Raw genomic sequence first — 55709 nt, 5'->3', positions numbered from 1 at the left:
ACCAGGCGCCGCGCAGCGCATAGCGTCCGGTGTTGCGGCAGCGCAGCGGATCCTCGCCCGCCCCCAGCGCGGCGAGGTGGCGGCGGATCGGCCCGTCGATGGCCTGGAAGAACGCACGGACCGCCGCATCCTCGCTCAGCAGCAGGTTCTGCGTGGTCTGCGTGCCGTGCCGCAGCGACTGCCCCACCGGATGGGTGTGCAACCCGTGCAGGCGGTGCAGGCCGGCGGCCAGGTCGGCGAGATAGCGCGGCAGGTCCGGCCAGCCGGGCGGCGTGTCCAGCGTCCAGCTGCGCACCATCCGCGCATAGTCGCAGCGTTCGCGGTAGCGGGGATCGCCGAGCAGGCGCCAGGCGGTGGCCTGCACCGCGAGCAGGTGCTGCTCGAAAGGCGAGCGCGTCAGCGCCGTCGCCGCCACCCTTTCCGCGTCGGCGGCGCGGCCTGCGGCGAGCAGCGCGTCGCCCAGCATGGCCGCGACCTCGGCCTCGTCGGGTGCGAGCGCGAGCGCGCGCTCGGCGTGGCGCACGGCGCGTTCCGGATCGAGGCTCAGGGCGGCCGCGCAGGCGGCGGAGTGCAATTCGAGCCCCGCGTCGGCACGTGCGGCGGCATCGGCGAGCGTGGCGTAGGCGGCGGCGTGGTCGCCGGCGGCGGTCAGCAGCGCGGACTTCAGCGCCAGCAGCGGCTGCGCGTCCGGCTGCCGGCGCAGCGCGGCGTCGAGTTCGGCGCAGGCGGCCGTGGCGTCGCCGCTGCGCATCCACAGCAGTTGCGCCAGCTCGCGCTGGGCGTCGACGTAGGCGGGTGCGCGGCGGACCGCCTCGCGCAGCGCGGCCTCCGCTTCGTCGTAACGGCCTGTGCCCAGTTCCGCGCAGCCGAGGACGAACCAGGCCTGCGGCGCGTCGACGCCCTTGGCGCGCGCGCGTCGCTCCGCCGCGGCGGCTTCGGCATGGCGACCGGCCGCTTCCAGTGCCGCCGCCAGATTGTGTTCCAGCACGCCGTTGGCCGGTTCGAGTTCGGTCGCGCGGCGGAACGCCGCCAACGCCTCGTCCATGCGCTGCAGGGCCTGCAGCGCGCGGCCGTATTCGTTCAGCAGTTCGGCGCTCGGACGCGCGTCGACATGCGCCGCGCACAATGCCAGCGCCTCGTCCGCGCGGTTGCGCGCCAGCAGCAGGCGCGCCAGCGCGACCACGGCGCGCGGATGGCGGCCGCTGGCGGCGAGGGCCTCGCGCAGCAGCGCTTCGGCTTCGGCGTGCCGCCCCGTTTCCGTCAGCAGCTCGCCTAGCGCCAGGCGCGGCGGAATGCGCTGCGGCTCCATCGTCACGGCACGGCGCAGCGCGCGTTCGACGCCCGCGATGTCGCCCAGCGCGCGCAGCGCGGCGGCGAGCAGGGCGTAACCCTCCGCCAGGCGCGGCTCGATCCGCAGGGTCTGCTCGAGCAGATCGCGCGCCTGCTCGAAACGCCCGTGCCGCAGCAGCAGGGCGGCAGCCTGCAGATGTTGCAGCGGCAGCGGCGCGCGCGCGTTCATCGGCGCGTCCGCCGGGCGTGGACGATGGCCCGGTGCGCGGCCCCCGCCGCCGACCGGACTGCGATCAGGCACATGGCCGCCTCCCCCGAGGCGCACGAACCTCGGCCGAGTGTGGTCGGTGCGGGCGGCGATGGCAAGACGGGTCGCGACGGCCGGCGCGATCGGTTAAAAGAGGGGCGATTCGGCCGCAGGATCCCCCATGAGCCTCACCCTGCTGATCATCGCCGCGACCTGCGCGGTCTCGTTCCTCGCGTTCCGCAACGACGCACTGCTGCAGCGCCTGATCCTGTGGCCGCCGGCGATCGCGCGGCAGCGCCAGTACTACCGTCTGCTCAGCTACGGGCTGGTGCACGCCGACGGCCAGCACCTGCTGTTCAACATGATCACGCTGTACTTCTTCGGGCGCGCGATGGAGGGGCTGTACATGCGCTACCTGGGCGGCCCCGGCTACCTGCTGTTCTACGCCGGCGCGCTGGTGGCGTCGATCCTGCCGACCTACGCGCAGAACCGCGAAAACTCCGGCTACCGCAGCCTCGGCGCGTCGGGCGCGGTGTCGGCGGTGCTGTTCGCCTTCATCCTGGTGCAGCCGTGGGCGACGATCTTCGTGTTCTTCTTTCCGTTGCCGGCGATCCTCTATGCCGTGCTGTACGTCGGCTATTCGATCTACATGGACCGACGCGGCACCGACAGCATCAACCACAGCGCGCACCTGTGGGGCGCGGCCTACGGCGTCGCCTTCACGTTGGCGATGGAGCCGCGCCTGCTGGCGCGTTTCCTCGACCAGCTGGCGCGGCCGCCGTTCTGACGCCGCCTCGGGTCCGCGCGCGCAGCCAGGCGACGGCGCCGTTGCCGGCGATGCGTCCGCCGGCGAAGCAGGCGGTCAGCAGGTAGCCGCCGGTCGGCGCTTCCCAGTCGAGCATCTCGCCGGCGCAGAAGGTGCCGGGACGCGCGCGCAGCATCAGGTGTTCGTCCAGCGCCTCGAGGCGCACGCCGCCGGCCGTGCTGATCGCCTCGGCGATCGGGCGCGTGCGCTGCAGGGTCAGCGGCAGCGCCTTGATCGCGGCGGCCAGCGTCGCGGGATCGGCCAGCGTCTCGCGCGGCAGGCGCTCGTAGAGCAGGGCGGCGCGCACGCCGGCGAAGCCGATCGTGCGGCGCAGATGTTCGCTCAGCGAGCGGCCGCGGCGCGGACGCGCCAGCGCGTCCGCCAGCCACGCGGCCTCGCGGTCGGGGGCGAGGTCGAGCCGGATCTCCGCCTGCCCATGCTTCGCGATGGCGTCGCGCAGCGGCGCCGACAGCGCGTAGATCAGGCTGCCCTCGACGCCCGCGGCGGTGACGACGAACTCGCCCTGGCGGCGCAGCACCTGGCCCTCGCCGTCGCGCCACGCGATCGCCACCGGCTTGACCGGCGCGCCGGCGTGACGTTCGGCGAAGTGCGCGCTCCAGCCGACCTCGAAGCCGCAGTTCGACGGCCGCAGCGGCGCCACCGGCACCTCCGCGGCTTCGAGGATCGCCGTCCACGCGCCGTCGGCGCCCAGCTCCGGCCAGCTCGCGCCACCCAGCGCCAGCACGGTCGCGTGGGTTTGCACGCGGCGCTCGCCGGCGGGCGTGGCGAAGCGCAGCGCGCCGTCCGCATCCCAGCCCAGCCAGCGGTGGTGCACGTGGAAGCGCACGCCCCGTTCGCGCAGGCGGCGCACCCAGCCGCGCAGCAAGGGCGCGGCCTTGAGGTCGGCAGGGAACACGCGCCCCGAGCTGCCGACGAAGGTTTCCACGCCGAGGCCGCGCGCCCAGGCGCGCAGCGCGTCGGCATCGAAAGCCTCCAGCCAGCGCCGTACCGCGGCGCTGCGCTCGCCGTAGCGCGCGACGAAGGCATCGAACGGTTCGCCGTGCGTCAGGTTCAGCCCGCCCTTGCCGGCCAGCAGGAACTTGCGGCCGACCGAGCCCATGCCTTCGTAGAGGTCGACTTCGACGCCGGCCGCGCGCGCCGTCTCCGCGGCCATCAGCCCGGCCGGGCCGCCGCCGACGACGGCGAGTGCGACGCGATCGCGGACGGCGTCGACGCTCACGCGCGCACCAGCAGCGTGACCGCCTCGTAGTGGGCGGTGTGCGGGAACATGTCCAGCACGCGGGCGCGCGCGAGGCGCAGCCGCGGCATGCGCGCGAGGTCGCGCGCCAGCGTCTCGGCGTTGCAGCTCGAATAGATCACCGCGCGCACCGGACTCGCGTCCAGCCAGGCGCACAGCGCGGAGTCGAGGCCGCGCCGCGGCGGATTGACGACGGCCAGATCCGGGGCCCGAGCGGCGCCCAGCGCGAACGCGGTGGCGTCGGCGGCGACGAAGCGCACGTGGGCGAGGCCGAGCTCGTCGCGGCTGCGCTCGGCGCTGGCGACGGCCTCGGCGCTGGTCTCGACGCCGACCACCGCGCGCGCGCCGTCGGCGCAGCGCAGGGCGAAGCCGCCGACGCCGCAATACAGATCCCAGACTTCGGCGGGCGCCAGTTCGCGCGCCCATTCGTGTGCCTGTCGATACAGCGCGGCGGCGACCGCGTCGTTGGTCTGGAAGAAGCTGCGCGGGCGCAAGTGCAGCGGCAGGCCGTCGACGCGCATGGTCAGGTGCTGCTGCGCGGTCAGCGCGATCTCCTCGTCGCCTTCCAGCACCGCCTGGTGCACCGGTTGCAGGTTGGCGGAGACGGCGCGCAGCGCCGGCAGCGCGGCCAGCAGTCCGGGCAGGTGCCGGCGCATGCGCGCCAGCGGCTCGCGCGAACGCAGCACGAAGCGCAGCATCAGCGCGCCGCTGTCGCGGGCGAGCGTCGCCAGCACGTGCTTCAGTTCGCCGCGGCGCTGCGCGACGTCGTAGGGCGCGATGCGGGCGGCGCCGATGAAGGCCTTGACCGGCGCGAAGGCGGCCTGCAGCGCGGCGGGGTAGAGCGGGCAGGCGGAGAGATCGACGGCGCCGCCGGCCGCGTCGAGGATGCCCAGCCGCGGCGCGTCGACGCTGCCGCCGACGACCATCTTGGCCTTGTTGCGGAAACCCGCTTCCGGGCTGGCGACCGGCGGCAGCCAGACGACGTCCGCGTGCGCGGCCGGCAGGCTGCGGCAGTGCCGGTCCTTGGCCGCGAGCTGGTCGGCGTAGGGCATGTCGAGGCGCGTACAGGAACGACAGCGGCCCGCGGCGTGGTAGGCGCAGTGCATGGGGGTGCGGCTGGAACGAACCGCGCCATGCTAGCAGGTGCGCGCGCCGGTCATGGCGCCGGTCTTGCCGGCATGCGGCCGGTTTTGCTATCCAGCGCGGCACGTTTCCCTGTACGGAAGACCGCCATGATCTACCAAGGCAGTTGTCACTGCGGACGCATCGCTTTCGAGGTCGAAGGCGAGATCGGCAAGGTGATGGATTGCAACTGCTCGCACTGCAGCCGCAAGGGTTACCTGCTGTGGTTCGTCGGGCGCGAGCAGTTGCGGCTGAAGACGCCGGCCGAGGCGATGGCCACCTACACCTTCAACAAGCACGTCATCCAGCACCACTTCTGCCCGAACTGCGGCTGCGCGCCGTTCGGCGAGGCCACCGACAAGACCGGCGCGGCGCGGGCGGCGGTCAACGTGCGTTGCCTCGAAGGCGTCGATCCGGGCGCCTTGCAGGTCGTGCACGTCGACGGACGCAGCCTCTGACGCGCAGGCGCGCGCCGCGCAAGCTGAACCGCAGCCGCGCGGCGCGTTCGCTTTTCGCCGCGAAACCGTGTAAGGTGTCGCCCGCTGTGATTGCTAGGGTCACGGTGCATTGTGACCCGATGCGGTTGATCCCTCCGATCGCTTCATCGATTCGCCTCGCTCACTCCCTGCAACCCCAGTACCGGCCCGGACGTCCCGCGGCTGCGTTTCTTCGTTCATTCATCGTTTGTGTTTCAAGGAGTTAGTCATGTCGGATCGTAAGATCGGTACCGTCAAGTGGTTCAACGACGCCAAGGGTTTCGGCTTCATCACCCCGGAGAGCGGCGAGGACCTGTTCGTGCACTTCCGCGCCATCCAGGGCAACGGCTTCAAGTCGCTGCAGGAAGGCCAGAAGGTGAGCTTCGTGGTGGTCAAGGGCCCGAAGGGCCTGCAGGCCGACCAGGTCCAGGTGGCCTGAGCCCCTGGGGTTGTCCAGGACGCCGGGCGGACTCGTCCGCCCGGCGTCTTTTTTTCCGGAGGTGCAACATGCTGACCCTGAGCGTGCGCGGCCTGCCGCGCGAGATGACCGAGCAGGCGCTCGCCGCGATGTTCGCCGCGCACGGCCGCGTGCACGGCCTGCGCCTGGCGCGCGACCTGTTCTCCGGCGAGTGCCGCGGCTTCGCCGAAGTGCAGATGGAAGGCCACGAGGCGCGCGCCGCGATCGCCGCGCTGGACGGCTCGTTCCACGGCAACGCCTCGATCCGCGTCGGCCTGAAGTCGGAACTGCGCGGCCGCCGCCGCTGATCGCGGCGTTCAGACCGGGCTCAGGCCGCATTCAAGCCGGCGGCCCCAACCTGCAGGCGTGACCTCCGCGGGAGGTGCGCCATGCGACGCACGTATTTTCCCCTCCTGCTCGCCGCTGCGCTCGCGCCGCTGGCGGGCTGCGTCTACGACCCCGGTTACGGCTACGTGCGCGGCGGCTACTACGGCGACGCCTACCATCGTCGCGGCGAAGTGATCTACGAGGACATCGGTCCCGCCTACTACTCCGCGCCGTACTCCGACCCGTGGTGCTGCTATTACGGGCCGTCCCTCGGCATCGGCCTCTACTACCGCGACTACGACGGCCGCCACCGCTGGCGCGGCGGTCACGACCGGCACCGCGACCGCGACGACGACCGCCGCCGGCACCGCTGAACCTCGGGTGCGGTGCGCGGCGGAGCGCCGCCTCAACCCGGGCCGGCGCCGGCGTCGAGCCAGGGCGCAAGCGCCGTGCGCAGCGGCGCGAGCGGCGTCTCGTAGCGACGCCATTGCCGCAGCGCATGCCGATGGATGGGCGCGCGCACTTGGGCGCCGCTGGGCGTGGCGGCGGCGGCGGGGTTGCGCTCGGGGGCGAGGCAGGCCGGTTCCAGCGCCAGGCCGCAATGCGCCAGCACCGCCGCGGCGGTGGCGGCGGGGTCCTCGACCAGCGCGCGGTAGGACACGTCCAGGATGCGCCCCGGCATGGCCGCGTGCCAGTGCGCCATCAGCCGCCGGTACTGCGCGTAGTGCGCGGCGATGTCTGCCGGCGCATAGCTGTACGGATACGCGTGCGGAAAGAACGTCTTCAGGATCGCGAAGCAGGCGTCCAGCGGTTCGCGCGCCAGGTGCACGATCGGCGCATGCGGCAGCGCGCGATGGATGAATCCCGCCAGCAGGAAGTTGGACGGCAGCTTGTCGACGTAGAAGGCCTTGCCGCCGGCGCGCCATTGCGTCCGGTCGAGATAGCGCCTACCGATCTCCGCGAACTCGGCGCCGTCGAGCTTCGCCAGCAGCGTGCCGTCCAGCACTTCGTGGGCGCGATGATCGGCGGCCCATTGCAACTGGCGCGGCCAATCGGGCAGCTCGCCGGCGGCGGCCACCTGCGAATGGCCGGCGAGGACGCGTTCCAGCAGGGTGGTGCCGCTGCGCGGCAGGCCGACGATGAAAATCGGCGTCGGACCGTCGTGCCGCGGCGCGTCCGCGGCGGCGAGGAAGCGCGCGTCGCAGCGGGCGACGAGGGCGTCGAACAGCGCGCGTTCGCGCGCGGCGTCGTAGTCGACGCGCGCGCGCTTCAGCGCGCAGCCGCGCATCAGCGCCGTCCATGCGTCCTCGCGCTGGTCCAGATCGTCGTGCGCCTTGAACAGCGCGAACTCCAGCGCGGCGTGGTCATCGCTTCCCGGCGGCACCGCGGCCGCGTTGGCGCGGATCCGCGCCGGCAGGTCGTCGTCGGCGGCGTGGCGGCGCAGGCGCGCCAGGTCGTACCAAGCGCGACCGAGGGCCGGCGCGCGGGCCAGGCATGTCCGCAGTTCGGCTTCGGCCTCGTCGAGGCGGCCGCAGAAGGTGAGCTGCAGACTGCGGGCGTAGCGCAACTCGGCGGAGTCGGCCCCGGCGTCGCGCGCGCGGTCGAGCAGGCTCAGCGCGCCTTGCTGGTCGCCGAGCATCTGCAGCAGGCCGGCCAGGCGTTGCAGCGTCGGGGCGTCGCGGGCGGCCGCGATGGCGGGATGCTGCAGGCAGGCCATCGCCGCGCGGCTTTCGCCGCAGTGGTAGAGGAGCTGCGCGATGGCGCCGATCACGTCGGCATCGGCCGGCAGATGCGCGCTCGCGGTCAGCGCATGCGCCGCGGCGGCGCGCAGGCGGCCGCGCGCCAGCGCCATGCCGCCCAATTGCGCGTGCGCCGCCGCGTGTCCGGGTTCGCGCGCGACCAGCGCTTGCAGCCATCGGCGGGCGTCGTCGGTCCGGCGTTGCGCCAGCAGGCGCTGGGCGTGCGTCCAGAGATCGGCGGCGGAGGTGTCCATGCAGGCGGGGCGTTGCCTTGGTGCGGCGGATGCGGCGGTGCTTCAGGTTACCGCATCGAAGCGCGGCGGCCGCGTCCGGCGTTCGCCTGCCGCGGAATCCGCGCAGCGGGTGACTTCCGGCGCATGAGCGCGCCGGGGCGCATGGCTCATGCTGCGGAACTGTCGCGCGCAAGGGCAGTCCATGCGCGTCGGTTTCCACGCATGCCACCGAAGGAGTCTCCATGCGCAGGCTTCCGCTCTGCATCGCCATCGCCGCGCTTTGCGCCGCCGTCACCCCTGCTTTCGCCAAGGACAAGGCCGAGCCGGCCGCGGAAGCGGCCAAACCCGAGGCCGCGCTGACCCAGCCGCAGCAATCCGAGTCGGAGGGTTCGATCGTGGTGGAAGGGCGCCGCGTCGATTACAAGGCGGTGGCCGGCACGCTGGTGCTGCACGGCAAGGGCGACGAGGAGCACGAGCCCAAGGCGAGCCTTTTCTACGTCGCCTATTTCAAGAAGGGCGCGGACGCCGGCAAGCGTCCGATCACCTTCCTCTACAACGGCGGCCCCGGCTCGGCGACGGTGTGGCTGCACATGGGCGCGTTCGGACCGAAGCGCGTGGTCACCGCCGACGACACGCACACCGCGCCCGCGCCCTACAAGCTGGTCGACAACGCCTACAGCCTGCTGGACGCGAGCGACCTGGTGTTCATCGACGCGCCGGGCGCCGGCTTCAGCCGACTGGTCGCCGACGCCGGCGACAAGGACAAGCGCGACGCGCTGATGAAGGAGCGCAAGAAGGAGTTCTACAGCGTCGACGGCGACGTCCACGCGTTCGCCCAGTTCATCACCCAGTTCCTGTCCAAGTACGGCCGCTGGAATTCGCCGAAATACCTGTTCGGCGAGAGCTACGGCACCACGCGCTCGGCGGCGCTGGCGGCCGTGCTGCAAACCGAGGACAGCGTCGACCTGAACGGTGTGATCCTGCTCTCGCAGATCCTCAGCTTCGACACCAGCATCGACGGCCCGGAGAACAACCCGGGCGTGGATCTGCCCTACGTGCTCGGCCTGCCGACCTTCGCCGCGACCGCCTGGTATCACCACAAGCTGCCGCAGCAGCCGGCGCAGCTGGAGCCGTTCCTGAAGGAGGTCGAGCAGTTCGCGCTGGGTGACTACGCGCAGGCGCTGCTGGCCGGTTCCACGCTCGATGCCTCGCGCAGGCAGGCGGTGGCCGAGAGGCTGCACCGGTACACCGGCCTGCCGGTGGACTATCTGCTGAAGGCGGACCTGCGCGTCAGCGGCGGCATGTTCGAGCACGAACTGCAGATCGACGGCGACATCACCACCGGCCGCCTCGACACGCGCTTCTCCGGGCCGACGATGGACCCGCTGAGCAAGGAGGCCGAGTACGACCCGCAGTCGGCGGCGATCAGCTCCGCCTACGTTTCGGCGTTCAACGATTACGTGCGCAAGCAGCTCAAGTTCGGCCAGGGGCAGAGCTACCGGCTGTTCGCCGACATCGACCACTGGGACTTCTCGCACAAGGCGCCGGGCGCGCACGAGGCCTTGCAGCAGTCGACCAACGTGATCCCGGACCTGGCGGTGGCGATGAAGTACAACCCGGACCTCAAAGTGTTCATGAACGGCGGCTACTACGACCTGGCGACGCCGTTCTTCGCCGCCGAGTACGAGCTGAACCACCTGCCGATCCCGGACAGCCTGCGCAAGAACATCTCCATGGCGTACTACCCGTCGGGGCACATGGTGTACGCGCACGAGGCGTCGCTGAAGGAGCTGCACGACAACGTCGCGCGCTTCATCGAGGCTACCGACAACGTCGCCCGCTGAGCGGCGGCGGGCGCGGCCGGCGCGACGGCCGCGTCCGCTTCCCGCCGGCCCGGGCCGGGACCGGCGCCCGCATGCCGACGACGATGCGGTTGCGCGCGTCGATCGCGCCGATCGCCGCGGCCGGCCCGGCGATGCCGCGGCCGTCGACGCGCGGCCGCGGCGCCCCGGCACGCCGCCGCGGCCGCGTCCCTCAGGCGGCTTCCAGCGCCGCGGCGAGGCCGTCGGAACCGACTTCCAGCACGGCGGCCTGCAGGTTGAAGTAATTCTCCGCGGCGTTCAGCCAGACCAGTTCGACGATCTCGGTCTCGCTGAAGTGGGCGCGTACCGCTTGCCACGTGGCCGGCGAGATGCGCCGGCGCAGCGTCGCGTCCTCGACCAGCGCCAGCGCGGCGCGTTCGCGGGCGCTGAACGGCGCCGCGTCGCCGCTGCCATCCAGGGCGAGGAAGCGCTGCATGCCGAGCTTGCGTTGCAGCGCCTGGGCCAGCGCAACGTCGTGGCAGAACGCACAGCCGTTCAGCTGCGAGGCGCGTGCCTGCACCAGCAGGCGCAGCTCGGGCTCCAGCGAGAGCCGCTCCTGCGTGCGCACGATGCGACCGGCCAGCGCGGCCAGCCGCGGCTTGCGCGCATAAATCACCTTCAGCGGCGCGAGCACCTTGCCGTAGCGGCGGCGCGACCAGGCGTAGAGGAGGCGCAGCAGCGGGTTGGTGGGGCGTTCGATGGGTGGCAGCAGGGGTGTCATGGTCGGTCGATCGTGGCGGCCGCGGCGGCCGCCTTCCCCCGCGTGGACGTCGCCGCAAGGCGCGATGTGACGCCTGGGATGCTCCGCTCCATGCGGCGTGGGCGTCACCGACGCGTCGAAGGGATGCGGGCCGACAGCGAGAGCAGCCCTAGCGCAGCGCCTGCAGCTTGTCCGGATTCATCACCTGCAGGATCTCGACGATGCGCTCGCCGTCGCAGACCACGCACAGCGCCGAATGCACCTGGCCGTCCAGCTCGCGCACGATGCCGGGCTCGCCGTTGATCTCGGCGATGCGCCAGGTCAAGCGCCCGCCGACCAGGCGGGCGACGCCGCGGAACAGGCGGGCGATGCGCTCGTTGCCGAACAGCACGCGCTTGACTGAGGGGACCTTGCCGCCGCTGTCGGCGGTGAAGCGCGCGTCGGCGGCCAGCAGCTCGACGATCGCGTCGTGGTCGCCGCGGCTGGCGGCGTCGAGGAAGCGTTCCAGCAGGTGGCGGTGGGTGGCGCGGTCGACCGCGCGGCGCGGCCGTTCGCCGCGCACGCGCTCGCGCGCGCGATGCACGATCTGCCGGCACGCCGCTTCGCTCTTGCCGAGCAGCTGGGCGATCGCGGCGTGGTCGTAGTCGAACACGTCCTTCAGCAGGAGCGCCGCGCGCTCCTCCGGCGCCAGCCGTTCCAGCGCCGCGAGGAACGCCAGCGAGACGTCGTTGGCCAGTTCGACCGCGTCCTGCGGCGACGCCACCGTGCCCGCCGCCAGCGGTTCCGGCAGCCAGGGACCGACATAGGCTTCGCGTTCGCGGCGCGCGCTGCGCAGGCGGTCGATGCACAGCCGCGTGGTGGTGGTGACCAGCCAGGCCTCGGGGTCCTGGATGGCGGCCTGGTCGGCCTGGCGCCAGCGCAGCCAGGCGTCCTGCACGGCATCCTCGGCGTCGGCGCGCGTGCCGAGCATGCGGTAGGCGAGGCCGAACAGGCGCTCGCGGTGGCGTTCGAACGGGGTGTCCATGGCCGGGCTTCCGGGAATTCCGCCGCCAGGACGCCGCGGCGGCGGCGGATGTGACAGCGTCGCGCGGCTCAGCGCGCGGCGGCGCTGCGGCCGGAGCTGCGCGGCCGCGCGGCGGCCGCCAGCGGACGGCCGTCGCAGCGCAGGTACGGCGAGGCGCGCAGCCAGCGCGTGTCGGGGTAGTAGGAGAACACCATCTGCCCGCCCTTCAGCGTGTCGATCAGTCGGCGCGCGACCGCCGGGCGCACCGCCGGGCAGCCCCAGCTCCGTCCCAGGCGGCCCTGACGCCGCGCCGTCTCCGCGCTGACGTAGGGCGCGCCGTGGATGACCAGCGCGCGCTCCAGCGCGTTGTCGTTGACGCCGGGCTCCAGCCCGTCCATGCGCAGGGAATAGCCGTTGCGGCCGCTGTAGGTGTCGAGCGTGCGGAACAGGCCCAGGCTGGATTCGAGGCTGCCCGGCGCGTTGGAAAAGCTGCGTGCGAGGTTGTCGCCGCTGTTGCGGCCGTGTGCCACCAGTTCCTCGAACAGCAGCTTCTGCCGGTTCAGGTCGAACACCCACAGCCGCGGCACGGTGGAAGGCCGCGAGTAGTCGATCACCGCGAGGCGCTGCGGCGCCGGCTCGCCCTCGCGCACGGCGCAGTCCTGCGCGCGCACGGCGAGGTCGATCACGGCGGGGTCGGCGTTCGGCGCGGCGGCGCTCAGCGCCTGCGCCAGCGTGTCGTCGGCGCAGGCGGGCGCGCAAAAACACGCCAGCAGCACGGGCGCCAGGCGGCGCCAGGGGAGCGAGGTCTTGGGCATCGGCGCGCTATGCTAGGGACGAGCCGCTCAAATTGCGTTAACGCGGTTCACATCGCGGCGCGGCGGCACGCAGGAGCGGCAGGTGCGCGGGATCGGAAGGCTGTTGCGGATGACCGGCGTCGTCGCGCTGCTGGGCGTTGCCGCGGGCGCCGTCGCGCAAGCGCCGGGCGGCGGGGTCGGCGAGCGCCTGCGCGAACGTCTCGAACAGGCGCAGGAGGTCGCCGCGGCCGCGCCGCCGGTGAACGGCGTGCGCCTGGCCGACGGGCTGATGGCGTTCTATCAGCGGCGCGCTTTCGCGCCGGCCTGGGAGGCGCCGGGGCGTCGCGACGCGCTGGTGGCCGCGCTGCGCCGGCTGGCCGGCGACGGCCTCGACCCGCGCGACTACGGCGTCGACGCGCTGGCCCGGGCGCCAGCGGCGGATGTGGCCGGTGCCGACGACGCGACCGCGCGCGCCGACGCCGACCTGCGCGCGACGCGCGCCTACCTCACCGCGCTGCTGCACCTCTACCGCGGCAAGGTCGATCCGCGCAGCCTCGACCCGCGCTGGAACGTCGAGCCGCGCGACCTCGACGGCGAGCAGGGCCTGCAGGCGGCGCTGGCGGCGGTGGACGGCGGCCGCATCGAGGACGCCTTCGCGCAGGCGCGTCCGCAGCATCCGCTGTACGGCTGGTTGCGCGAGGCGCTGCGCCGCCTGCGCGCGATCGCGGCGCAAGGCGGCTGGCCGGCCATTCCCGCGGGGCCGACGCTGCGCGAGGGCGTGCGCGACCCGCGCGTGGCGCTGCTGCGCCGGCGCCTCGCCGTCGATGCGGCGGCGGGCGATGCGGCGGCGCCGGCGCGGGGCGGGGCGGGCGAGGACTTCTTCGACGCGGCGCTGGCCGCCGAGGTGCGCCGCTTCCAGCGCGAGCAGTATCTGGACGCGGACGGCGCCGTCGGACCCGCCACGCGCGCGGCGCTGAACGTGCCGGTGCAGGCGCGCATCGCGCAGTTGCGCGTCAACCTGGAGCGCGCGCGCTGGCTGCTGCACCAGATCCGCGGCGATTTCGTGCTGGTGGACATCGCCGGTTACGGCATCACCTACTTCAAGGGCGCGCAGCCGGCATGGCGTTCGCGCGTGGTGGTCGGCCGCCCGTACCGGCGCACGCCGGAGTTCAAGTCGGAGATCACCTACGTCACTTTCAACCCGACCTGGACGGTGCCGCCGACGATCCTGCGCGAGGACATCCTGCCGAAGGTGCGGCGCAACCCGGGCTACCTCGCCGCCAACCGCTTCCGCGCGCTGGACGCCGGCGGCCGCGAGGTGCCGCCGGAACGGGTGAACTGGAAGAACCCGAAGGGCATCACGCTGCGCCAGGACGCCGGCCCATGGAACTCGCTGGGCCGCGTGGTGATCCGCTTTCCCAACCCGTATGCGGTGTACCTGCACGACACGCCGCACACGGAGCTGTTCGGCGCGGGGCAGCGCGCTTTCAGTTCCGGCTGCATCCGCGTCGAGCGCCCGCTGGAACTGGTGGAACGCCTGCTCGACGATCCGCAGCGGTGGAACCGCGCGGCGATCGATGCGGCGATCGCCACCGGCGAGACGCGCACCGTCCACCTGGCCAGGCCGGTGCCGCTGCTGCTGGCGTACTGGACCGTGCACGTGCTGCCGGACGGCCGCGTCGCCTACAAGCCCGACGTCTACGCGCGCGATGCGGAACTGCTGCACGCCCTCGACGCCCGGCCGGCGACTGCCATGGGGCCATGAGCATGGAATCCAACGACCCCGCGCCGCCGTTCCGGCTGGCGTTCGTGCAGCGGCGGGGCGTGCTGCGCGCCGAGGTCGCCGGCGTGAACGGCACCCTGGAGACCACGCTCGCCTACTGGCGGGCGATCGCCGCGGAAGTGCGCGCGCGCCGGCCGCGGCGGCTGCTGGTGGTGGACACGATGAGCGGCGAGCCGCCGCCGCCGGCGGAGCTGTTCCAGCTGGTGCAACTGCTGCGCGGCGAAGGTTTCGAGGGCGTGCGCGTGGCCTACGTCGAGGCCGATCTGGCGCACGTGCCGCAGGTGGAGCACGGCGAGATCTTCGCCCGCGAGGCCGGCTTCGACGTGCGCGTGTTCCACGACGAGCGCGCCGCCGAGCTGTGGCTGCGGGTCGGTCCGGAATGAATGCGCGCCTGTCCACGGTTGCGCGGCGCGGCGCCGTGGCCTAGCCTAGCCGTTCCTCCATCGCTTCCGCTTCCGCGCCGAGCGCGGCCCCCAGCCATTTCCCCGAGGTTTTCCATGCAGATCGCCGAGCGCTGCGTCGCTTCCTTCCATTACACGCTGACCAACGACGCCGGCGAGGTGCTGGACTCGTCCGCGGGCCGCGAACCGCTGGCCTATCTGCACGGCGCGGGCAACATCGTGCCGGGCCTGGAGAAGGCGCTGGCGGGGCGCCGCGCGGGCGACACCTTCGACGTCGAGGTCGCCCCGGAGGAAGGCTACGGCCCGCGCGTGGAGCAGCTGGTGCAGGTGGTGCCGCGCGCGGCGTTCCAGGGCGTGATGCAGCTCGAGCCCGGCATGCAGTTCAGCGCGCAGACCGAGCACGGCCCGCTGTCGGTGGTGGTCACCCGCATCGACGGCGACGACGTCACCGTCGACGGCAACCATCCGCTGGCCGGTGTGACGCTGCACTTCGCCATCGAGGTGACCGAGGTGCGCGAGGCGACCGTCGAGGAAGTGCTGCACGGCCACGTGCACGGCGCCGGCGGCCACCATCACTGAAGCGCGTCGCGGCGCGCGTCGCGCGCGCCGTCTTTCGCAGGCGCGAGCGGATCGCCGATCCGCCGCAGCAGGCGCCGCGTCAACGCCACCCATACGCTCCAGCGGTGCCCGCCGGGCTGCTCGATCACGTGGCCCGGGGGCAGCGCTGCGCGCAGCGCCGGCAGGTTGCGCGCGAACGCGTCGTCGCTGCCGCAGCCGACCCAGACGCGGGCGGCGAAGCCGGGCCGTGCGCGCCAGCCCTGCACGGTGCGCCACAGCTCGCGCTGGTAGTTGCGACCGTCGATGCCCGGCGGCGGCGGGCCGGGGTCCCACGCGGCGAGGCCGCCGGCGGCGCGGATCGCATCGGCCATGCGGGCCTCGCCGAGATAGGGCGCCAGCATGATCATGCCGTCGATCTCCGACGCATGATCGCGCGCATACAGCACCTCGCCCATGCCGCCGAGCGAGGCGCCGATCAGCCAGAGCGCGCGGTAGCCGCGCGCGTGCGCGGGCAGGATCACGTCCTCGCGCAGGACCTTCGGCATCTGCCCGGCGCGGTAATACGCCATGCCGGCGCCGGCGAGCACGACGTCGGCGTTCGGCCACGCTTCCTGGACCGCCGCGACGATGCCCGAGCGTTCGAGCGCGGCGAGGCTGTCGCCGCGTCCCGGCAGCACGACCACGAGCACGCGCGCATCGCCGGGCTGCGGCGCGGCGAACAGGCGCGTGGGCAGCGGCCGGCGCACGACGCCGTGGTACAGACAGCCGGCCAGCAGCAGTGCGGCGGACAGGGCCAGCGCCGGCCGGACTGCGCGGCGCATGGCGGCATGCACGGCCATGGATAGCCCTCCCTTGCGCGGACGCGGCGCGCGTGCCGCGCAAGGGTAGCGCGTGGCGGGTGACGACGATGCGCCGCGACGGCGTGCCGCGGCGCGCGTGCGGGGATCAGCGGCCGCCCAGCGCGGCGGTCGCCTCGTCGAGCCGGGCGCTGTAGCCGTCGAGGGCCTTGGCGATCACGGCGGCGTAGCGGTTGGCGTCGTCCCAGTGGCGTTCCTCGATCGCCTCGCGCACGCCCGGCATCGTCTTCACGCCGTAGCCGGTGTGCAGGCCGGGCGCGTAGATCATGTGCTTGTACCAGGGCCGGCCGGGCAGGCCCCGAGGATCGATCAGCGTCTGCTCGATGCCCTGCAGGAGGGCGTCGACGCGGCTGCGCTGCGCCTCGGCCAGTGCGAGGTCCTTCTGCGCCGCTGCGGCGTAGGCGGCGTCGAACGCCTTGGCGCTGGCGCGCAGGCGCACCATCGCGTTGTCCAGCGGCGCGAGGTCGAGGTAGGGCACGGCGTCCTCGCGCGGCGGCGGCGCGCTGGCATGTTTCGGGTCGGCGGCCAGCGTGAACGCGTGCGCATCGAGCAGGCGGTCCAGCGCGACGCTGCGCTCGCGCTCGTCGTCGGCCAGCTTGTGCAGCTCCTCGACGTAGCGGCCGTAGGTGTCGGCGACGTCGCCGAAGCGCAGCGGCAGCACGTCGGCGTCGGCCACGCGCAGCACCGCGCGGCCGGCGAGCTTGGCCAGCGCGACGCCGTAGGCGAAGTCGGGATCGCCGAAGCGCACGTAGTGCTCGAAGGTGTCGTACACCGAGTGGTACACGCCGGCCTGTTCGTCCTCGCCGTCGAAGCCGAGGTTCAGCGAGGCGATGCCGAGGTGCTGCAGGAACGGCGTGAAGTCGGAGCCGGAGCCGAGCGCCTGCAGCGGCAGTTCGCCGTCGGCCACGCGCTTGGCGAGCGCCTTCTGCTCGGCGCCGGCGTCCTTGGCGTAGCCGTCGACCTCGATCTTCGCACGCTTGCGCTCGAGCACGCTGACGCCGGTTTCCGGATCGCGCACGTCGGCGGCGACCTGGTTCATCAGGCCCTGCAGCGCATGGCTGCCGCCCATGTCGAGGAAGCCGCGCACGTTGGTGTCGGAGTTGACGTACAGCACGCCCTTGCGCTTGAGTTCGGCGGCGTGCGTCTCGGCCCATTCGGTGGAGCCGAGCAGGCCGGCCTCTTCGCCGTCCCAGCTGGCGTAGACCAGCGTGCGCTTCGGCTTCCAGCCGGACTTGACCAGCGCGCCTATCGCCTTCGCCTCGGCCATCATCGCCACGTGGCCGCTCAACGGATCCCAGGCGCCGAACACCCAGCCGTCGCGGTGGTTGCCGCGCATCACCCACTGGTCGGGATACTGCGAGCCCGGCAGGGTGGCGATCACGTCGTACAGCGTCTTGCGGCTCCAGTCGGACTGCACCGCGAGGTGCACCTTGGCCGGGCCGGGGCCGAAGTGGTAGGTGATCGGCAGCGCGCCGCGCCACTTCGCCGGCACGGTGTCGCCGCCGAGCGCGGCCAGCAGCGGCTGCGCGTCGGCGTAGGAGATCGGCAGGGTGGGGATCTTCAGGATCGTCTTGGCGTCCTTGATCGCCAGCCGTTTGGCGTTCTTGGTGGCGCCGACGTCGGGCGTCAGCGGATCGCCCGAGGCGATCGGCATGTCGGCCACCGAGCCGCGCTGCACGCCTTCCGGCGGGCGCCAGCCGCCCTTCGGATAGACGTCGCCGGGGCCGTAGCCGTCGTCGTGCGGATCGGAATAGATGATGCAGCCGATCGCGCCGTGTTCGTACGCCAGCTTCGGCTTCAGGCCGCGCCAGCCGGCGCCGTAGCGGGCGATGACGATCTTGCCCTTGACGTCGATGCCGTGGCGCGCCAGTTCCTCGTAGTCGTCCGGCATGCCGTAGTTGACGTAGACCAGCTCGGCGGTCACGTCGCCGTCGCCGCCGTAGATCAGGTAGGGCGGCAGCGCGCCGGCGGTGCGCGCCGAGGAGGCATCGCCTTCCACCGGCGGCTCCTTCAGGCCGGCGGTGTAGCGGGTCGGCGCGACCAGCTCCAGCGTCTCCGACCTCGGCGTCGGATACAGCACGTCGAAGGTCTCGATGCGCGCGTCCCAGCCCCAGTCGCGGAACTGCTGCAGCACGTATTCGGCGTTGGCCTTGTCGTGCGGCGAGCCGACCTGGTTCGGCTCGGCGGCCAGCGTCTGCATCCAGGCGCGCAGGTCGGCCGGATTCAACTGCGCGTCGAAGCGCGCTTCGAGGCTGCGCTGCGCCGCGGCGCCGGCGGCGCCGAATCCGTACAGCGGCGCATCGGCGTCCGCCGCGGCCGCCGCGCCGACCGCGGCGGCGAAAACGGCCGCCGCGAGCGCGCGGCCGGCGAAACGACTGAAGGCATGAGGCATCGGCATGGGTTCCGTGACGGGGGGCCGTTCAAGGCTAGCGCGGCGCCGCGCGGCCCGGCCCATGACGATAGTCACGCCGGAGGGGCGGCGGCACGAGGCTGCGCTACGATAGGCGGCGACGCGATCTCCGTCGAACGCGCACGGACGACGCGGGCGTGGGGAGACGGCCGGGGTGAAGTCGTGGCGATGACGTTGGCGGGACGCCGCGGATTCATGACCGTGCTGCTGCTGGCCGTCGCCCTGTTCGCGTGCCGCGGCCAGGCGGCCGAAGTCGTGCTGCAGGGCCGTTGGGCCGCCGCCGCCGTCCCCGCCGTCCCCGCCGTTTGGCACGATTTCGATCCGGCGCGTCTGCAGGCGTTTCCGCGCCATCCCGACGGCGCGCTGGTGGAATTGCTTCCCGCCGGCGGCCATTGGCCCGCGCCGCCGTGGGTGCTGGTGGTGCGGCACCCGCCGCTCGGCACGATCGCGCTGCTGGACGATGCGGAACCGCAGGCCGGCGCGCTGAACGACTCCGACGCCAGCGCGCTGCACGCGCACGGTCGCATCGCCTTCCGCATCGCGCATCCGCCCGCCGCCGGCCAGCCGCTGCGCCTGCGCATCGAACCGTATCCGACCATGTCGGGGCCGATGGCGTTCGCATTGACGAGCGAGCGCGCCTTCCAGCGCGAGGACACGCGCTGGCTGGCGTTCGTCAGCGCCTGTTTCGGCGTGATGCTGGCGATGGCGCTGATGGGCCTGGCGTTCGCCGCGATCCTGCGCGACGCCACCCTGGTGCTGTACGCCGGCTACATGCTCGGCTACCTGGTGGTGCAGGCGATCCAGTCGGGTTATGCGGTGCGCCCGCTCGGCATCGAGACGATCGCCGCCTCGCCGCTGCTGTGGGGACGGGTGGCGGTCGGCCTGGCGGTGGGCTGCGCCATGGCCTTCCTCGCGCGCTTCGCCGATTTGCGCCGCTACGCGCCGCGGCTGGGGCGGGCGCTGATGGCGTTCGGCGCCGCCGTCGCCGCGCTGTCGCTGCTGGCCCTGCTGCCGGCGGAGGCGCCGCGCGCCGCGGTGCGCGCGGCGATCAATCCGGCACTGATCGTCGGCACGCTGCTGACGCTGGCCGCCAGCCTCGTCGGCGCCTGGCGCGGCTCGCGCTACGCGCGGTTCTTCCTGGCCGGCTGGACGCCGTTGCTGGTGCTGACCGCGATCGACAGCGCGCAGACCTCCGGCGCGCTGCCGGACGTGCTGTGGATCAACGACGCCTGCATCGCCGCGGCGGCGTTCGAGGCGGCGGTGCTGTCGCTCGGCCTGGCGCACCGCGCGCTGGACCTGCGCCGCGATCTCGACCTGGCGCGCGCGCAGGCCGACGCCGACGCCTTCACCGGCGTGCTCAATCGCCGCGCCTGGACCGAGCGCCTGCGCCAGCGCGTGCGCGAGGCGGCGCGCGCCGAACAGCCGCTGTGCGTGCTGTTCCTCGACCTCGACCGCTTCAAGTCGCTGAACGACAACTTCGGCCACCGTGCCGGCGACGACGCGTTGCTGGCGTTCGTCGCCGTGCTGCGCGACCCGTCGCAGCCGCGGGCCGAGGTGGGCCGCTACGGCGGCGAGGAATTCACCGTGGCGCTGCCCGGCTGCGACCTGGAGCAGGCGCAGCGCTATGCCGGGCGCGCGCGCGGGCGGCTGCGCGGCCTCGGCATCGCCGTCGACGCCGGCGGGCGGCCGCTGACCGTCAGCATCGGCATCGCCGAACTGGCGCCGGGCGAGGACACGGCCTCGCTGATCGCGCGCGCGGACGCGGCGATGTACGCCGCGAAGAACGCCGGCCGCGACTGCGTGATGCTGGCCGCGGCGCCGCCGGAATCGGCCGCGGCCGCGACGCGGTAGAATCGCGCGTTTGCCGCGGCCGGGCCGCGGCGGTCCCGTTCCACCCACCGGCAACCCGCCATGACCGTCATCAAGCAGGACGACCTGATCCAGAGCGTCGCCGACGCGCTGCAGTACATCTCCTATTACCACCCGGTCGACTACATCAAGAGCCTCGCCGCCGCCTACGAGCGCGAACAGTCGCCGGCCGCGCGCGATGCCATCGCGCAGATCCTGATCAACTCGCGCATGTGTGCCGAGGGCCACCGGCCGATCTGCCAGGATACCGGGATCGTCACCGTGTTCCTGAAGATCGGCATGGACGTGCGCTGGGACGGCGCGACGATGAGCGTCGAGGACATGGTCAACGAAGGCGTGCGCCGCGCCTACCGCGACGCCGGCAACACGCTGCGCGCCTCGGTGCTGGCCGACCCGGCCGGCAAACGCGCCAACACCCGCGACAACACGCCGGCGGTGATCAACTTCAGCGTGGTGCCGGGCGACAAGCTCGACGTGACCGTGGCCGCCAAGGGCGGCGGCTCCGAGGCGAAGTCGAAGTTCGCGATGCTGAATCCGTCCGACTCGATCGTCGACTGGGTGCTGCAGACGGTGCCGGCGATGGGCGCCGGCTGGTGCCCGCCGGGCATGCTCGGCATCGGCATCGGCGGCACCGCCGAGAAGGCGATGCTGCTGGCCAAGGAAGCGCTGATGGAACCGATCGACATCCAGGCGCTGATCGCGCGCGGCCCGCGCAATCGCGCCGAGGAACTGCGCATCGAACTGTACGAGAAGGTCAACGCGCTCGGCATCGGCGCACAAGGCCTGGGCGGCCTGACCACGGTGCTCGACGTCAAGATCAAGGACTATCCGACGCACGCCGCCAACCTGCCGGTGGCGATGATCCCGAACTGCGCGGCGACGCGGCACGCGCACTTCGTGATGGACGGCTCGGGGCCGGTGGCGTTGGCGCCGCCGTCGCTGGAGGACTGGCCGAAGCTGACCTACGACACCGGCAAGGGCCGGCGCGTGAACCTCGACGCGGTGACGCGCGAGGAAGTGGCGAGCTGGAAGCCGGGCGAGGTGCTGCTGCTGAACGGCAGGCTGCTCACCGGCCGCGACGCCGCGCACAAGCGCATGGTCGACATGCTGGCGCGCGGCGAAAAGTTGCCGGTCGATTTCGACGGCCGCTTCATCTACTACGTCGGGCCGGTCGATCCGGTGCGCGACGAAGTGGTCGGCCCGGCCGGCCCGACCACGGCCACGCGCATGGACAAGTTCACCCGCACCATGCTGGAGAAGACCGGCCTGCTCGGCATGGTCGGCAAGGCCGAGCGCGGCCCGGCCGCGATCGAAGCGATCAGGGACCACAAGGCCGTCTACCTGATGGCGGTCGGCGGCGCGGCCTACCTCGTCTCGAAGGCGATCCGCGCGGCGCGCGTGGTCGCGTTCGAGGATCTCGGCATGGAGGCGATCTACGAATTCGAGGTGCGCGACATGCCGGTCACCGTCGCCGTCGACAGCGCAGGCACCTCGGTGCACCAGACCGGCCCGCGCGAGTGGCGGGCGAAGATCGGCAAGATTCCCGTCGTGATGGCGTGAACCGCGCCGGCGGGGCGAGGCGTCCCGTCCCGCCGGTGCGGAGCGGCGGACGCAGCGAGCCGCCGGACGATCCGCCATTCTGCGGAGACGGGATGCCGCGGCGAGCGCCGAAGGCGGCCGGAAGGGCACGCCGCTGCAGCGGCGTGCCAGCCATTTGCCGTGTTCCTTGGATGCCCGCTTTCGCGGGCATGACGTCGGCCGATTTGTTCAGACTGTGTTCGCGTCTGTATCGGCGGCGCCGTCGCGCAGGACGAGCCCGCCCTTCGGCGCCTACTCAGTGCCAGGCGTCGTACTCGGCCTTGGACACCTTGCCGTTGTGGTTGGCGTCGGCGAGCTCGAACTCGTTGGCCAGCGGCGGATAGGCCGAGGCTTCCTCGGGGCTGATCGAGCCGTCGTGGTTGGTGTCCAGCGCGGCGAAATCGGGCCGCGGCGGCGCGCTGCCCGCCGCCGGCATCACCGAGCGGATCGTCACCTCGCCCTGGGCGGTCTGCAGGGTAGTGGTCGACAGCGGCTGGGCGGCGGCGGATGGCGCCGCGGACACGCTGCCCGCCGGGGCCGGCAACGCAGCGCTCGCGGGAGCGGTCTGCGCGGCGGTCGCGGCGGGCGCCGGCATCGTGGCTTGTGCATGGGCGAACGGCGCGACCAGCGCCAGCGCGAGGGCGAACGGGCGGATCGACAGGTTCATGGTCTACCTCCGTGCGTATGAACGGTCATGGGAAAGGGAGGACGCGCCGTGCTTCCGTGCATGCGCCGAAGGCGGCGCGTCGCTCACGCCACACTGTAGGTCGCCAAACTTAATTGCGGCCGAACGCGTCGTGCCGCGGCGCGGAACTTCGCGCCGCGTTCAGTACCACTCCAGCATCGACACGCCCACGCCGACGTAGGTCGCCTGGTGGTTGTAGTCGATCAGGCTCTCGCCGTAGCCGCTGAAGATCTGCACGTGGCCGCGCAGCTCGTTCTTGATCGGGAAGGCCCAGTCGAGCTGCATGGCGCCGTGCGAGCGGTCGCCGCCGCGCAGCGAGTGGCGCAGCATCAGCGCCAGCTCGTGGCCGCTGCCCCAGTCGTGCACCAGCAGCAGATCGCCGCGGCCCATGTAGTCGCTGATGTCGGGGTTGTCGTCGTTCCTGCGGCTTTCCGGAACGCGGATCCACGGCCGCAGCATCAGCGTCCAGCCTTCGCGCTCGAGGCCGATGTCGAAGATCACGCGGTTCCAGCTGCGCGACAGCGGATCGGCGCGGCCGTTGGACTGGTGATCGACGCCGACGCCGAACAGGCGGCCCTTCCAGCCCAATGCGTCGTAGTTCGTGCGGAAGGCGAGGATGGCTTCCGGCTCGTAGTTGGTCTCGCGGAAGGGCCGCGAGATGTCGCTGTTGTAGACCTGCCAATGCGAGGTCTGCGTGTAGCCCATCCACAGGTCGCCGTTGTCGCCGAAGATGCCTTGCCAGATCTTGGTCTTCAGGCTCAGCTGGAACTTGGATTCGGTCTTGTCGAGACCTTCGGATCGGGTCACGGTGTGGCCCGGGGCCGGGCTCGACGGCGTCTGGTTGGTCTTGCTGGTGTAGAACGCGGGCAGCAGATAGACCGGCTTGTAGGCGCGCAGATGGAAATTGCCGAGCTTCGATTGCGGCGACAGCTCCCAGCGGCTGTCCAGCAGCGACAGCGGCGCGGACGCCTGCGGCAGCGGTTCGGTGCGCGCATAGCGCAGCGGGTCCTGCGGCGATTCGGGCGGCGGCGCCGTCCTCAGCGGCGAATGCGCGGTCGGCGCGAAGCGGCCCATCGCGCGGTCGTAGCAGGCCAGGCGCTCGGCGTCGGCGGTGATCGCCGTGCAGGCCTTCGGATCGGGCGGCGGCGTCTCGCCGGCGTGAGCAGGCGCGCCGGCCAGGGCGCAGGCGAGGCAACCGAGTGCGTACAGCGTCGCAGGGGTGCGCATCGGGGCGTTCCGTACGGGGTCGCGCGAAGCATACGGCAAGCGCGGATCGTCACGGTCACATCGCCCGCACGGTTTGCGATCATCGGGAAGCATCGACGGGAATCCCCATGGCCACGACCCTCACGCTCGGACTCGCGCAGGCGCGCCAGCTGCATCTCGCCGCGCAAGGCCTGTCGGCGCGCCTGCGCGCCCGCGCGACGCCGCAGACGCTGCTGCAGGCGATCGCGCGCATGCAGATCCTGCAGATCGACACCATCCACGTGGTCGCGCGCAGCCCCTATCTGGTGCTGTTCTCGCGCGTCGGCGCCTATCCGCTGGCATGGCTGGACGCGCTGCTGGCCGAGGGCAGGGTGTTCGAATGCTGGGCGCACGAGGCCTGCTTCGCGCCGATGGCCGACTGGCCGCTGCACTGCGCGCACCGCGAGTCGCGCGCGCAGCACTGGGCGTATCGCCACGCCCTGCGCATGCACGCCGAGCACCGCGAGAGCATGGAGCGTCTGCTGGCGCACGTGCGTGAACGCGGTCCGGTGCGCGCCGCCGACTTCGGGCGCAGCGACGGCAGCGCCGGCGGCTGGTGGGGCTGGAAGGCGGAGAAGCGCTGGCTGGAAGCGTGGTTCGCGCTGGGCGAGCTGATGGTCGCGCGCCGCGAGCGCTTCCAGCGCGTCTACGACGTGCGCGAGCGCGTGCTCGGGCGCCTCGATCCGGACCCGTCCACGCTGCCGGTGCCGAGCGCCGCGGAGGCGCGCCGCGCTTCGATCCTGCGCACGGTGCAGGCGCTCGGCATCGCGCAGGCGCGCTGGATCGCCGACTATTTCCGTCTCGGCCGCCGCATCACGGAGGCCGAGCTCGAGCCGCTGATCGCCGCGGGCGAGCTGCTGCCCGTCGCGGTGCGCGGCTGGGACGCGCCCGCTTACGTGCACGCCGCGCAGCGCGCGCTGGCCGAGCGCGCCGCCGCCGGCGCGCTGCGCGCCACGCGCACCACGCTGCTGTCGCCATTCGATCCGGTGGTGTGGGACCGCGAGCGCGCCCGCGGGCTGTTCGATTTCGACTACACGCTGGAGTGCTATGCGCCGGCGCCGAAGCGCCGCTACGGCTATTTCGTGCTGCCGATCCTGCACCGCGGCCGTCTGGTCGGCCGCCTCGACGCCAAGGCGCACCGCGCCGACGGCGTGTTCGAGGTGCATGCGCTGTATCTGGAGGAGGGCGTCGCGCCGGACGCGGCGCTGGCCGCCGCGCTGGCGCAGGCGTTGCGCGCATGCGCGGACTGGCACGGCACGCCGCGCGTCGCGCTGCACCGCTGCGAGCCGCGCGCCTTCGCCTCGACGCTGCGCGCGGCGCTGAAGGCGGTCGCCGCCGTGCGGCGCTGAGCGCAGCGGATTGCCTATCATGCGTGTCCACGGCCACCCCGGATGCAAGCCATGCAGCCCGAACACGGCATCATCGCGATCGACACCGGCTTCTGCCGGCCGCGCTTCGACGCCAGCCACCTGATCGTCGAGGACGGCCGCGCCGCCTTCGTCGACGTCGGCACCAACCATTCGGTGCCGCGCCTGCTGGCCGCGCTGTTCGCGCAAGGCCTGCCGGCGTCGGCGGTCGACTACGTGATCCTGACCCACGTGCACCTCGACCACGCCGGCGGCGCCGGCGCGCTGCTGCGCGAGTTGCCGAACGCGACGCTGATCGTGCATCCGCGCGGCGCGCGGCACATGATCGATCCCTCGGCGCTGGTGGCCGGCGCCTCCGCGGTGTACGGCGAGGAGGAAGTGCGGCGTTCCTACGGCGAACCGGTGCCGGTGCCGGCCGAGCGCGTCGTGCAGGCGGAGGACGGCCACGTCATCGATCTCGCCGGCCGCCCGCTGCTCTGCCTCGACACGCCCGGCCATGCGCGCCACCACATCTCGATCTGGGACGCGCGCAGCCGCGCGTTCTTTCCCGGCGACACCTTCGGCCTGTCCTACCGCGAGTTCGACACCGCGCGCGGCGCGTTCGTCCTGCCGACCACCTCGCCGGTGCAGTTCGAGCCGGACGCGCTGCGCGCCTCGATCGACCGCATGCTCGGTTACGCGCCGCAGGCGATGTACCTAACCCACTACAGTCGCGTCGGCGACGTGCCGCGGCTGGCGGAAGACCTGAAGGCGCAGATCGACACGATGGTGCGCCTCGCCCGCGAACATGCCGCGGCGCCCGATCGCCACGCGCGCCTCGTCGCCGCCCTGGCCGAGCTGTACCTCGATCGCGCGCGTGCGCATGGCTGCACGCTCGCCGATGCGACGATGCGCGAACTCCTCGATATCGACATCGAGCTGAACGCACAGGGGCTGGAAGTCTGGCTGCAGCGTGGCGCCCGGGGTTGAGGGGGCGCCGCATCGTCAACCGTTGCCGGCAAGGGGGCACCGATGTCCGTCACCATGAACCGTCGCCGTTTCCTGCAGATGGGCGCGCTGGCCGGGCGCCGAGATGCCGCGCCGGACCCGAACACGCCGTGGCGCTTCGAGACGCTGGCCGCGCTGCTGGCGAAGCGCGGCCACAGCGACGCGCGCATCGCCAAGATCCTCGGCGGCAACTTCGCGCGGCTGTTCCGCGAGGTGTGGGGCGGCTGAACCCGCTCAGCGCGGCTCGCGCGCCAGCGCCGCGGTCAGCTGCTGCCGCCACTCGTCGATGTAGGCGGTGTAGGCCGCGTCGTCGAGGAAGGCGCGCACGTAGGCGTCGCCCTCCGAGCCGAGCGCGGTCAGCGTGTAGCTGACGCTGATGCGCGATCGCCCGGCATCGGCCGGCTCGCAGCGCACGTCCACCAGCCCGATGTTGGAACCTTCGGCCAGCCGCGCGTAGCTGACGCGATGGGTGGCGGGTTCGTAAGCGCTGACGATCCAGGTGGTGACGCGGCCGTCCGGCGCGCGCGTGCGGAACGCGCTGCCGCGCTTGCGGTCGCCGCTCAGCATCTCCGGTGCCCAGCCGGGCGCCCACTGACGCTCGCCTTCGGCGGTGAAGTAGGGGAACACTCGCGCGCAGGGCGCGGGCAGGGTGAACGTGCGGGTTTGGCTGCCGGAGGCGTGGGACATGGCGGTAGCCCCACTGGAGACAAGGAGGACGAGGGCGGCGCCCAGGCTGCGGGGCAGGAGATGCATGGCGATGGCCTGCTGTGGTTGATATGTACCATGGTAACATATCAACAATCCGGCCGGCACGGCTGGAATGACCACGCCGACCGAGGAGCCCGAGATGTCGAACCGAGACGAGCCGCGCCGCGAGGTGGAACGCGTACAGACCGGCGTGCGTCTGGAGAAGCGCCTGCTGAAGGTGCTGAAGGGCCTGGCCGAATACCTCGATCTGTCGCTGGGCGATCTGCTCGAGGGCGTGGCGCTGCACGCACTGGAGAACAAGCCGCCGTTCTCGGCGGCGACGCTGAAGCGCGTCGCCGACCTCAAGCGCGTCTATGGGCTCGACCTCGGCGCCGCCGACAGCCACCGCCTGCGCGAACGCTGACTGGCCTGCATATCGCCGTTCGGCGGGTCGGACGTCACCCAGTTGGCGCTGCCGCCGGGCCGGCGTAGATTCGCGCCAGCGCGGACGCCGCGGAGGCCGCCATGCCGGGCAGAAACCTCGTGGTGCTGTTCGACGGCACCTGGAACAAGGCCGAGTCGGGCACCAACGTCGAGCGCCTGGCGCGGCTGATCGCCGCCAGCGACGCGCAGGGAACGCCGCAGCTCTGCCGCTACATTGTCGGCGTCGGCGTGAAGCCCGGTCTGACGCACTGGCTGGGCGGGGCGTTCGGCTGGGGCCTGTCCGACCACGTGCAGGCGGGTTACCGCTGGCTGTGCGAGCAGTGGCAGCCGGACGATGCGGTGTTCCTGTTCGGCTTCAGCCGCGGCGCGTATACCGCGCGCAGCCTCGGCGGGCTGATCCGCAAGTGCGGCCTGCTCGAGACCGGCGCCGACCGCCGCCTGGACGCGAGGCAGATCGCGAGCGCGTACGACTTCTACCGCACCGCCGACATCCATCCCGACGATCCGCGCGCGGTGGCGTTCCGCGCGCAGCATTCGGTGGAGATCGGCATCCGCATGATCGGCGTGTGGGACACGGTGGGCTCGCTCGGCATTCCCGACGTCGCGTCCTGGTTTCCCGGCGCGCGGGCGCGCTACAGCTTCCACGACACCGAGCTCAGCAAGATCGTGCGGTACGCCTATCACGCGATGGCGCTGAACGAGCGCCGCGCCGACTACGCGCCGACCAAGTGGACGCGCAAGGGCGCGGCCGGCGAGGCGGTGCTGGAGAAGAAGCCGGAGCAGGCCGAAGTCGAGCAGCGCTGGTTCATCGGCGCGCATGCCGACGTCGGCGGCGGCTACCGCCAGGATGGCGCCGGCCGCCGGCCCGATCCGCTGCCCGACCTCGCGCTGGCCTGGCTGCAGCGCATGGCCATGCGCGCGGGGCTGGCCTTCGACGCGCCGTTCGAGCCGGCGCCCGGCGCCGACGCCGCCACGCCGAACGATTCCTATCGCGAGTTCATGTACGGCCTCTACCGCGCGCTGAAGCCGCCGTACGACCGCGCCGTCGGCGGCGGCGTCAACGAGACAGTGGACGAATCGGTGTGGCGGCGCTGGCGCCTCGACGCCGGTTACCGGCCGCCCGGCCTGGTCGAGGCGGTGATCCGCGGCGGCATCGCGGTGCCGCCCGACATCCGTCCCTGACGCCGTCGCGCCGCCTCCCGCCGCGGTGCTAGCCTGACGCCGTCGCCGCCGGGTGCGCCGCCATGGCCGTCCACAACGCGGACATCGCCGCCGTGTTCCAGGAGATCGCCGATCTGCTGGCGCTGCAGGACGCCAACCCGTTCCGCATCCGCGCCTACGTCAACGCCGCGCGCACCATCGAGGGCTGGCCCGAGGAGCTCGACCTGTGGGTGCGCCGCGGGCACGAGCTCGAGGACATCCCCGGCATCGGCGCGGATCTGGCCGGCAAGATCCGCGAGATCCTCGACACCGGCGGTTGCGCCGCGCTGCAGCGCCTGCGCCGCGGCTTCCCCGCCGGCATCACCGACCTGCTGCGCGTGCCGGGCCTGGGGCCGAAGCGCGTGCGCACGCTCTACCGCGAGCTGCACGTCGAGACGCCGGAGCAACTGCTGCGCGCCGCGCGCGACGGGCGCATCCGCGAGCTGCCGGGTTTCGGCGCCACCAGCGAGAAGCGCATCCTCGAGGCGGCGTCCGCCTACGTCGGCCGCGAGCAGCGCATGCCGCTGGCGAAGGCGGCGGCCTACGCCGAGGCGCTGCTCGCGTGGCTGCGCGGCGCGCGCGGCGTGCGGGACGCCGTGATCGCCGGCAGCTACCGGCGCATGCGCGAGACGGTCGGCGATATCGACGTGCTGGTGTCGGCGCGGCACGGCGGCCCGGTGGCCGAGCGCTTCGTCGCCTACGACGAGGTCGACCGCGTGCTGGCCAAGGGCGGCACGCGCGCCAGCGTGGTGCTGAAGAGCGGCCTGCAGGTGGACCTGCGCGTGGTCGCGCCGGAGAGCTACGGCGCCGCGCTGGTCTACTTCACCGGCTCGAAGGCGCACAACATCGAGCTGCGGCGCATGGCGCAGCAGCGCGGACTGAAGATCAACGAGTACGGCGTGTTCCGCGACGGCGAGCGCATCGCCGGCGACACCGAAGCGTCCGTCTACCGCACCCTCGAACTCGACTGGGTGCCGCCCGAGCTGCGCGAGGACCGCGGCGAGATCGAGGCCGCGCGCCGGCACGCGCTGCCGGAGCTGGTGGAGCTCGACGACCTGCGCGGCGACCTGCATGCGCACACCACCGCCACCGACGGCCGCGGCACGCTGGAGGAGATGGCCGCGGCGGCGCGCGCGGCCGGCCTCGAATACCTGGCCGTCACCGAGCATTCGAAGCGTGTGAGCATGGCGCACGGCCTGGACGCCGCGCGGCTGGGCAAGCAGATCGACGCCATCGATCGCCTCAACGACACGCTGCGCGGCATCACCCTGCTGAAGGGCATCGAGGTCGACATCCTCGAGGACGGCGCGCTGGACCTGCCGGACAAGGTGCTGGCGCGCCTCGACCTGGTGGTCGGCGCGGTGCACAGCGCCTTCCACCTGTCGCGCAAGCAGCAGACCGAACGCATCCTGCGCGCGATGGACCGGCCGTGCTTCAGCATCCTCGCGCATCCGACCGGCCGCCTGCTCAGCGAGCGCGAGCCCTACGACGTCGACATGGAGCGCATCGTCCGCCACGCCCGCCAGCGCGGCTGCTTCCTCGAACTGAACGCGCATCCGGAACGCCTCGACCTGTTGGACACGCATTGCCGCATGGCCAGGGACGAAGGCGTGCTGGTCGCCGTGTCCAGCGACGCGCACGCGCCGGCCGATTTCGGCGTGCTGCGCTACGGCATCGGCCAGGCGCGCCGCGGCTGGCTGGAGAAGGGCGACGTGCTGAACACGCGCGCGCTGCGCGACCTGCGCAAGCTGCTCGCCGGCACCATGCGCGGCTAGGCGGCGGCGTGCGGCGCGGCGCGTTTGACGCAGATCAGACAAACCGCGCGGCCGGCGCGCGCGCGGCGATTCCCGGTCGTGCCGCGCGGCTATAGTCGGCGCATGTCGACGGGGTCGCCCGAGCTGGTGTTTCGCGCCCGCGGCCTCACCAAGGTCTACCGCATGGGCGAGGTCGAGGTACACGCTTTGCGCGGCGTCGATCTGGATCTCCACGGCGGCGAACTGGTCGTGCTGCTCGGCCCTTCCGGCAGCGGCAAGTCGACCCTGCTGAACATCCTCGGCGGACTGGACGTGCCGACCGCCGGGCAGGTCTGGTACCACGGCGAGGACCTCACCGCCGCCGGCGCGCGCGCGCTGACCCGCTTCCGCCGCACCCACGTCGGCTTCGTGTTCCAGTTCTACAACCTGATTCCCAGCCTGACCGCGCGCGAGAACGTCGCCCTGGTCACCGACATCGCCGAGGCGCCGATGACGCCGGAAGAAGCGCTGGCGCTGGTCGGCCTGGGCGAGCGCCTGGACCATTTCCCGGCGCAGCTCTCCGGCGGCGAGCAGCAGCGCGTGGCGATCGCGCGCGCCGTCGCCAAGCGCCCGGCGGTGCTGCTGTGCGACGAGCCGACCGGCGCGCTGGATTCGCCCACCGGCGTGCGCGTGCTGGAGGTGATCGAGCGGGTCAACGCGGAGCTCGGCACCACCACGGTGGTGATCACCCACAACGCCGACATCGCGCGCATGGCGCATCGCGTGCTGCGCATGGCCGACGGCCGCATCGCCAGCTCGGAAGCGAATCCGACGCGCACGCCGGCGCGGGAGCTGTCGTGGTGAGCGCGCTGGCGCGCAAGGCGCTGCGCGACCTCGGCCGCCTGCGCAGCCAGGCGATCGCGATCGCGCTGGTGGTGGCCAGCGGCGTCGCCACCTTGGTGATGTCGCAGTCGACCTGGCGTTCGCTGGAACTGACGCGCGCGCGCTTCTATGCCGACTACGCCTTCGCCGACATGTGGGCCGCGGTGAAGCGCGCGCCGGAGACGCTGGCCGCGCGCCTCGCCGCGATCGACGGCGTGCAGGCGGTGGAGACGCGGCTGGTGGCGCCGGCGACGCTGCGCGTGCCCGGCTTCGCCGACCCGGTGCGGGCGGTGGTGCAGTCGCTGCCGGTGGCGGGCGCGCCGGTGCTGGACCGGCTGTACCTGCGGCGCGGCCGTCTGCCGGCGCCCAACGCGCGCGACGAGGCGGTGCTGAGCGACGCTTTCGCCGACGCGCACCGCTACCGGCCGGGCGACCGCATCCAGGCCATCGTGCACGGCCGCAGCCAGTGGTTCCGCGTGGTCGGCGTGGCCAGCTCGCCCGAGTACGTCTACCAGATCCGCCCCGGCAGCGCGTTTCCCGACTTCAAGCGCTTCGCCATCCTGTGGACGTCGCGACGCGGCCTGGAGGCGGCGCTGGACATGGACGGCGCCTTCAACACGGTGGCGCTGCGCCTGCGGCCGGGCGTGCCGGCGGCGGCGGTGGCGCAGCGCGTGGACGCGCTGCTGGCGCGCTACGGCGGCATCGGCGCCTATGCGCGCGACGAACAGCTCTCGCACCGCTACCTCGAATCGGAGCTGCGCCAGCTCGCGGTGATGGCGCTGCTGTTCCCGGCGATCTTCCTCGGCGTCTCGGCGTTCCTGCTGAACGTGGTGCTGACGCGGCTGGTCGGCGCGCAGCGCGGGCAGGTGGCGGTGCTGAAGGCGGTCGGCTACACCGATGTCGACGTCGCCCGCCATTACCTCGGCATCGTCGCCCTCATCGCCGCCGGCGGCGCGCTGCTCGGCGTCGCCGGCGGCGCCTGGCTGGGGCACTGGATGGCGGGCGTCTACCGCGACTTCTTCCGTTTCCCGTTCCTCGACTACCGCGTCGGCGCGGACGTGGTGGCGAGCGGCCTCGGCGTCAGCCTCGGCGCCACGTTCGCCGGCACGCTGCAGGCGGTGTTCGGCGCGATGCGCCTGCCGCCGGCGGAGGCGATGCGGCCGCCGGCGCCGGAGCGCTACCGCGCGCTGCTCGCCGAGCGCCTCGGCCTGCAGCGCTGGTTCGCGCCGACGACGCGCATGATCCTGCGCCAGCTCGAACGGCATCCCTTCAAGGCGCTGCTGACCGTCGTCGGCCTGGCGCTTGGCTGTTCGATCATGATGGTCGGCCGCTTCCAGAACGACGCGATCGACTATCTGACGCAGGTCGAGTTCTACGTCGGCCAGCACTACGACATCGCCGTCGACTTCACCGAGCCGACCGCGCGCGCCGCGCTGTTCGAACTGGGCGCGCTGCCCGGCGTCACCGCGGTCGAGCCGTATCGCGCGGTGGGCGTGCGCCTGCGCCACCGCGCGCGCAGCTACCGCACCGCCATCGAAGGCCTGCCCGCGAACGGCCGCCTGCGCACGCCGATGGACGTCGCGTTGCGGCCGGTCGCGCTGCCGCCGGACGGCCTGCTGCTGGACGCCTACCTCGCCCGCATGCTGGGCGTGCGCGTCGGCGACGTCGTCGACGTGGACGTGCTGGAGGGCCGCCGGCGCACGCTGCTTCTCCGCGTGGCCGGCACCGTCGACGAGTACCTCGGCGCGCGCGCCTACATGCGCCTCGACACGCTCGACCGCGCGCTGGGCGACGGCGCGCTGGTGTCGGGCGCCTGGCTCGGCGCCGAGCCGGCGCGGCAGGGCGCGGTGATGGACGCGCTGGAACGAAGGCCGCGCGTGGCCGGCATGGGCGAGCGCATGGCCTCGCTGCGCAGTTTCCTCGACACCATGGCCGAGAGCATCCTCGTGTTCACGCTGGTGACGCTGCTGCTGGGCGGCCTGATCAATTTCGGCGTGGTCTACAACACGGCGCGCATCGCGCTGTCCGAGCGCTCGCGCGAACTGGCCACCATGCGCGTGCTCGGCTTCACCGAGCGCGAAGTGGGCGCGGTCCTGCTGGGCGAACTGGGGCTGCTGGTGCTCGCCGCGGTGCCGCTCGGCTTCGCCGCCGGCGCGCTGTTGTGCTGGGGCATGGCCACGGCGATGCAGTCGGACCTGATGCGCATCCCGGTGCACTTCACCAGCGGCACCTACGCCATCGCCGCGCTGGCGACGCTGGCCGCCGCCGCGCTGTCGGCGGCGGCGGTGTACCGTCGCGTCGCCCGGCTGGATCTGCTGGCGGTACTGAAGGCGCAGGAATGAACGCGAAGCAGCGAATCGTGCGCTGGAGCCTGATCGCCTGCGCGCTGCTGGCCGCGGCCGCGCTGGCCGTGTGGTGGCTGCGCCCGGCGCCGCTGCCGGTCGAGGTGGCCGAGGTGCGCCGCGCGCCGTTCGTGCAGAGCTTCGTCGAAGAGGGGCGCACGCGGCTGGAGCACCGCTATCTGGTGGCCGCGCCGGTCGGCGGCATGCTGCACCGCATGACCCTGCGCGAGGGCGACCCCGTGCGCGCCGGCCAGAGGGTCGCCGAGGTCGAACCTTCGGTGGCGGCGCTGAACGATCCCGCGCAGCGCGCACGCCTGCGCGCGGAAACCGACGCGGCGGGCGAGGCCGAGGACGCCGCGCGCCACGCGCTGCAGGCGGCCGATACCGCGCTGCGCCTGGCGCGCAGCGACCTGACGCGCCTGCAGGGCATGCGCGCGGTGGTCGCGCCCTCCGCGCTGGACGCCGCCGCCGCCCGTGCCGAGGAGGCGGCGCAGCGCCGCGACGCCGCGCAGGCGGAACTCGCCGCCGCCGCGCAGCGCCACGCCGCCTACGAGCGCCTGCTGGCGCTGGAGGGCCGCGGCGGCGGGCAGGTGCTGGCGCTGACCGCGCCGATCGACGGCGTGGTGATCCGCCGCTACCAGGAAAGCGCCGTGCCGGTGGCGGTGGGGCAGGCGATCCTCGAGATCGGCGATCCGCGCGACCTCGAGATCGAGGTGCAGGCGCTGTCCGCGGACGCGGTGAAGCTGCGCGCGGGCATGCGCGCGCTGATCCACGAATGGGGCGGGGCGCACACGCTCGAGGCGCGCGTGCGGCGCATCGAGCCGGGCGCGTTCACCAAGGTGTCGGCGCTGGGCGTGGAGGAACAACGCACCTACGTGCGCCTGGACTTCACCTCGCCCTACGCCGAGTGGGCGCAGCTCGGCGACGGCTACCGCGTCGAGGTGGAGTTCGTGCTGTCCGAAGGCGCCGACGTCCTGCAGGTGCCGAGCGGCGCGCTGGTGCGCGACGGTGATCGCTGGACGGTGTTCGCGGTGCGCGGCGGCCGCGCGCGCGCCGTGCCGGTGCAGATCGGCCGGCGCGGCAGCGGCGCGACCGAGATCCGCGCCGGCGTGCGTGCGGGCGAGCGCATCGTCGCCTGGCCGGACGACCGCATCGTCGACGGCGTGCGCGTGCGCGCCTTGCCGGGCGCCGCCGCCACGCCGGGATCCTGAGGCGAGACCACGCGGCTGCGGCCGCAAAGGAGTGGATGATGCTCACCTTCAAACTGGCTCTGGTGGCGGCGGCGGTGGCGATACCGTTCGCCGTCACCGTGGCGCTGGCCGCGGTGTTCGCGGCGCTGGCGCGGCTGCGCCCGCAGACCTCCCCCCTGGGACATCCGGCGCCGGCGCCCGGCGACTACCGGCGCCGGCAGATCGCCCGCCTGGAGCGCCGGGCGTGGGCCTGGCTGGCGCCGACGTTGATCGCGGCGCTGCTGCTCGCGCTGCTGTGGCTGTGGCTGCGCGGCGCGCAGGTGGGCACCGACGCCGTGGCCGGCGCCGGCGACATCCTGCCGCTGGGACTGGCGGCAGCGCTGCTGGCGGTCGGGCTGGCCGGCATCGCCCGCGTCTTCGCGCTGCGCCGGCGGTTGCAGCATGCGCTGACCGCGGAGCTGATCACCGCGCAATGCCTGCACGAACTCGCGCGGCGCGATTGCGTGGTCATGCACGACATCGCAGGCGAGGGCGGCGTGCGCATCGATCACGTGGTGATCGCGCCGGCCGCGGTCTATGCCGTCGCCACCGGCAGCCGGCTGCTGGCGCGCCCGGGCGGTTCGGCGGAGGTGCGCTACGACGGCGAGCGGCTGGCGTTCCCGGTGTGGGAGGAGGTGCGGCCGCTGCGCGAAGTGCGGACGCAGGCGCAGTGGCTGGCGGCCTGGCTGGCCAGGGAGGTCGGCGAGGTGCCGGTGCTGCCGGTGCTGGCGTTGCCCGGCTGGAAGGTGCTGGGCACGGGGCCCGCCGACGCCGTGCTGGTGATCAATCCGCGCGACTGCGGATTCATGGCGGAACCGTCGGTGTCGCCGCTGGACGGCGGCCTGCGGGAACGCATCGGCGCGGCGCTGGCGCGCCGCGCGGCCTGAGCGCCCCTGCGCGCAAAGCAATGGGACCGGCGCATGGCCGGTCCCGCGATGCGCGCGACGGCGCGCCGCTCAGCCCTGCTGCACCAGCGTGATGTTGCCCTTGTCGTCCACGCGCACGATGTCGCCCTGGCGCAGGTTGGCGGCGTCCTCGACGTTGACGTTGACCATGCGGCCATCCCACATCTTCACGCTGATCTGGTACATGCCCTTGGTCTTGCCCTCGCCGATCTTCTTGCCGGCGTAGGCGCCGCCGGCGACGCCGGCGATGGTGGCCGCGGTCTTGCCCTTGCCGCCGCCGACCTGGTGGCCGAGCAGGCCGCCGGCGACCGCGCCGATGACGGCGCCGGCGGTGCCGTGGTCGGCGGTCTTGCTCTCCGTGTAGCTGACCTGCTGTACGACGCCGCAGTCGTAGCAGCGGATGTACATGCTGCCGTCCTTCTTGGTGATCACGTCCTGCGCGGCGGAGGCCGGCAGGGCGGCGGCCGCGCCCAGCGCGACGGCGAGCGCGGCAGCGAACAGGGATTTCGTGTTCATGGCCATTTCCTCGGGGGCGGACGCGGCGCGTCCGTGCATGCCCAGTCTAGTCCGCGCACGCTGAACGGGAAACGATGGGCCGCGGGTCCCGGAGTCGGTCCGCCGGTGCGTGGACCGGACGCGCCCGCGGGCCGGCTGCGGCGCGGCCGGGGAGGGCGTGCGCGCCGCCCGTCGCCGCGCTGATGCAGCGCGGCGGAAGGCGCTCCGCAGGCGGCTGCGCGGCGCATTTTCCGCCGCCCGTTCGCGAACGGCGAGGCCGCGCCGGTACGGTCGATTTCTCGAAAAGCTTGGGCTATAGTGCGCGCGCTGTGTTTGCACGGTCACAAGTGCATCGTGGCCCGATGCAGCGCCGATCTCCGATCACGCTCCATCGCTTCACACCCTGTGTCTACCTGCACACCAGTAGCCGGCGGTTGTCACGAGATATCCGCCTAGTCTCGTAACGTTTGGAGATATCCCATGTCGGATCGTCAGATCGGCACCGTGAAGTGGTTCAACGAGGCCAAGGGCTTCGGCTTCATCAGCCGCGAGAACGGCCCGGACGTGTTCGTGCATTTCCGCGCGATCACCGGCACCGGTTTCCGCACGCTGCAGGAAGGCCAGAAGGTGAGCTTCAAGGTCGTGCAGGGCCAGAAGGGCCTGCAGGCCGACGAAGTCACCCCGGCCTGATCGACCGCGCGTCCGGTCACCCGCGCCCCGGGCAGCTCGGCTGCCCGGGGCGTTTCTTTTGCGCGGCGCGTCGCCGCAGCGCCCCCGCGCCGGGGTGTGGACGGCGCACGGGCGCGCCCGCCGCGTTCTGCTAGGCTGCCGCCGCCGGCGGCGGGCCGGCAGGCCGGAAGGAATGCTCCATGCGGATGCTTCGTTGCGCGCAGGCCGCGATGATGGCCGGCATGCTGGCGCCGGCGCTCGCCGCCGCCGCGCCGTGGGCGGCGTGGGAAGTGCCGGCCGGCTATCGCGAGATCGCCGGCGGCGACCACGAGCGCATCTACGTGCGCGCGGACGAGGATGCGAAGCATCCCGCCGAACGCCTCGAAGTCCGCCTCGCCGAGGCGCCCGCCGGCCAGCCGCTCGGCGACTGGTTCGCCGCCTTGCGCAAGCAGCGCGAGGCGACCTGCCCGCAGTTGCAGGCGCAGCCCGGGCGCTCGCGCCTGGATGCCGCGCCGCCGACCTTGCTGGAGATGTGGCACTGTCCGCGCGATGCGCGCAGCGGCAAGGGCGAGGTCGCCGTGCTGAAGGCGATGCGCGACGGCACGCGCGTCTGGCTGGCCAGCGCCTCGCGCAGCTACGCGCCGTTCGAGCCCGGCAAGACGCCGCTGCAGAAGGCCGAGCTGGCGCGCTGGACCGCCTTCGAGCAAAGCCTGACGCTGTGCCTCGACTACGCCAGCGCGCCCGCCTGCATGGGCGACCCCGCGGCGCTGGGTACGGCGCAGGCGGTGGCGCCGGCCGCGGCCGAAGCGGCCGCCCTGCATCGCGCCGAAGCGCGCGGCCGCGAGATCTACCTGCAGGACCGCCTGGCCTGGAAGGCCGGCGACGTGCTCGGCAAGGCCGGCCATCTGGGCAAGGACACCGGCGTGAAGGGCTGGATCGCGATGCCGGGGCGGCGCGAGGGCGGCACCGTGTACTTTCTCGGCGGCAGCGCGCAAGCGCCGGTGCCGTTGTGGGTGGTCGCCTTCGATGCATCCGGCAAGGCCAGCGTGCGTGCCGCTCGCGCGGACGACCTCGAGCGCGACGACCTCGCCGCGCGCTACCGCGCGCGCCAGTCCGCGCTGGCGTTGCAAGCGAAGCCGTGCACGCCGGCGCTGGGCAGCGCGGTGCTGCGTCCCGAGGACGGGCAGGGCTGGTTGGTCTACACGCTGGCGCACGGCGCGGATGCCGACACCGTCTGGATCGGCGGCCACACCCGCTTCCGCATGGCGCCGGACGCCGTCACCGCGCTCGATGCCGAGCCCTTGCCGGCCGGCTGCCAGCACATCGCCCGGCACGACGCGGACGGCCGCGCCTACCGCGTGCTGCAGCTCGCGCAGCCGCAGCCGCCCGTGCCGTCGGAGACGCTGATCGCGCAGCAGCTCGGCGCCGGCCTGCCGTTCCTGGTGGCGACGCCCGCGGGGGTATGGCGCATCGACGATGGCCGCGTGCAGAAGCTCGACGTGCGCGCGCGCAACCGGCTGCCGGCGGCGCACTGACGCCCGCGCGAGCGGGCCGCGGCGCGTTGGTCGGCGCCGCGCCTCAGCCGGCCGGCTCGAAGCGCGCGCGCAGTTGCCGCGCGCGGCGGCCGCGGTTGACCACCGCGGCGATCAGGTGGCGCGGCAACACCGGCTTGGTCAGGAAGTCGTCGCCGCCGGCGGCGAGCGCCTGGAAGCGCGTGTCGGCCTCGTGGTCGCCGGAGATGAACACGATCGAGGTGAATTCGGTGCCCGGCTGCTCGCGGATGCGCGCGGCCATCTCCAGGCCGTCGATCTCGGGCATGTACAGGTCGAGCAGCACGACCTCGGGCGCGAAGGCGCCGATGTCGGCCAGCGCCTCGCGCGGGTCGGAGTGCAGGCGCGCCACCACCCCGGCGTGCCGCAGCACGCTCTCGCAGAACACCGCCTGGCTGCGGTCGTCGTCGATCACCATCACGCGCAGCGGATCGCGCTTCCAGCTGCCGAGCAGGCGGGCGATGCGCGCCGCCAGTGCGGCGAGGCCGGCGTCCGCCGCCAGCACGTGATCGGCGCCGGCGCGCAACGCCTGCATGCGTTGCGCCACCTGCGCCTCGCGCAGCAGGGCGATCAGCAGCGGACGCTGCGCCTCGGCGGCGAGGCGCGCGCCCTGGCGTGCCAGCGTGTCGAGCGCGCCGAGATGGCTGGCATCGACGAGCACGCCGTGCATGCCGCCGAAGGGCGAGGCGGCCAGCACCGATTCGGCGGAGGCGTGGGCGACCAGCCCGATGTCGTGCTGCGCCAGTTCGATGCTCAGCTCCGCCACCAGCGCGGGGTCGTCGGTCAGGCACATCAGGGTGGCGCCGGCGACCGGCGCCGCCAGCGTGACCGGCGCGGTCAGCGTCACCGGCGCGTCGTCCGCCGCGGCGGGCTCGACGCGCTCGCCGGCCAGGCCGCGGGCCATGCGGCGCATGGCTTCCATCTGTGCCGCATCCGGCGTGTTGCCGTCCTCGACGAAATAGCACAGGTAGACGGTCAGTTCGACCGCGGCGATCGCCAGCGGCTCGTCGCTGGCGGCGTCGGCGGCGTTGGCGATGCGGTCCAGTTCCTCGTGCAGCGCCAGCGCCGCGTCCTGCGTCCACGGCCCGCGCAGCAGCGGTTCGAAACGTTGTGCCCAGTCACGGGCGCGGGCGCGCACGTCGGCCTCCTGGCGCTGCGCGGCTTGATTCATGGCACGATCCCCCTGTTCCGGCGTTCTGGATGCGACCTGCGCCGGTTCGCCGCGAGTTTCGCATGCCGACCACGGGCCACCCAGCCGCGCATGACCGACATTGCCGAATCCGTCACACTTTTGCCCGGTGCCGTGAAGACGTTGAGCGTGCACGCGTCCGACGGCGCCCGCGCCGACCTGTGCCTGGTCGGCGCCGAGGGCGCAGCGGCGCGCGCGCTGTTGTGGCTGCCGGCGCTGGGCGTCGGCGCGCACCGCTATCTGCCGCTGGCGCAGGCGCTGGCCGCGCGCGGCGTCGCCGTGGCGCTGCACGAATGGCGCGGCACCGCCAGCAGCGACCTGCGACCGCGGCGCGGCCGCGACTGGGGCTACCGCGAGCTGCTGACGCTGGACCTGCCGGCCAGTCTCGCGGCCGCGCGCGCCGCGCTGCCGCGGGCGCGCTGGGCGATCGGCGGGCATAGCCTGGGCGGCCAGCTCGCCGCGCTGCGCCTGGCGCTGGCGCCCGGCGACGCCGATGCGCTGGTGCTGGCCGCATCGGGTTCGCCGTACTGGCGCACCTTCCCGCGGCCGCAGGCGTGGACGGTGCGCACCGTGCAGACGCTGTTCCCGCTGGTGGCGCGCCTGCGCGGTCACTACCCGGGGCGCCGCTTCCGCTTCGCCGGCGACGAGGCGCGCGGCGTGATCGCCGACTGGGCGGCCAGCGGGCGCGCCGGGCGTTACGCCGTGGCGGGGATGGCGTTCGATTTCGAGGCGGCGCTGCGCGCATTGACGCATCCGGTCTACGCGCTGCGTTTCGCCGAGGATGCGCTCGGCCCGGCGGCCTCGCTGCGCTGGCTGCTGGACAAGCTGCCGGCGGCGCCGCGCCGCAGCGACACGCTGGACGCTGCCACGCTCGGCGTGGCCGCGGACCATTTCGCCTGGATGAGGCAGCCGGACGCCGTCGCCGCGCGCATCGCGCAGTGGTTGGGCGAGGTGGTCGGCGACGGCCTCGGCGCAGGCCGTTGAGCCGTCGCATGATCGCCGTCGTCCGGCGACGCGGGCCGAAGCGGGGTCCCCGCACGCATGCGGACGCATGGCGAACACGGCGTTCGCGGCGCCCAGCCCTTGCGTCCGCGGGTGACGGCCCTAGATCCGTCCGATCCTCGCACCGGAGAAGGATGTCGCGCATGCACTTGTTTTCGCCCCTGCGCCTGCGCACGCTGGAGCTGCGCAACCGCATCGCGGTGTCGCCGATGTGCCAGTACTCGGCCGAGGCGGGCGTGCCGAACGCCTGGCACCTGGTGCACCTCGGCAGCCGCGCCGTGGGCGGCGCCGGGCTGGTGATGGCGGAGGCGACCGCGGTGCTGCCGGAAGGGCGCATCACGCCGTGGGACACCGGCCTGTGGAACGAGGCGCAGACCGAGGCCTGGCGGCCGATCGCGCGCTTCATCGCCGAGCAAGGCGCGGTGCCGGGCATCCAGCTCGCGCACGCCGGCCGCAAGGCGAGCACGGAAGCGCCGTGGCGCGGCGGCCGTCCGCTGGAGGCCGCGCAGGGCGCGTGGACGCCGGTGGCGCCCAGCGCGCTGCCGTTCGACGACGGGCATCCCGTGCCGCGCGCGCTCGACGAGGCGGGTGTGCGGGCGGTGGTCGATGCGTTCCGCGCGGCGGCGCGGCGCGCGCTGGACGCGGGCTTCAAGGCGGTCGAGGTGCACGCCGCGCACGGCTACCTGCTGCACCAGTTCCTCTCGCCCTTGTCGAACCTGCGCGAGGACGTCTGGGGCGGCAGCTTCGACCGCCGCGTGCGCCTGACCTGCGCCGTGGTCGAAGCGGTGCGCGCGGTGTGGCCGCAGACGCTGCCGCTGCTGGTGCGCATCTCGGCGACCGACTGGGCGGACGGCGGCTGGGACATCGAGCAGAGCGTCGAGCTGGCGCGGCGACTGAAGGCGCTCGGCGCCGACCTGATCGACGTCTCCAGCGGCGGCCTGCTGCCGCGCGTGCAGGTCCCGGCCGCGCCCGGCTACCAGGTGCCGTTCGCCGCGCGCATCCGCCGCGAGGCGGACGTCGCCACCGGCGCGGTCGGCCTGATCACCACGCCCGAGCAGGCCGAGCGCGTGATCGTCGAAGGCGACGCCGACCTGGTGCTGCTGGCGCGCGAGTCGCTGCGCGATCCGTACTTCCCGCGCCGCGCGGCCAAGGCGCTGGGCGCTGCGCTGACGGCGCCACCGCAGTACCTGCGCGGCTGGTGAGCGGAGGAGCCGCGCCGAGCTATCGCGCGAAGCGGGAAAGCGCGATGATGACGGACATCCGACCGAGGGTCCGGCGATGAACGACGCCCCTGCCGCGCAGCCGATCCTGATCGAAGGGCGCGAGCGCGATCTCGGCGACGGCTTCACGGTGCGCCGCCTGCTGCCGCACATGCGCGCGCGGCTGGTCGGTCCCTTCATCTTCTTCGACCACATGGGCCCGGCCCGGCTGGCGCCGGGGCAGGGGTTGGACGTGCGTCCGCATCCGCACATCGGTCTGGCCACGGTGACCTTCCTGTTCGAGGGCGCGATGCGCCATCGCGACAGCCTGGGCTGCGCGCAGGACATCGTCCCCGGCGACGTCAACTGGATGACCGCCGGCCGCGGCATCGTGCATTCCGAGCGCACGCCGCCGGACGCGCGCGCCGCCGGCGGGTCGCTGCACGGCATTCAGACCTGGGTGGCGCTGCCGCGCGCGCACGAGGAGGACGCGCCCGAGTTCCACCACCACGACGCCTCGACGCTGCCCGAGGTGACGCGCGCCGGCGTGCGCCTGCGCCTGATCGCCGGCGAGGCCTACGGCGAGCGCGCGCCGGTGCGCGTGTTCTCGCCGATGTTCTATCTCGGCGGCGAGATGGATGCGGATGCCGCGCTGGACCTGCCGGCCGGGCACGCCGAACGCGGCGTCTACGTGGTCGACGGCGAGGTCGAGATGGGCGCGCGGACGCTCGCCGCGATGCAGATGGGTGTGCAGCTCGGCGGCGTGCCGTTGCGCCTGCGCGCGCGGCGCCCTTCGCGGGTGATGCTGTTCGGCGGCGCGCCGTTCGGCGAGCCGCGCTTCATCTGGTGGAACTTCGTCTCCAGTTCGCGCGAGCGCATCGAAGCCGCCAAGGCCGACTGGAAGGAGGGGCGCTTCGACCCGGTGCCGGGCGAACACGAGTTCATTCCGTTGCCGGAGCGGTGAGCGGCGAAACGGGGGACGGAAGACGGAAGACGGAACGGACTCCGCCGTGCTGCGAAGGCTGCGCCGCGCCGGCGCAGCGGCACGCGACGAGACTTCGCGCCGCGTCGCTTCGACCGTCTCCCGTCTCCCCGAAAAGGAGAGTGCGCCATGGCCGAATTCGCCAACTTCCGCGAGTTCTATCCCTACTACCTGTCCGAGCACGCCAACCGCACTTGCCGGCGGCTGCACTTCATCGGCAGTTGCGCGGTGCTGGCGATCGTCGCGCTGGCCGCGCTGCGCGGCGAGGCGCGCTGGCTGCTGCTGGCGCCGGTCGCCGGCTACGGCTTCGCCTGGATCGGCCATTTCGCCTACGAGAAGAACCGGCCGGCGACGTTCCGCCATCCGCTGTGGAGCCTGGCCGGCGACTGGGTGATGTTCTGGCAGATCCTGCGCGGCAAGGTTTCGATCTGAGCCGCCGCCCCGTGACCAATGTCCCATGCCCGGCATCGTCGCGGCCGCGTTATGCTGGCCCGACATCCGCCGCCGGGGACCGGGAGCAGGGCGGCGGTGCAGCCGCGCCGCAGGGCGCGTCATGGGCCGCACGGCCCGGCACGGGGAGGATGCATCGATGCGTTCATGCATGTGGCTCGCGGCGCTGGCGTTGCTGCTAGGCAGCGCGTCCGCGCACGCCTTCAGCGCCGACGAACTGATAGCGAAGAACGCCGAGGCGCGCGGCGGGCTCGACAAGCTGCAGGCGATCAAGACCCTGCGCCTGCAGGGCACGCTGATGGTCGGTGGCGACTACCAGCTCGGCTACGCGCAGATGCAGAAGCGTCCCGACCGCCTGCGCATCGAGGCCAGCCTGCAGGGGCTGACCATGGTGCAGGCCTGGGACGGCGCGCAGGGCTGGCAGATCCAGCCGTTCGAGGGCCGCAAGGACCCGGCGACGATGTCCGCCGACGACGCCAAGGAGCTGTCCGAGCAGGCCGACATCGACGGCGTGCTGCAGGGCGCCAGGGCCGCCGGCGCCAGCGTGCGCTACCTCGGCACCGAGGACGTCGACGGCACCGAGGCGCACAAGCTCGAGGTGACGCTGAAGAACGGCGACAGCTACACGGTCTACCTCGACCCCGACTACTTCCTGGAGATCCGCGAGGTCGCGCGCCGCATCGTGCGCGGCGTGCCGGTCGAGACCGAAACCGACTACGGCGACTACGAGAAGGTCGCCGGCGTGTACTTCCCGTTCTCGATCGAGACCGGCACCAAGGGCACGACGCAGAAGCAGAAGATCAGCATCGACAAGGCCGAGGCCAACGTGCCGCTGGACGACGCGATGTTCGCATTCCCGGCCGGCGCCGGCGGCAAGCACTGAGGGGGACGGACCATGCGCATCCATCTGATCGCGGCCGTCGCGGCCGCACTGACGTTCGCCGCCGCCGCGCCCGCGGCCGAGACCGGCAAGGCGCACTTCGACGGCGGCGCCATCTCCGGCCTCGGCGCGCGCAACATCGGCTCCGCCACCATGAGCGGCCGCATCGCCGCGCTGGCCGCGGTCGACGCCAAGGACGGCAAGACCACGCTGTACGTCGGCGCCGCCAGCGGCGGCGTGTGGAAGTCGCTCGACGGCGGCACCACCTTCAAGCCGGTGTTCGACCGGCAGCCGGTGCAGTCGATCGGCGCGATCGCGGTCGACCCGCAGCACCCCGACACCGTCTGGGTCGGCACCGGCGAGGCGTGGACGCGCAACAGCGTCTCGGTCGGCGACGGCATCTACAAGTCGACCGACGGCGGCGAGACCTGGACGCACATGGGCCTGGCGGATTCCGAGCGCATCGCGCAGATCGTCGTCGATCCGCGCGACGGCGACACCGTGTACGCCTGCGTGCCGGGCAAGCTGTGGAGCGATTCGGCCGACCGCGGCCTGTACCGCACCCGCGACGGCGGCAGGCACTGGGAGCTGGTGCTGAAAGGCCCGAACCTGTCCACCGGCTGCGCCTCGGTCAGCCTGGATCCGCAGCACCCCGATGTCCTGTTCGCCGCGCTGTGGGACTTCCGCCGCAAAGGCTGGACGTTCCGCTCCGGCGGCCCCTCGCCGGATGCGCCCAGCGGCAGCGGCCTGTACCGCAGCGCCGACGGCGGCAAGAGCTGGAGCGAGGTCACGCCGAAGGCGAACGCCGGCTTCCCGGCCAAGCCGTACGGACGCATCGCGGTGGCGGTCGCGCCGTCGAAGCCGGACGTGGTCTACGCCTTCGTCGAGTCGACCAAGTCGGCGTTGTACCGTTCGGACGACGGCGGCAAGACCTGGCAGCGCCGCGACGACAGCCAGGCCATGGTCTGGCGCCCGTTCTACTTCGCCGCGCTGTTCGTCGATCCGACCAATCCCGACCGCCTGTTCAAGCCCGACCTCAACCTGATCCAGAGCACCGACGGCGGCAAGAGCTTCGGCGACGTCAGCGGCAACGCGCACGGCGACTTCCACACCGTGTGGATCGATCCGCGCAATCCGAAGCACGTGTTCGCCGGCGACGACGGCGGCCTGTGGCAGTCGTTCGACGGCGGCAACAAGTGGTGGAAGCAGGACAACCTGCCGGTCTCGCAGTTCTACCACGTCAGCGTCGACGGCGCCGATCCGTACCGCGTCTACGGCGGCCTGCAGGACAACAGCGCCTGGGTCGGCGACAGCGCCTATCCCGGCGGCATCACCAACAGCCGCTGGGAGAACATGTACGGCGGCGACGGTTTCTGGATGTGGGAGGATCCGTCCGATCCCGACTACATCTACGCCGAGGCGCAGGGCGGCTTCATCGGCCGCATCAACCGCCACACCCACCAGGTGCGCATGATCCAGCCGCAGGCGGGCTACAAGGAGAAGCTGCGCTTCAACTGGAACACGCCGATCGCGCTCAGCCCGAACGAGAAGGGCACGATCTACATCGGCGCGCAGTTCCTGTTCCGTTCGCGCGATCACGGCCAGACCTGGGACCGCATCTCGCCCGACCTCACCAGCAACGACCCGGAGAAGCAGAAGCAGGAACAGTCCGGCGGCGTCACCGTCGACAACTCCGCGGCGGAGATGCACACCACGATCTACTCCATCAGCGAGTCGCCGAAGCAGGCCGGGCTGATCTGGGTCGGCACCGACGACGGCAACGTGCAGTTGACGCGCGACGGCGGCAAGACCTGGACCAACGTGGCGAAGAACATCCGCGGCGTGCCCGCGCACTCGTGGGTGAGCTGGGTGCAGGCCGGCAACTTCGACGCCGGCACCGCCTACGTCGCCTTCGACCGCCACACCTTCGGCGACATGGCGCCGTACATCTACAAGACCATCGATTACGGCCGCAGCTGGACGCCGATCGTCTCGCCGAAGGACGGCAAGGGCCTGCGCGGCTACGTGCACGTGATCAAGGAGGACACGGTCAAGCCCGAGTTGCTGTTCGCGGGCACCGAGTTCGGCCTGTGGATCTCCATCGACGGCGGCCGCCAGTGGGCGCAGTTCAAGGGCGGCAACTTCCCGAACGTCGCCGTGCGCGATCTGGTGGTGCAGCCGCGCACCTCGGACCTGGTGCTGGCCACGCACGGGCGCGGCATCTGGATCGTCGACGACATCACCCCGCTGCGCGCGCTCGACGCGAAGACGCTGGCGTCCGAGGCGGCGTTCCTGCCGGGACGTCCGGTGCAGCAGCGCATCGAGGCGTCCGGCGGCTGGCCGGAGGGCGACGCCAAGTTCCGCGGCCGCAACCCGCCGGACGGCGCGGTGATCACCTACTACCAGAAGAGCCGCCACCTGTTCGGCAAGCTCAAGCTGGAGATCTACGACGCCGACGGCAAGCTGGTCGACACGCTGCCCGGCAGCGTGCGCCGCGGCATCAACCGCGTGACCTGGAACATGCGCGTCAAGCCGCCGCGCGTGCCGCCGGCCGCCGCGCTGGCGCAGTCGGCCGCGCAGGGGCCGCGCGTGCTGCCCGGCACCTACACCGTCAAGCTGGTGAAGGGCGAGCAGAGCATCACGGAGAAACTCGACGTCGGCCTCGACGCGCGCGCTCCGTTCACGCTGGCCGACCGCAAGGCGCAGTTCGAGGCGGCGATGCGCGTGCACCGCATGTTCGGCGACATGACCGACCTGGCCTATCGCATCGTCGCCGTGCGCGACGGCGCCAGCCAGCGCGCGGCCGCGGCCAAGGACGACGCCGCGCTGGCGAAGCAGTTGACGGATCTCGCCGGCAAGGCGGACAAGATCCGCAAGGAAGTCGTGGCCACCACCGAGGGCGGCGCCATCACCGGCGAGGAGCGACTGCGCGAGCACCTCGACCAGGTGTACGGCGCGATCGTCGGCTACGAAGGCCGGCCGACCGACTACCAGCTCGCCCGCGTGGAGGCACTGCAGCGCGAGATGGACGACGTCGCCAAGTCGTTCGAGGCGCTGCGCCAGGGCGACCTGGCCAAGGTCAACGCGGCGCTGGCCGCGAAGGGCCTACAGCCGATCGCGGTGCCCGAGCGCGCTCCCGCCGACGCCGGCGGCGGCGCCGCGGGCGGCGGCATGCGCGAGCGCGATCGCGGCATGCCCGGGGAGATCGACTGACGGGCTGCGGATCCGTCGCGGGCGGCGCCAGGCGCCGCCCGCGACGGCACGCGATCCGCCTTCCGCTCAGGCGACGGCGACGTGGTCCAGCGTGGCCGCCCCGCCGCGCCGCTGCCGGCGCGTGCCGCTCCAGTCGACCAGATCGATCTCGTTGCGGATCGAGGCCAGCGTCTCGATCAGGCGCTCGACCTCGGCGTCGTTCAGGCCGGCGTTCAGCGTCAGCCGCAGCAGCGAGCGGTTCTTGGCCGTGGCCGGCGCGCAGAAGATCGAGCCGAACACGCCGTGCGCCTCGAACACGTCGCGCACGTGCATGGTCAGCCGCTCCGGGCCGATCTCGAGGCCGACGATCTGCTCGGTGCCGTTGGCGATCGGGTAGCCGAGCGCGGTCAGCGCCGTGCGCACGCGCTGGGTGACCTGGCGCAGGCGGTTGCGACGCCAGCCTTCGGCCTGGATCACGCGGTGCGCGGCACCGATGCCGGCCAGCTCGTGCGGCAGCAGGGTGGAGCTGAAGATCGCCGGCAGCGACTCGCTGGCGAGGTATTCGCGGAAGCCGGCCGGGCAGGTGATGAGGCCGGCGCGCGCGCAGTAGGTCTTGGCCAGGCTGACGGTGCGGAAGTGCACGCGGTCGCCGAGGCCGAGACTGGCCACCAGGCCCTCGCCGTGGCTGCCGTGCGTGCCCAGCGAATGCGATTCGTCGACCACCAGCACGCAGTCGTGGCGCGCGGCGATGTCGGCGTAGGCGGCCAGCGGGCAGAGCGCGCCGGTGGTGCTGTAGACGGCATCGACCAGGATCACGCCCGGGCCGTTGCGCAGCACCTGGCGCTCGAGGTGCTCGGGGTCGTTGTGCAGGATCGCCACCGCCCGGGCGCCGGCGCTTTTCACGCCTTCCCACAGCGAGGCGTGCGCCAGCATGTCGACGTACACCGGCGTGCGCTCGCCGGCGATCGACTGCACCAGGCCGACGTTGGCGTTGTAGCCGGACTGGCAGAGCATGCCCTCTTCCGCGCCCATCGCGCCGGCGAGCTCCTGTTCGAGCCTGCGCATCGGGTCTTCCGCATGCTGCAGGAAGATGCCCGACATCATCATGCCGTTGCCCTCGTTCTCCAGCGCCGCGCATTGCGCGCGCACGATTTCCGGGTGCCGGGTGATGGCGAGATAGTCGTTGCTCTGCAGCACCAGGTCGCCGGCCCTGGGCACGCTGCCGAGCATGATGTGCTTGCCGCCCCAGGCGAGCTGCACGCGTTCGCGGCGGAAATGCTCCACGCGTTCGCGCAGCAGTTCGGGCAGCGCCGGCGCAGCCGGGCGGGGTGTGGCGGGACGAAGCGGAACGATGGCCTCCGGCGCGGCCGGGGCGGGGTCGATGACGTCGAGCATGGTGGTGGTCCTCTCACGGGTGCGGATCGCGGAAAGTCGTCCATGATTCGGGTCCTGCGAGCGGAGGCAGGACGCTGGCCGCTCCGTGCCTGGTGCGGCCGAAAGCGAGAGGCGATGTCAGCGCGTGGCGGTGGGGTCGCCGCGCGTCCCCAAAGTGTCCTGGTCACGGAGCCAGGTGCGATATGGCTTGACCATGTGCAGCTGGAAACGCTCCACCTGGTCGATCAGGCTGTAGTAATACCACCGATCGCCCTTGACCGCCGTGGCCGGGAACAGGCAGGCCTCCGGGTCGACCAAAGTCGGGGTGTAATAGCCGTCTTTACTGCCGAACCACGGCACCGCCTCGCCGTTGCGCAGGGCGGCCAGGACCGCCGACGGCGCCCCCAGTTCCTCGGCGATCTCGTAGTGGGCGCGCAGGTCGTCGTCGGTCTGCACCAGCAGGAAGCGGCCGCGCCCCATGGCGTCCAGCAACAGCAGCCCGGTGGGGTTGCAGTGCACGTAGCTCTCCGCCGGCTGGAAGTCGGCGGTCATGCTGGCGAAGGCGCGGCGGAAGGCGGGGTCGCGCAGGAAGCCGAAGTCGCCCAGCGCCAGGGTTTCGGCGACGAAGGCTCCGGCGCGCTCGAAATAGCGGTGTTGCAGCTCGCGGATCGCGCTGCCGAGGCGCTGGATCGCGTGCGGGTCGTTCTTGCGGATGAAGCGGTCGATGATGCCGGCGTTGAAGGCCTCGATGGCGACGGCGTCGTCGGCGCGGCCGGTCAGCAGGATCTTGCCGATCTGCGGGTTGTCCAGGCGCTGGCAGAAGGCCACGCCGTCCATTTCCGGCATCACGTGGTCGACCACCACCACCGAGACCTCGGCGAAGCGCTCGGGGTCGTAGGCGATGCGGTGGATGGTATCGACGTCGAGGGCGACCAGTTCCTGCCGGCGCGAGGGCTGGTCCTTCCAGCGGTACAGCCAGCCGCCGCCCGGCACCGGCCGGCTGGCGCTGGTCCCCAGCGCCGCCAGCGCGCGCCGCGGCGAGCTGTAGGTGCGCACGTGCAGCATCGGGTCGAGCAGCAACGGCACGACCTCGAGGTATTCCTCGTGGTCGTCCACGAACATCGTGGTGGTCGGGAAGTGGAAGGGCAGGATCGGTCCCGCGATCACCGGCGTCATGGCGGCGGTACCTCGTCGTCGCGGGGGAATTCAAGCACGAATTCGGTGTATTCGCCCAGTCGCGAGTGGCAGCGGATCGAGCCCCGCATGCGTTCCATCGCCGCCCGCGAATAGGCCAGACCGATGCCCATGCCCATGCCGCGGCCGCCGTCCTCCGAGTGCGAGTAGAAACGGTCGAAGATGCGCGGCAGCACGTCCGGGGGGATGCCGGGGCCGGTGTCGCGCACCACGATGCGGTTGACGTCGCCGCGGCGGTCCAGGGCGATGCTGATCTCGCCCTTGCCGGCGCGGCCGGTGTGCAGCAGCGCGTTCTTGATGAGATTGAACAGCACGTGCACGACCAGCAGTTCGCTGCCGCTGAAGGTGAAGTCGGTGCCGTCGTCCTCGAAGGTCACGCGGTCGCGCTCGACGGTGGAGCCGAACGGGTAGCGCTCCAGCGCCTCGCGCACGCAGTGCCGGGCGGACACGCGCTCGGGGCGCACCTCGTCGATCGGTCGCGAGGCCACCAGCAGCATGTCGATGGCGGTGTTGGCGTGGGTGACCTCGCGCTCCATGGTGTCCAGGCCCTTTTCCAGGCCTTGCAGGTGCGCCAGGCGCAGCTCGGGGACGGCCAGATTGGCCGCGCGGGCGGCGCGGTAGGCCTCGAGCAGGGTCGGCAGGTAGCGGCGCACCGCCTGCGCGGCGACGCGCACCGAGGCCAGCGGCGTGCGCAGCTCGTGGGCGATGTTGTTGGAGGAGGCGATCAATGCGTCGACGCGCGCCTGCTGCGTCATCTGGTGCGACAGGCTGGAGACGCCGCCGCAGACCACGGCGAACAGCAGCACCGGGATGTAGACGATCAGGTTGGATTCGTCCAGCGGCGGGTGCGGAGTCAGCGCCAGCACGAACAGCGCCAGCGCCGTGCCGACCAGGCTGGTGATCACGAAGCCGGCCACGTCGAACAGCAGCAGGATCAGGAACACCGCGGCGAGGTGCGACATCAGCCACGGCGCGCTGGCGCCGTTGCGCAGCGTCATGTAGGTGAAGAAGAACGCCAGCGCGTAGGTGATCGTCGCGTACCAGTACAGCGGCAGCCACGGCCGCAGCCGCCGCGGCCAGCGCCGCACGAACGCCAGCGGCAGGAACAGCGCGCTGCCCAGCAGACGCAGCGGCAGGTTCTCGTAGGGCTGCGGGAACAGGTCGGTCCACACCAGGTAGTACATCGGGAAGCCGAGCCCACCCACCCACGCCATCGCCACCATCTTCGGCTCGGAGTAGCGCGTGCGCTCGAACATGCTGCTCTGCAGGCGGCCGAGGACGCGGCGCAGCATCCAGCCCGCCAGCCGCAGCTGGCGCAGCAGGCGCTGCCTCGTTTCGCGTCGTGCCAGCTCGGCGTTCATGGTCCTTCCCGCGGCCGCATCCGGGCGTGCGCGCGGCGCGCGTCCTCCCTGCCTGCGGATACTAACGGCGTCCCCCGTCGGCCTGCCGTGCCGCAGGCCACGGTGCCGGCCTGCGGATGCTCAGCGGTAGTCGCGGTGGCAGGCATCGCAGGCATCGGCGACGCGGGCCACCCGCGGCGCCAGCGTCGTGCAGTCGGCCGCATTCGCGGCGGGCGCCAGGGCCTCGTGCAGACGCCCGGCGTAGCTGCGGAACTGGGTGTCGTGGCGCATCGGGTCGGGGAAGGCGTCGTCGATCTCGGCGCTGACCGCGTCCAGCCGGGCGAGGGCATGCGCGGTCGCGGCCGCCGGGCACTGGCCGGCGCGCAGCGCCGCTTGCAGCCGCCCCAGATGGTGCGCCATCACGTTCATCACGCCGCGCGGATAGGCGTCGCGCCGGCGCAGGCCGTCGGCGACGGTGACCGCCGCGAAGGCGCCGATGGCGAGGCCCAGGGCGAACAGGAACAGCATGCGCATGGACGGCATCCCTGAAGCGCGGGGAGGGTGGACTTCCATCATCGCGGACGCGCCCTTCAAACCCCTTTCATGTTAGTAGCTTACAATATTTCTTTCGTGTTCCGTCGATTTCGGGGCGGCGTCACGGCCGGTCCGCTCGCATGCGCTGCCGGCCCAGGGCCAGGGTGAGCAGGCCGAGCAGGATCTCGTCGACGAACGGGACCGGGTCCGGCAGCAGCAGGTCGAACACGAACAGGGCCGCGATCAGCACGAACAGCTGCGGATGGCGCAGGCGCCCGGCGAAGCCGAGCAGGCGGCGGACCAGCGGACGGGGCATGGCGGTTTCCAGGGGCGGCGGGACCCACCATGGGGCCGCGGCGGCGCCGGCGCAAGCCTCGGCCGTGCTACGCTCGCCGGATTTCGTTGGACTGGGTCATGCGGCACGCGGAACGTTTCCAGGGCATCGAGCGCCTTTACGGCGCCGGCAGCGTCGCCCGGCTGGCGCAGGCGCACGTCTGCGTGGTCGGCGTCGGCGGCGTCGGCTCGTGGGCGGTGGAGGCGCTGGCGCGCAGCGGGGTGGGGCGGCTCACCCTGATCGACGCCGACGAGGTCTGCCTCTCCAACACCAACCGCCAGCTGCACGCGCTGGACGGCCACTACGGCCGCGCCAAGGTCGAGGTGATGGCCGAACGCGCGCGGGCGATCCATCCCGACATCCGCATCGACGCGCGGGCCGAGTTCCTCACGCCTTCGAATCTCGATGTCCTGCTGGACCGCGGCTACGGCCTGGTGCTGGACGCCTGCGACGCCTTCCGCGTCAAGGTGGAGACCATCGCCTGGTGCCGGCGGCGCAAGCTGCCGCTGGTGGTGGTCGGCAGCGCGGGCGGACGCACCGATCCGACCGCCGTGCGCGTGCGCGACCTCTCGCGCACCGAGCACGACGCGATGCTGTCGCTGATCCGCAAGAAGCTGCGCCAGGACCACGGCTTCCCGCGCAATCCCGACCGCTATTTCGGCGTGTCCGCGGTGTATTCGCTGGAGAACGTGCGCTACCCGCAGCCCGACGGCAGCGTCTGCGGCGTGCGCCCCTCCGGCGCCGACGCCTTTCGCCTCGACTGCGGCGCGGGCCTGGGCGCGGCCACGCACGTCACCGCCAGCTTCGGCTTCGCCGCGGTGGGCAAGGCGCTGGAAAAGCTGCTGGCGTCCGGTTGAGGCGGGCGCGGCGTCAGTGCAGCGCGCCCGGCCCCGCGCTGCCGAACGGCGGCCGCGCCAGCCACAGCACGCCGATGATCGCCAGGAAGATCGCGCCGAACAGCCAGAACACGTCGTTGACGGCCAGCGTCAGCGCCTGCCGCGTCAGCACCTGCTCGACCACGCCGTAACCCGGCAGGCCGTGCGCGCCCAGCGCCGCCAGGCGGTCGAGGAAGCCGGTCGCGGCCGGGCTGGCCGCGTTGACGTGCTCGGCCAGGACGGCGTGGTGGTAGTCGCTGCGGTGCTGCCACAGCGTCACCGTCGCCGCGGTCGACACGCTGCCGGCGATGGTGCGGAAGAAGTTGGACAGGCCCGAGGCGCTGGCGATCTCCGCCGGCCCCAGCCCGGACAGGATGATCTGGTTGACCGGGATGAAGAAGCAGGCGATGCCGATGCCCTGGATCACGCGCGGCACCACCAGGTCGGCGTACGCGGCGTCGGTGGTGAAGCGCGCGAACCAGAACGCGGTCAGCGCGAACACCACGAAGGCGATGCTGGCCACCAGCCGCAGCTCCAGCCGGTGCAGGTTGCGTCCGACCAGCGGCGAGAACACCACGGCGAGGATGCCGACCGGCGCGGTCGCCAATCCCGCCCAGGTCGAGGTGTAGCCGAGCGTGGTCTGCAGCCACAGCGGGTAGACCACGTTGATGCCGAAGAAGCCGAACATGCCGAGCGCCAGCGCCAGCACGCCGACGGCGAAGTTGCGGTGGCGGAACAGGGTCAGGTCGACCACCGGGTGTCTTTCCGTCAGCGTCCAGCCGACGAAGAAGGTCAGGCTGACCAGGGCGACGATGCCGAGCACCGTGATCAGCGGCGAGCTGAACCAGTCCTTGTCGCTGCCGTTGTCGAGCATGAACTGCAGGCAGCCGACGCCGATCACCAGGAGCGCCAGGCCGACCACGTCGAGCGGCTGCCGCGCGATGGCGGATTCGCGCCGCCGCAGCAGCGTCCAGGTGATCAGCGCCGCCAGCGCGCCGACCGGGGCGTTGATGTAGAAGATCCACGGCCAGGAGTAGTTGTCGGTCAGCCAGCCGCCGATGATCGGGCCGAAGATCGGCGCCACCACCACCGTCATCGCCCACAGGCCCAGCGCCAGGCCCTTCTTCTCGTTCGGATAGTTCGCCAGCAGCAGGGTCATCGACAGTGGCACCATCGGCCCGGACACCGCGCCCTGCAGCAGGCGGAACACCACCAGCATCGGCATGCTGGCGGCGAGGCCGCACAGCATCGAGAACACTACGAACAGCGACACCGACGCGCAGAACGTGCGCACCTCGCCGAAGCGGCGGGCGATCCAGCCGGTCAGCGGCTGCATGATCGCGCTGGCCAGCGAGTAGGAGCTGATCGCCCAGGTGCCTTCCGAGGGGCTGACGCCCAGGCTGCCGGCGATCGCCGGCACCGAGACGTTGACGATGGTGATGTCGAGCACCTCCATGAACGTCGAGAAGGCGATGGCGACGGTCAGCAGCGCGAGCATGCCGCCGTGCAGCGGCGGGGCGCGGCCGTCGTTGGCGGCGGGCTGGTGCATGGCGCGGCGCTCAGCGGGCGTCGGCGCCGAGGTTGGCGCGGATCACGGCGTCGGCCTCGCGCTCGGCGTCGGCGAGGTCGCGCGCATAGACGTCGGTCTCGGCGACGGGCGCCGCGGCCGGTTGCCGCGCCAGCACCGCGCCCGAGCGGTCGCGTGTGTCGACGGTGACGGTGGCGGACAGGCCGATGCGCAACGGATGCGCCTGCAATTGCCTTTCGTCCAGCGCGATGCGCACCGGCACGCGCTGCACCACCTTGATCCAGTTGCCGGAGGCGTTCTGCGGCGGCAGCAGCGCGAAGGCGCTGCCGGTGCCGGCGCCGAGGCCGACCACATGGCCGCGGAAGACGACGTCGCCGCCGTAGAGGTCGGTGCGCACCTCCGCCGTCTGGCCGATGCGGATGTGCTCGAGCTGCACTTCCTTGAAGTTGGCGTCCACCCACAGCGCATGCAGCGGGATCACCGTCATCAGCGGCTGGCCGGGCTGCACGCGCTGGCCGACCTGCGCGCTGCGCTGGGCGACGTAGCCGTCGACCGGCGCCAGCACGGCATTGCGCTGGGCGTCGATCCAGGCTTCGCGGAACGCCGCGCGCGCCTGCTGCACGGCCGGGTTGCCGGCGACGTCGGTGCCGTCCACCAGCGCGTGCGCGGCGGCAGCCTGGCGGCGGGCGAGATCGAGCTGCGCGCGCGCCGTGGCAGCCGCCTCGCGCGCGTGCGCGACCTCCTCGGGTGCGACCGCCTGCTCGCCCAGCAGCGGCTGGCGGCGCGCCAGATCCGCTTCGGCGCGCCGCAGCTCCTGCTCGCGCGCGGCCACCGCGGCGTCGTACTGCGCGGCCAGCTCGCGCTGCTGGCGCACCTGGCGCACGGCCTGCGCCAGCGCGCTCTTCGCCTTGGCCAGGGCGACCGCGGCGTCGGTCGGGTCGAGCTTCACCAGCGTCTGGCCGGCGCGCACCCATTGGGTGTCGTCGGCCAGCACGGCGATCACGGTGCCGGGCACCTGCGCCGAGATGGCCACCTGGTTGCCGCCGACGTAGGCGTCGTCGGTCACCTCGCGCCTGGAGAACACCAGCAGCCAGAGCAGCAGCCAGAGCAGACCGGCCAGGGCGAACACGGCGGCGATGCCGAGCAGCACGCGCTTGCGCTTGCCGTTGCCGTTCGTCGGGGCGGGATCGAGAGCAGCGTTCATGGGGGAGGTCCGCGGATGCAGGAAATCAACGATGGGCGAGTGCGGCGTCGGCGCGGTAGCCGCCGCCCAGCGCCTTGGTGAGCGCGACGTCGGCGCCGAGCGCCTGCGCATCGAGCTGCACGGCGGCGTCGCGCTGCTGCAGCAGCGCCAGTTCGGCGGCGAGGCCGGCGCGGGCGTCGGCGAGGCCCTGGCGTTCGCGCGCGGCGGCGCTGTCGCGCAAGCGCGCGGCGGCCTCGACCTGCG

General features: G+C 72.6%; 51 protein-coding genes and 1 pseudogene (1 of these 52 running past the window's edge). 30 read left to right on the top strand and 22 right to left on the bottom strand.

All coding sequences use genetic code 11. The features are described 5' to 3' along the window. Positions 1-1519 carry the 5' portion of a tetratricopeptide repeat protein gene (locus MBSD_RS04125; RefSeq protein WP_062535332.1) on the bottom strand. The gene continues 293 nt to the left of window position 1, outside the view, so the window shows 1519 of its 1812 coding nt (coding positions 1-1519); the start codon lies at positions 1517-1519; its stop codon lies beyond the left edge, outside the window. Positions 1520-1718: 199 nt separating this feature from the next. Between MBSD_RS04125 and MBSD_RS04120 the strand changes: the two genes are divergently transcribed. Then, positions 1719-2324, top strand: coding sequence for a rhomboid family intramembrane serine protease (locus tag MBSD_RS04120; RefSeq protein WP_062535330.1), 606 nt, complete (start codon positions 1719-1721; stop codon positions 2322-2324). Here MBSD_RS04120 and MBSD_RS04115 read toward each other — a convergent pair. Both MBSD_RS04115 and rlmC read right to left on the bottom strand, forming a co-directional pair. Continuing rightward, the gene (locus MBSD_RS04115; protein ID WP_272898332.1) at positions 2257-3582 is read right to left on the bottom strand and encodes a TIGR03862 family flavoprotein; all 1326 of its coding nucleotides are present in this window, start codon (positions 3580-3582) and stop codon (positions 2257-2259) included. The two genes, MBSD_RS04120 and MBSD_RS04115, sit on opposite strands and share 68 nt — an antisense overlap. Then, complete coding sequence (gene rlmC / locus MBSD_RS04110; RefSeq protein ID WP_237071741.1) at positions 3579-4652, bottom strand: 23S rRNA (uracil(747)-C(5))-methyltransferase RlmC; 1074 nt, start codon at positions 4650-4652, stop codon at positions 3579-3581. The genes MBSD_RS04115 and rlmC overlap by 4 nt, the downstream gene beginning before the upstream one ends. 180 nt (positions 4653-4832) lie before the next feature. On the opposite strand from rlmC, the gene MBSD_RS04105 reads away from it, so the two are divergent. The 4 genes from MBSD_RS04105 to MBSD_RS04090 all read left to right on the top strand — a co-directional run bounded on the left by MBSD_RS04105 (position 4833) and on the right by MBSD_RS04090 (position 6356). Next, positions 4833-5180 (top strand): GFA family protein, encoded by a 348-nt coding sequence (locus tag MBSD_RS04105; protein ID WP_062535326.1) that lies wholly within the window; start codon positions 4833-4835, stop codon positions 5178-5180. A gap of 247 nt (positions 5181-5427) precedes the next feature. Beyond that, positions 5428-5637, top strand: a complete 210-nt coding sequence (locus MBSD_RS04100; protein ID WP_062535324.1) for a cold-shock protein — start codon at positions 5428-5430, stop codon at positions 5635-5637. A gap of 68 nt (positions 5638-5705) precedes the next feature. Then, entirely contained in the window at positions 5706-5963 is a 258-nt protein-coding gene (locus tag MBSD_RS04095) for an RNA recognition motif domain-containing protein (protein ID WP_062535321.1), read from the top strand. Between the two features lie 81 nt (positions 5964-6044). Next, on the top strand, positions 6045-6356 hold the full coding sequence (locus MBSD_RS04090; protein WP_062535319.1) for a hypothetical protein: 312 nt from the start codon (positions 6045-6047) through the stop codon (positions 6354-6356). Between the two features lie 32 nt (positions 6357-6388). On the opposite strand, the gene MBSD_RS04085 is transcribed toward MBSD_RS04090, so the two are convergent. Then, positions 6389-7975 carry a tetratricopeptide repeat-containing sulfotransferase family protein gene (locus MBSD_RS04085; protein WP_062535318.1) on the bottom strand — a complete coding sequence of 529 codons (1587 nt, stop codon included), beginning with the start codon at positions 7973-7975 and terminating at the stop codon, positions 6389-6391. A 221-nt stretch (positions 7976-8196) separates the two neighbouring features. Between MBSD_RS04085 and MBSD_RS04080 the strand changes: the two genes are divergently transcribed. Next, positions 8197-9798, top strand: a complete 1602-nt coding sequence (locus MBSD_RS04080; protein WP_062535316.1) for a S10 family peptidase — start codon at positions 8197-8199, stop codon at positions 9796-9798. Between the two features lie 190 nt (positions 9799-9988). Here the strand turns inward: MBSD_RS04080 and MBSD_RS04075 are convergent, their stop codons facing one another. The 3 genes from MBSD_RS04075 to MBSD_RS04065 form a co-directional block, all read right to left on the bottom strand. After that, the gene (locus tag MBSD_RS04075; protein ID WP_062535314.1) at positions 9989-10537 is read right to left on the bottom strand and encodes a carboxymuconolactone decarboxylase family protein; all 549 of its coding nucleotides are present in this window, start codon (positions 10535-10537) and stop codon (positions 9989-9991) included. A 148-nt stretch (positions 10538-10685) separates the two neighbouring features. Next, positions 10686-11540, bottom strand: coding sequence for an RNA polymerase sigma-70 factor (locus MBSD_RS04070; protein ID WP_062535313.1), 855 nt, complete (start codon positions 11538-11540; stop codon positions 10686-10688). A gap of 68 nt (positions 11541-11608) precedes the next feature. After that, on the bottom strand, positions 11609-12334 hold the full coding sequence (locus tag MBSD_RS04065) for a murein L,D-transpeptidase catalytic domain family protein (protein WP_062535311.1): 726 nt from the start codon (positions 12332-12334) through the stop codon (positions 11609-11611). A 109-nt stretch (positions 12335-12443) separates the two neighbouring features. Here MBSD_RS04065 and MBSD_RS04060 point away from each other — a divergent pair, with 109 nt between their 5' ends. From MBSD_RS04060 to MBSD_RS04050, 3 genes are all read left to right on the top strand, one after another. Continuing rightward, positions 12444-14078 carry a L,D-transpeptidase family protein gene (locus MBSD_RS04060; protein WP_082306460.1) on the top strand — a complete coding sequence of 545 codons (1635 nt, stop codon included), beginning with the start codon at positions 12444-12446 and terminating at the stop codon, positions 14076-14078. Next, the gene (locus MBSD_RS04055) at positions 14075-14479 is read left to right on the top strand and encodes a hypothetical protein (RefSeq protein ID WP_148667806.1); all 405 of its coding nucleotides are present in this window, start codon (positions 14075-14077) and stop codon (positions 14477-14479) included. Before MBSD_RS04060 ends, MBSD_RS04055 begins: the two co-directional genes overlap by 4 nt. Before the next feature lie 114 nt (positions 14480-14593). Beyond that, entirely contained in the window at positions 14594-15076 is a 483-nt protein-coding gene (locus tag MBSD_RS04050) for an FKBP-type peptidyl-prolyl cis-trans isomerase (protein WP_062535305.1), read from the top strand. Here MBSD_RS04050 and MBSD_RS04045 read toward each other — a convergent pair. After that, positions 15070-15894, bottom strand: a complete 825-nt coding sequence (locus tag MBSD_RS04045; protein ID WP_062535303.1) for a hypothetical protein — start codon at positions 15892-15894, stop codon at positions 15070-15072. The genes MBSD_RS04050 and MBSD_RS04045 overlap by 7 nt on opposite strands. A gap of 106 nt (positions 15895-16000) precedes the next feature. Further along, the gene (locus MBSD_RS04040) at positions 16001-18304 is read right to left on the bottom strand and encodes a transferrin receptor-like dimerization domain-containing protein (RefSeq protein WP_062535301.1); all 2304 of its coding nucleotides are present in this window, start codon (positions 18302-18304) and stop codon (positions 16001-16003) included. A gap of 213 nt (positions 18305-18517) precedes the next feature. On the opposite strand from MBSD_RS04040, the gene MBSD_RS04035 reads away from it, so the two are divergent. Both MBSD_RS04035 and MBSD_RS04030 read left to right on the top strand, forming a co-directional pair. Next, positions 18518-20173: a sensor domain-containing diguanylate cyclase gene (locus MBSD_RS04035; RefSeq protein ID WP_062535299.1), complete on the top strand. Its 1656-nt coding sequence runs from the start codon at positions 18518-18520 to the stop codon at positions 20171-20173. 60 nt (positions 20174-20233) lie between these two features. After that, a complete protein-coding gene (locus tag MBSD_RS04030; protein ID WP_062535297.1) occupies positions 20234-21751 on the top strand; it encodes a fumarate hydratase in 1518 nt (505 codons plus the stop codon). 274 nt (positions 21752-22025) lie between these two features. Here MBSD_RS04030 and MBSD_RS04025 read toward each other — a convergent pair whose 3' ends face one another. Next, positions 22026-22436: an EF-hand domain-containing protein gene (locus MBSD_RS04025; RefSeq protein ID WP_062535295.1), complete on the bottom strand. Its 411-nt coding sequence runs from the start codon at positions 22434-22436 to the stop codon at positions 22026-22028. Positions 22437-22595: 159 nt separating this feature from the next. Next, positions 22596-23681: a phospholipase A gene (locus tag MBSD_RS04020; RefSeq protein ID WP_062535293.1), complete on the bottom strand. Its 1086-nt coding sequence runs from the start codon at positions 23679-23681 to the stop codon at positions 22596-22598. A 107-nt stretch (positions 23682-23788) separates the two neighbouring features. On the opposite strand from MBSD_RS04020, the gene MBSD_RS04015 reads away from it, so the two are divergent. Genes MBSD_RS04015 through MBSD_RS04005 form a run of 3 tightly spaced genes read left to right on the top strand, consistent with a single transcriptional unit; the run spans position 23789 to position 26281 of the window. Then, the gene (locus MBSD_RS04015; protein WP_062535291.1) at positions 23789-25048 is read left to right on the top strand and encodes a winged helix-turn-helix domain-containing protein; all 1260 of its coding nucleotides are present in this window, start codon (positions 23789-23791) and stop codon (positions 25046-25048) included. A gap of 51 nt (positions 25049-25099) precedes the next feature. Next, positions 25100-26035, top strand: coding sequence for an MBL fold metallo-hydrolase (locus MBSD_RS04010; RefSeq protein WP_062535289.1), 936 nt, complete (start codon positions 25100-25102; stop codon positions 26033-26035). A gap of 42 nt (positions 26036-26077) precedes the next feature. Beyond that, a complete protein-coding gene (locus MBSD_RS04005; protein WP_062535288.1) occupies positions 26078-26281 on the top strand; it encodes a membrane dipeptidase in 204 nt (67 codons plus the stop codon). Positions 26282-26287: 6 nt separating this feature from the next. Here the strand turns inward: MBSD_RS04005 and MBSD_RS04000 are convergent, their stop codons facing one another. Next, positions 26288-26740, bottom strand: coding sequence for an SRPBCC family protein (locus tag MBSD_RS04000; protein ID WP_187300547.1), 453 nt, complete (start codon positions 26738-26740; stop codon positions 26288-26290). 160 nt (positions 26741-26900) lie between these two features. Here MBSD_RS04000 and MBSD_RS03995 point away from each other — a divergent pair, with 160 nt between their 5' ends. From MBSD_RS03995 to MBSD_RS03965, 7 genes are all read left to right on the top strand, one after another. Further along, positions 26901-27164 carry a hypothetical protein gene (locus MBSD_RS03995; RefSeq protein ID WP_062535340.1) on the top strand — a complete coding sequence of 88 codons (264 nt, stop codon included), beginning with the start codon at positions 26901-26903 and terminating at the stop codon, positions 27162-27164. A 101-nt stretch (positions 27165-27265) separates the two neighbouring features. Then, complete coding sequence (locus tag MBSD_RS03990) at positions 27266-28366, top strand: DUF2235 domain-containing protein (RefSeq protein WP_062535284.1); 1101 nt, start codon at positions 27266-27268, stop codon at positions 28364-28366. A gap of 62 nt (positions 28367-28428) precedes the next feature. Beyond that, positions 28429-30159 carry a DNA polymerase/3'-5' exonuclease PolX gene (polX, locus tag MBSD_RS03985; RefSeq protein WP_062535283.1) on the top strand — a complete coding sequence of 577 codons (1731 nt, stop codon included), beginning with the start codon at positions 28429-28431 and terminating at the stop codon, positions 30157-30159. Between the two features lie 102 nt (positions 30160-30261). Continuing rightward, complete coding sequence (locus tag MBSD_RS03980; protein WP_062535281.1) at positions 30262-30981, top strand: ABC transporter ATP-binding protein; 720 nt, start codon at positions 30262-30264, stop codon at positions 30979-30981. Continuing rightward, entirely contained in the window at positions 30978-33341 is a 2364-nt protein-coding gene (locus MBSD_RS03975) for an FtsX-like permease family protein (RefSeq protein WP_062535338.1), read from the top strand. Before MBSD_RS03980 ends, MBSD_RS03975 begins: the two co-directional genes overlap by 4 nt. 17 nt (positions 33342-33358) lie before the next feature. Further along, entirely contained in the window at positions 33359-34552 is a 1194-nt protein-coding gene (locus MBSD_RS03970; protein ID WP_237071740.1) for an efflux RND transporter periplasmic adaptor subunit, read from the top strand. A 38-nt stretch (positions 34553-34590) separates the two neighbouring features. Further along, positions 34591-35457 carry a nuclease-related domain-containing protein gene (locus tag MBSD_RS03965; RefSeq protein WP_148667804.1) on the top strand — a complete coding sequence of 289 codons (867 nt, stop codon included), beginning with the start codon at positions 34591-34593 and terminating at the stop codon, positions 35455-35457. A gap of 69 nt (positions 35458-35526) precedes the next feature. Here the strand turns inward: MBSD_RS03965 and MBSD_RS03960 are convergent, their stop codons facing one another. Beyond that, a complete protein-coding gene (locus MBSD_RS03960) occupies positions 35527-35991 on the bottom strand; it encodes a glycine zipper 2TM domain-containing protein (protein ID WP_237071739.1) in 465 nt (154 codons plus the stop codon). A 459-nt stretch (positions 35992-36450) separates the two neighbouring features. On the opposite strand from MBSD_RS03960, the gene MBSD_RS03955 reads away from it, so the two are divergent. Both MBSD_RS03955 and MBSD_RS03950 read left to right on the top strand, forming a co-directional pair. Further along, the gene (locus tag MBSD_RS03955) at positions 36451-36660 is read left to right on the top strand and encodes a cold-shock protein (RefSeq protein WP_062535274.1); all 210 of its coding nucleotides are present in this window, start codon (positions 36451-36453) and stop codon (positions 36658-36660) included. A 179-nt stretch (positions 36661-36839) separates the two neighbouring features. Beyond that, the gene (locus MBSD_RS03950; RefSeq protein ID WP_062535273.1) at positions 36840-38174 is read left to right on the top strand and encodes a hypothetical protein; all 1335 of its coding nucleotides are present in this window, start codon (positions 36840-36842) and stop codon (positions 38172-38174) included. A gap of 43 nt (positions 38175-38217) precedes the next feature. Here MBSD_RS03950 and MBSD_RS03945 read toward each other — a convergent pair whose 3' ends face one another. Then, the gene (locus tag MBSD_RS03945) at positions 38218-39360 is read right to left on the bottom strand and encodes a response regulator (RefSeq protein ID WP_062535271.1); all 1143 of its coding nucleotides are present in this window, start codon (positions 39358-39360) and stop codon (positions 38218-38220) included. Positions 39361-39450: 90 nt separating this feature from the next. Here MBSD_RS03945 and MBSD_RS03940 point away from each other — a divergent pair, with 90 nt between their 5' ends. The 6 genes from MBSD_RS03940 (at position 39451) to MBSD_RS03915 (ending at position 47104) form a co-directional block, all read left to right on the top strand. Beyond that, entirely contained in the window at positions 39451-40362 is a 912-nt protein-coding gene (locus tag MBSD_RS03940) for an alpha/beta hydrolase family protein (protein WP_062535269.1), read from the top strand. A gap of 161 nt (positions 40363-40523) precedes the next feature. Continuing rightward, positions 40524-41582 carry an NADH:flavin oxidoreductase/NADH oxidase gene (locus tag MBSD_RS03935; protein ID WP_062535336.1) on the top strand — a complete coding sequence of 353 codons (1059 nt, stop codon included), beginning with the start codon at positions 40524-40526 and terminating at the stop codon, positions 41580-41582. 76 nt (positions 41583-41658) lie between these two features. Next, on the top strand, positions 41659-42543 hold the full coding sequence (locus MBSD_RS03930) for a pirin family protein (RefSeq protein WP_062535266.1): 885 nt from the start codon (positions 41659-41661) through the stop codon (positions 42541-42543). Positions 42544-42690: 147 nt separating this feature from the next. Then, entirely contained in the window at positions 42691-42993 is a 303-nt protein-coding gene (locus MBSD_RS03925) for an Mpo1-like protein (protein WP_062535264.1), read from the top strand. 157 nt (positions 42994-43150) lie between these two features. Next, positions 43151-43894, top strand: a complete 744-nt coding sequence (locus MBSD_RS03920) for a LolA-like protein (protein WP_148667803.1) — start codon at positions 43151-43153, stop codon at positions 43892-43894. 12 nt (positions 43895-43906) lie between these two features. Then, positions 43907-47104: a sialidase gene (locus MBSD_RS03915; protein WP_062535260.1), complete on the top strand. Its 3198-nt coding sequence runs from the start codon at positions 43907-43909 to the stop codon at positions 47102-47104. A 66-nt stretch (positions 47105-47170) separates the two neighbouring features. Here MBSD_RS03915 and cqsA read toward each other — a convergent pair whose 3' ends face one another. The 5 genes from cqsA to MBSD_RS03890 form a co-directional block, all read right to left on the bottom strand. Continuing rightward, complete coding sequence (gene cqsA / locus MBSD_RS03910) at positions 47171-48478, bottom strand: alpha-hydroxyketone-type quorum-sensing autoinducer synthase (protein WP_062535258.1); 1308 nt, start codon at positions 48476-48478, stop codon at positions 47171-47173. A 117-nt stretch (positions 48479-48595) separates the two neighbouring features. Further along, positions 48596-49633: a response regulator gene (locus MBSD_RS03905; protein WP_062535256.1), complete on the bottom strand. Its 1038-nt coding sequence runs from the start codon at positions 49631-49633 to the stop codon at positions 48596-48598. Beyond that, entirely contained in the window at positions 49630-51012 is a 1383-nt protein-coding gene (locus tag MBSD_RS03900) for a sensor histidine kinase (protein WP_062535253.1), read from the bottom strand. The genes MBSD_RS03905 and MBSD_RS03900 overlap by 4 nt, the downstream gene beginning before the upstream one ends. Positions 51013-51132: 120 nt before the next feature. Next, positions 51133-51525 carry a cytochrome c gene (locus tag MBSD_RS03895; RefSeq protein ID WP_148667802.1) on the bottom strand — a complete coding sequence of 131 codons (393 nt, stop codon included), beginning with the start codon at positions 51523-51525 and terminating at the stop codon, positions 51133-51135. Between the two features lie 121 nt (positions 51526-51646). Beyond that, positions 51647-51841: a DUF6116 family protein gene (locus tag MBSD_RS03890; protein ID WP_062535249.1), complete on the bottom strand. Its 195-nt coding sequence runs from the start codon at positions 51839-51841 to the stop codon at positions 51647-51649. A gap of 98 nt (positions 51842-51939) precedes the next feature. On the opposite strand from MBSD_RS03890, the gene tcdA reads away from it, so the two are divergent. Further along, the gene (gene tcdA, locus MBSD_RS03885) at positions 51940-52716 is read left to right on the top strand and encodes a tRNA cyclic N6-threonylcarbamoyladenosine(37) synthase TcdA (RefSeq protein WP_062535247.1); all 777 of its coding nucleotides are present in this window, start codon (positions 51940-51942) and stop codon (positions 52714-52716) included. A 13-nt stretch (positions 52717-52729) separates the two neighbouring features. Here tcdA and MBSD_RS03880 read toward each other — a convergent pair whose 3' ends face one another. The 3 genes and pseudogenes from MBSD_RS03880 to MBSD_RS15335 all read right to left on the bottom strand — a co-directional run. Continuing rightward, a complete protein-coding gene (locus tag MBSD_RS03880; RefSeq protein ID WP_062535246.1) occupies positions 52730-54283 on the bottom strand; it encodes a DHA2 family efflux MFS transporter permease subunit in 1554 nt (517 codons plus the stop codon). A gap of 10 nt (positions 54284-54293) precedes the next feature. Next, entirely contained in the window at positions 54294-55466 is a 1173-nt protein-coding gene (locus MBSD_RS03875) for an HlyD/EmrA/EmrK family protein (protein ID WP_062535243.1), read from the bottom strand. A 25-nt stretch (positions 55467-55491) separates the two neighbouring features. Beyond that, positions 55492-55709: pseudogene (locus MBSD_RS15335) on the bottom strand (efflux transporter outer membrane subunit); the annotation flags it as partial.

Source organism: Mizugakiibacter sediminis (genome assembly GCF_000953855.2).
GTDB classification, from domain to species: Bacteria; Pseudomonadota; Gammaproteobacteria; order Xanthomonadales; family Rhodanobacteraceae; genus Mizugakiibacter; species Mizugakiibacter sediminis.
This window is presented reverse-complemented; position numbering and strand designations above follow the sequence as displayed.

Coding starts and splice junctions, on each gene's coding strand:
- MBSD_RS04120 (WP_062535330.1), top strand. CDS start 1,719: ATGAGCCTCACCCTGCTGATCATCGCCGCGACCTGCGCGGTCTCGTTC.
- rlmC (WP_237071741.1), bottom strand. CDS start 4,652: ATGCCCTACGCCGACCAGCTCGCGGCCAAGGACCGGCACTGCCGCAGC.
- MBSD_RS04105 (WP_062535326.1), top strand. CDS start 4,833: ATGATCTACCAAGGCAGTTGTCACTGCGGACGCATCGCTTTCGAGGTC.
- MBSD_RS04100 (WP_062535324.1), top strand. CDS start 5,428: ATGTCGGATCGTAAGATCGGTACCGTCAAGTGGTTCAACGACGCCAAG.
- MBSD_RS04095 (WP_062535321.1), top strand. CDS start 5,706: ATGCTGACCCTGAGCGTGCGCGGCCTGCCGCGCGAGATGACCGAGCAG.
- MBSD_RS04090 (WP_062535319.1), top strand. CDS start 6,045: ATGCGACGCACGTATTTTCCCCTCCTGCTCGCCGCTGCGCTCGCGCCG.
- MBSD_RS04085 (WP_062535318.1), bottom strand. CDS start 7,975: ATGGACACCTCCGCCGCCGATCTCTGGACGCACGCCCAGCGCCTGCTG.
- MBSD_RS04080 (WP_062535316.1), top strand. CDS start 8,197: ATGCGCAGGCTTCCGCTCTGCATCGCCATCGCCGCGCTTTGCGCCGCC.
- MBSD_RS04075 (WP_062535314.1), bottom strand. CDS start 10,537: ATGACACCCCTGCTGCCACCCATCGAACGCCCCACCAACCCGCTGCTG.
- MBSD_RS04070 (WP_062535313.1), bottom strand. CDS start 11,540: ATGGACACCCCGTTCGAACGCCACCGCGAGCGCCTGTTCGGCCTCGCC.
- MBSD_RS04065 (WP_062535311.1), bottom strand. CDS start 12,334: ATGCCCAAGACCTCGCTCCCCTGGCGCCGCCTGGCGCCCGTGCTGCTG.
- MBSD_RS04060 (WP_082306460.1), top strand. CDS start 12,444: ATGACCGGCGTCGTCGCGCTGCTGGGCGTTGCCGCGGGCGCCGTCGCG.
- MBSD_RS04055 (WP_148667806.1), top strand. CDS start 14,075: ATGAGCATGGAATCCAACGACCCCGCGCCGCCGTTCCGGCTGGCGTTC.
- MBSD_RS04050 (WP_062535305.1), top strand. CDS start 14,594: ATGCAGATCGCCGAGCGCTGCGTCGCTTCCTTCCATTACACGCTGACC.
- MBSD_RS04045 (WP_062535303.1), bottom strand. CDS start 15,894: ATGGCCGTGCATGCCGCCATGCGCCGCGCAGTCCGGCCGGCGCTGGCC.
- MBSD_RS04040 (WP_062535301.1), bottom strand. CDS start 18,304: ATGCCTCATGCCTTCAGTCGTTTCGCCGGCCGCGCGCTCGCGGCGGCC.
- MBSD_RS04035 (WP_062535299.1), top strand. CDS start 18,518: ATGACCGTGCTGCTGCTGGCCGTCGCCCTGTTCGCGTGCCGCGGCCAG.
- MBSD_RS04030 (WP_062535297.1), top strand. CDS start 20,234: ATGACCGTCATCAAGCAGGACGACCTGATCCAGAGCGTCGCCGACGCG.
- MBSD_RS04025 (WP_062535295.1), bottom strand. CDS start 22,436: ATGAACCTGTCGATCCGCCCGTTCGCCCTCGCGCTGGCGCTGGTCGCG.
- MBSD_RS04020 (WP_062535293.1), bottom strand. CDS start 23,681: ATGCGCACCCCTGCGACGCTGTACGCACTCGGTTGCCTCGCCTGCGCC.
- MBSD_RS04015 (WP_062535291.1), top strand. CDS start 23,789: ATGGCCACGACCCTCACGCTCGGACTCGCGCAGGCGCGCCAGCTGCAT.
- MBSD_RS04010 (WP_062535289.1), top strand. CDS start 25,100: ATGCAGCCCGAACACGGCATCATCGCGATCGACACCGGCTTCTGCCGG.
- MBSD_RS04005 (WP_062535288.1), top strand. CDS start 26,078: ATGTCCGTCACCATGAACCGTCGCCGTTTCCTGCAGATGGGCGCGCTG.
- MBSD_RS04000 (WP_187300547.1), bottom strand. CDS start 26,740: ATGTCCCACGCCTCCGGCAGCCAAACCCGCACGTTCACCCTGCCCGCG.
- MBSD_RS03995 (WP_062535340.1), top strand. CDS start 26,901: ATGTCGAACCGAGACGAGCCGCGCCGCGAGGTGGAACGCGTACAGACC.
- MBSD_RS03990 (WP_062535284.1), top strand. CDS start 27,266: ATGCCGGGCAGAAACCTCGTGGTGCTGTTCGACGGCACCTGGAACAAG.
- polX (WP_062535283.1), top strand. CDS start 28,429: ATGGCCGTCCACAACGCGGACATCGCCGCCGTGTTCCAGGAGATCGCC.
- MBSD_RS03980 (WP_062535281.1), top strand. CDS start 30,262: ATGTCGACGGGGTCGCCCGAGCTGGTGTTTCGCGCCCGCGGCCTCACC.
- MBSD_RS03965 (WP_148667804.1), top strand. CDS start 34,591: ATGCTCACCTTCAAACTGGCTCTGGTGGCGGCGGCGGTGGCGATACCG.
- MBSD_RS03960 (WP_237071739.1), bottom strand. CDS start 35,991: ATGAACACGAAATCCCTGTTCGCTGCCGCGCTCGCCGTCGCGCTGGGC.
- MBSD_RS03955 (WP_062535274.1), top strand. CDS start 36,451: ATGTCGGATCGTCAGATCGGCACCGTGAAGTGGTTCAACGAGGCCAAG.
- MBSD_RS03950 (WP_062535273.1), top strand. CDS start 36,840: ATGCGGATGCTTCGTTGCGCGCAGGCCGCGATGATGGCCGGCATGCTG.
- MBSD_RS03945 (WP_062535271.1), bottom strand. CDS start 39,360: ATGAATCAAGCCGCGCAGCGCCAGGAGGCCGACGTGCGCGCCCGCGCC.
- MBSD_RS03940 (WP_062535269.1), top strand. CDS start 39,451: ATGACCGACATTGCCGAATCCGTCACACTTTTGCCCGGTGCCGTGAAG.
- MBSD_RS03935 (WP_062535336.1), top strand. CDS start 40,524: ATGCACTTGTTTTCGCCCCTGCGCCTGCGCACGCTGGAGCTGCGCAAC.
- MBSD_RS03930 (WP_062535266.1), top strand. CDS start 41,659: ATGAACGACGCCCCTGCCGCGCAGCCGATCCTGATCGAAGGGCGCGAG.
- MBSD_RS03925 (WP_062535264.1), top strand. CDS start 42,691: ATGGCCGAATTCGCCAACTTCCGCGAGTTCTATCCCTACTACCTGTCC.
- MBSD_RS03920 (WP_148667803.1), top strand. CDS start 43,151: ATGCGTTCATGCATGTGGCTCGCGGCGCTGGCGTTGCTGCTAGGCAGC.
- MBSD_RS03915 (WP_062535260.1), top strand. CDS start 43,907: ATGCGCATCCATCTGATCGCGGCCGTCGCGGCCGCACTGACGTTCGCC.
- cqsA (WP_062535258.1), bottom strand. CDS start 48,478: ATGCTCGACGTCATCGACCCCGCCCCGGCCGCGCCGGAGGCCATCGTT.
- MBSD_RS03905 (WP_062535256.1), bottom strand. CDS start 49,633: ATGACGCCGGTGATCGCGGGACCGATCCTGCCCTTCCACTTCCCGACC.
- MBSD_RS03900 (WP_062535253.1), bottom strand. CDS start 51,012: ATGAACGCCGAGCTGGCACGACGCGAAACGAGGCAGCGCCTGCTGCGC.
- MBSD_RS03895 (WP_148667802.1), bottom strand. CDS start 51,525: ATGCGCATGCTGTTCCTGTTCGCCCTGGGCCTCGCCATCGGCGCCTTC.
- MBSD_RS03890 (WP_062535249.1), bottom strand. CDS start 51,841: ATGCCCCGTCCGCTGGTCCGCCGCCTGCTCGGCTTCGCCGGGCGCCTG.
- tcdA (WP_062535247.1), top strand. CDS start 51,940: ATGCGGCACGCGGAACGTTTCCAGGGCATCGAGCGCCTTTACGGCGCC.
- MBSD_RS03880 (WP_062535246.1), bottom strand. CDS start 54,283: ATGCACCAGCCCGCCGCCAACGACGGCCGCGCCCCGCCGCTGCACGGC.
- MBSD_RS03875 (WP_062535243.1), bottom strand. CDS start 55,466: ATGAACGCTGCTCTCGATCCCGCCCCGACGAACGGCAACGGCAAGCGC.